The 57671-nt window shown below is 37.1% G+C and carries 56 protein-coding genes, 2 pseudogenes and 1 riboswitch (1 of these 59 running past the window's edge); of the genes and pseudogenes, 40 read left to right on the forward strand and 18 right to left on the reverse strand.

Annotation, left to right across the window (positions count from 1 at the left end; all coding sequences use genetic code 11):
• Positions 1-379 precede the first annotated feature (379 nt).
• Positions 380-1588, forward strand: coding sequence for an NAD(P)/FAD-dependent oxidoreductase (locus ACW2QC_RS05010; protein WP_457542891.1), 1209 nt, complete (start codon positions 380-382; stop codon positions 1586-1588).
• A gap of 282 nt (positions 1589-1870) precedes the next feature.
• Positions 1871-2731, forward strand: a complete 861-nt coding sequence (locus ACW2QC_RS05015; protein ID WP_457542892.1) for a VanW family protein — start codon at positions 1871-1873, stop codon at positions 2729-2731.
• 2 nt (positions 2732-2733) lie between these two features.
• On the opposite strand, the gene ACW2QC_RS05020 is transcribed toward ACW2QC_RS05015, so the two are convergent.
• A complete protein-coding gene (locus ACW2QC_RS05020) occupies positions 2734-3093 on the reverse strand; it encodes a thiol-disulfide oxidoreductase DCC family protein (RefSeq protein ID WP_457542893.1) in 360 nt (119 codons plus the stop codon).
• A 175-nt stretch (positions 3094-3268) separates the two neighbouring features.
• On the opposite strand from ACW2QC_RS05020, the gene ACW2QC_RS05025 reads away from it, so the two are divergent.
• The 4 genes from ACW2QC_RS05025 to ACW2QC_RS05040 all read left to right on the forward strand — a co-directional run bounded on the left by ACW2QC_RS05025 (position 3269) and on the right by ACW2QC_RS05040 (position 4689).
• Entirely contained in the window at positions 3269-3430 is a 162-nt protein-coding gene (locus ACW2QC_RS05025) for a hypothetical protein (RefSeq protein WP_457542894.1), read from the forward strand.
• A gap of 10 nt (positions 3431-3440) precedes the next feature.
• Positions 3441-4112, forward strand: coding sequence for a hypothetical protein (locus ACW2QC_RS05030; protein ID WP_457542895.1), 672 nt, complete (start codon positions 3441-3443; stop codon positions 4110-4112).
• A gap of 12 nt (positions 4113-4124) precedes the next feature.
• Positions 4125-4391: a hypothetical protein gene (locus ACW2QC_RS05035; protein WP_457542896.1), complete on the forward strand. Its 267-nt coding sequence runs from the start codon at positions 4125-4127 to the stop codon at positions 4389-4391.
• Positions 4392-4515: 124 nt separating this feature from the next.
• Positions 4516-4689, forward strand: coding sequence for a hypothetical protein (locus tag ACW2QC_RS05040; protein WP_457542897.1), 174 nt, complete (start codon positions 4516-4518; stop codon positions 4687-4689).
• Positions 4690-4764: 75 nt separating this feature from the next.
• On the opposite strand, the gene ACW2QC_RS05045 is transcribed toward ACW2QC_RS05040, so the two are convergent.
• Positions 4765-6711, reverse strand: coding sequence for an aconitate hydratase (locus ACW2QC_RS05045; protein ID WP_457542898.1), 1947 nt, complete (start codon positions 6709-6711; stop codon positions 4765-4767).
• A 121-nt stretch (positions 6712-6832) separates the two neighbouring features.
• Complete coding sequence (locus ACW2QC_RS05050) at positions 6833-7369, reverse strand: YceI family protein (RefSeq protein ID WP_457542899.1); 537 nt, start codon at positions 7367-7369, stop codon at positions 6833-6835.
• Positions 7370-7570: 201 nt separating this feature from the next.
• Between ACW2QC_RS05050 and ACW2QC_RS05055 the strand changes: the two genes are divergently transcribed.
• The 13 genes from ACW2QC_RS05055 (at position 7571) to ACW2QC_RS05115 (ending at position 18975) form a co-directional block, all read left to right on the forward strand.
• A complete protein-coding gene (locus ACW2QC_RS05055; RefSeq protein WP_457542900.1) occupies positions 7571-8554 on the forward strand; it encodes a DUF2628 domain-containing protein in 984 nt (327 codons plus the stop codon).
• A 24-nt stretch (positions 8555-8578) separates the two neighbouring features.
• A complete protein-coding gene (locus ACW2QC_RS05060; protein ID WP_457542901.1) occupies positions 8579-9037 on the forward strand; it encodes a DUF6884 domain-containing protein in 459 nt (152 codons plus the stop codon).
• A 15-nt stretch (positions 9038-9052) separates the two neighbouring features.
• Positions 9053-9376 carry a hypothetical protein gene (locus tag ACW2QC_RS05065; RefSeq protein ID WP_457542902.1) on the forward strand — a complete coding sequence of 108 codons (324 nt, stop codon included), beginning with the start codon at positions 9053-9055 and terminating at the stop codon, positions 9374-9376.
• A gap of 170 nt (positions 9377-9546) precedes the next feature.
• Positions 9547-9810 carry a phage holin gene (locus ACW2QC_RS05070; RefSeq protein WP_457543082.1) on the forward strand — a complete coding sequence of 88 codons (264 nt, stop codon included), beginning with the start codon at positions 9547-9549 and terminating at the stop codon, positions 9808-9810.
• 172 nt (positions 9811-9982) lie between these two features.
• A complete protein-coding gene (locus ACW2QC_RS05075) occupies positions 9983-11767 on the forward strand; it encodes a M3 family oligoendopeptidase (RefSeq protein WP_457542903.1) in 1785 nt (594 codons plus the stop codon).
• A gap of 65 nt (positions 11768-11832) precedes the next feature.
• Positions 11833-11938, forward strand: a riboswitch (TPP riboswitch).
• A 117-nt stretch (positions 11939-12055) separates the two neighbouring features.
• A complete protein-coding gene (gene thiT, locus ACW2QC_RS05080) occupies positions 12056-12631 on the forward strand; it encodes an energy-coupled thiamine transporter ThiT (protein WP_457542904.1) in 576 nt (191 codons plus the stop codon).
• Between the two features lie 156 nt (positions 12632-12787).
• Complete coding sequence (locus ACW2QC_RS05085) at positions 12788-12934, forward strand: hypothetical protein (protein ID WP_457542905.1); 147 nt, start codon at positions 12788-12790, stop codon at positions 12932-12934.
• A gap of 143 nt (positions 12935-13077) precedes the next feature.
• Positions 13078-14499 carry a hypothetical protein gene (locus ACW2QC_RS05090; RefSeq protein ID WP_457542906.1) on the forward strand — a complete coding sequence of 474 codons (1422 nt, stop codon included), beginning with the start codon at positions 13078-13080 and terminating at the stop codon, positions 14497-14499.
• A 19-nt stretch (positions 14500-14518) separates the two neighbouring features.
• On the forward strand, positions 14519-14740 hold the full coding sequence (locus ACW2QC_RS05095; protein WP_457542907.1) for a hypothetical protein: 222 nt from the start codon (positions 14519-14521) through the stop codon (positions 14738-14740).
• 135 nt (positions 14741-14875) lie between these two features.
• Complete coding sequence (locus ACW2QC_RS05100; protein ID WP_457542908.1) at positions 14876-16624, forward strand: carbon starvation CstA family protein; 1749 nt, start codon at positions 14876-14878, stop codon at positions 16622-16624.
• A 127-nt stretch (positions 16625-16751) separates the two neighbouring features.
• On the forward strand, positions 16752-17009 hold the full coding sequence (locus ACW2QC_RS05105) for a cory-CC-star protein (protein WP_457542909.1): 258 nt from the start codon (positions 16752-16754) through the stop codon (positions 17007-17009).
• Positions 17010-17054: 45 nt separating this feature from the next.
• Positions 17055-17978: an ArsA family ATPase gene (locus ACW2QC_RS05110; protein WP_457542910.1), complete on the forward strand. Its 924-nt coding sequence runs from the start codon at positions 17055-17057 to the stop codon at positions 17976-17978.
• Between the two features lie 13 nt (positions 17979-17991).
• Entirely contained in the window at positions 17992-18975 is a 984-nt protein-coding gene (locus ACW2QC_RS05115; RefSeq protein ID WP_457542911.1) for a zinc-binding dehydrogenase, read from the forward strand.
• 49 nt (positions 18976-19024) lie between these two features.
• On the opposite strand, the gene ACW2QC_RS05120 is transcribed toward ACW2QC_RS05115, so the two are convergent.
• The 9 genes from ACW2QC_RS05120 to ACW2QC_RS05160 all read right to left on the reverse strand — a co-directional run bounded on the left by ACW2QC_RS05120 (position 19025) and on the right by ACW2QC_RS05160 (position 25164).
• Positions 19025-20017, reverse strand: coding sequence for a DUF3231 family protein (locus ACW2QC_RS05120; RefSeq protein ID WP_457542912.1), 993 nt, complete (start codon positions 20015-20017; stop codon positions 19025-19027).
• Positions 20018-20149: 132 nt separating this feature from the next.
• The gene (locus ACW2QC_RS05125) at positions 20150-21379 is read right to left on the reverse strand and encodes a dicarboxylate/amino acid:cation symporter (protein ID WP_457542913.1); all 1230 of its coding nucleotides are present in this window, start codon (positions 21377-21379) and stop codon (positions 20150-20152) included.
• A gap of 83 nt (positions 21380-21462) precedes the next feature.
• Positions 21463-22323, reverse strand: a complete 861-nt coding sequence (locus ACW2QC_RS05130) for a DUF421 domain-containing protein (RefSeq protein ID WP_457542914.1) — start codon at positions 22321-22323, stop codon at positions 21463-21465.
• 29 nt (positions 22324-22352) lie between these two features.
• On the reverse strand, positions 22353-22556 hold the full coding sequence (locus tag ACW2QC_RS05135; protein WP_106497818.1) for a DUF1657 domain-containing protein: 204 nt from the start codon (positions 22554-22556) through the stop codon (positions 22353-22355).
• Positions 22557-22577: 21 nt separating this feature from the next.
• Entirely contained in the window at positions 22578-22928 is a 351-nt protein-coding gene (gene spoVAE / locus ACW2QC_RS05140; RefSeq protein WP_457542915.1) for a stage V sporulation protein AE, read from the reverse strand.
• On the reverse strand, positions 22925-23941 hold the full coding sequence (gene spoVAD / locus ACW2QC_RS05145; RefSeq protein ID WP_457542916.1) for a stage V sporulation protein AD: 1017 nt from the start codon (positions 23939-23941) through the stop codon (positions 22925-22927). The genes spoVAE and spoVAD overlap by 4 nt, the downstream gene beginning before the upstream one ends.
• Positions 23941-24420, reverse strand: coding sequence for a stage V sporulation protein AC (gene spoVAC, locus ACW2QC_RS05150; RefSeq protein ID WP_106497815.1), 480 nt, complete (start codon positions 24418-24420; stop codon positions 23941-23943). The genes spoVAD and spoVAC overlap by 1 nt, the downstream gene beginning before the upstream one ends.
• A gap of 18 nt (positions 24421-24438) precedes the next feature.
• On the reverse strand, positions 24439-24900 hold the full coding sequence (locus ACW2QC_RS05155) for a hypothetical protein (RefSeq protein ID WP_457542917.1): 462 nt from the start codon (positions 24898-24900) through the stop codon (positions 24439-24441).
• 60 nt (positions 24901-24960) lie between these two features.
• Positions 24961-25164 carry a DUF1657 domain-containing protein gene (locus ACW2QC_RS05160; RefSeq protein ID WP_457542918.1) on the reverse strand — a complete coding sequence of 68 codons (204 nt, stop codon included), beginning with the start codon at positions 25162-25164 and terminating at the stop codon, positions 24961-24963.
• Positions 25165-25464: 300 nt separating this feature from the next.
• Between ACW2QC_RS05160 and ACW2QC_RS05165 the strand changes: the two genes are divergently transcribed.
• Complete coding sequence (locus ACW2QC_RS05165) at positions 25465-25908, forward strand: hypothetical protein (protein WP_457542919.1); 444 nt, start codon at positions 25465-25467, stop codon at positions 25906-25908.
• A gap of 68 nt (positions 25909-25976) precedes the next feature.
• On the opposite strand, the gene ACW2QC_RS05170 is transcribed toward ACW2QC_RS05165, so the two are convergent.
• A complete protein-coding gene (locus tag ACW2QC_RS05170; RefSeq protein WP_457542920.1) occupies positions 25977-26699 on the reverse strand; it encodes a hypothetical protein in 723 nt (240 codons plus the stop codon).
• A gap of 286 nt (positions 26700-26985) precedes the next feature.
• Between ACW2QC_RS05170 and ACW2QC_RS05175 the strand changes: the two genes are divergently transcribed.
• The 5 genes from ACW2QC_RS05175 (at position 26986) to ACW2QC_RS05195 (ending at position 33268) form a co-directional block, all read left to right on the forward strand.
• Complete coding sequence (locus tag ACW2QC_RS05175) at positions 26986-28248, forward strand: molybdopterin molybdotransferase MoeA (RefSeq protein WP_457542921.1); 1263 nt, start codon at positions 26986-26988, stop codon at positions 28246-28248.
• 15 nt (positions 28249-28263) lie between these two features.
• On the forward strand, positions 28264-29286 hold the full coding sequence (gene moaA / locus ACW2QC_RS05180) for a GTP 3',8-cyclase MoaA (protein WP_457542922.1): 1023 nt from the start codon (positions 28264-28266) through the stop codon (positions 29284-29286).
• A 33-nt stretch (positions 29287-29319) separates the two neighbouring features.
• Positions 29320-29730 carry a YwpF family protein gene (locus ACW2QC_RS05185; RefSeq protein WP_457542923.1) on the forward strand — a complete coding sequence of 137 codons (411 nt, stop codon included), beginning with the start codon at positions 29320-29322 and terminating at the stop codon, positions 29728-29730.
• Between the two features lie 198 nt (positions 29731-29928).
• On the forward strand, positions 29929-31293 hold the full coding sequence (locus ACW2QC_RS05190) for a TrkH family potassium uptake protein (protein ID WP_457542924.1): 1365 nt from the start codon (positions 29929-29931) through the stop codon (positions 31291-31293).
• A gap of 22 nt (positions 31294-31315) precedes the next feature.
• A complete protein-coding gene (locus ACW2QC_RS05195) occupies positions 31316-33268 on the forward strand; it encodes an EAL domain-containing protein (RefSeq protein ID WP_457542925.1) in 1953 nt (650 codons plus the stop codon).
• Positions 33269-33425: 157 nt separating this feature from the next.
• Here ACW2QC_RS05195 and ACW2QC_RS05200 read toward each other — a convergent pair whose 3' ends face one another.
• Positions 33426-34535, reverse strand: a complete 1110-nt coding sequence (locus ACW2QC_RS05200) for a M24 family metallopeptidase (protein ID WP_457542926.1) — start codon at positions 34533-34535, stop codon at positions 33426-33428.
• 290 nt (positions 34536-34825) lie between these two features.
• On the opposite strand from ACW2QC_RS05200, the gene ACW2QC_RS05205 reads away from it, so the two are divergent.
• From ACW2QC_RS05205 to ACW2QC_RS05245, 9 genes are all read left to right on the forward strand, one after another.
• Positions 34826-35368, forward strand: coding sequence for a helix-turn-helix domain-containing protein (locus ACW2QC_RS05205; RefSeq protein WP_457542927.1), 543 nt, complete (start codon positions 34826-34828; stop codon positions 35366-35368).
• Between the two features lie 41 nt (positions 35369-35409).
• Entirely contained in the window at positions 35410-37455 is a 2046-nt protein-coding gene (locus tag ACW2QC_RS05210; protein ID WP_457542928.1) for a hydantoinase/oxoprolinase family protein, read from the forward strand.
• 6 nt (positions 37456-37461) lie between these two features.
• Positions 37462-39189 carry a hydantoinase B/oxoprolinase family protein gene (locus ACW2QC_RS05215; protein ID WP_457543083.1) on the forward strand — a complete coding sequence of 576 codons (1728 nt, stop codon included), beginning with the start codon at positions 37462-37464 and terminating at the stop codon, positions 39187-39189.
• A gap of 20 nt (positions 39190-39209) precedes the next feature.
• Positions 39210-39527, forward strand: coding sequence for a cupin domain-containing protein (locus ACW2QC_RS05220; RefSeq protein WP_457542929.1), 318 nt, complete (start codon positions 39210-39212; stop codon positions 39525-39527).
• Between the two features lie 171 nt (positions 39528-39698).
• Positions 39699-41039: a purine-cytosine permease family protein gene (locus ACW2QC_RS05225; protein ID WP_457542930.1), complete on the forward strand. Its 1341-nt coding sequence runs from the start codon at positions 39699-39701 to the stop codon at positions 41037-41039.
• 182 nt (positions 41040-41221) lie between these two features.
• Positions 41222-43282, forward strand: a complete 2061-nt coding sequence (locus ACW2QC_RS05230; protein WP_457542931.1) for a hydantoinase/oxoprolinase family protein — start codon at positions 41222-41224, stop codon at positions 43280-43282.
• A complete protein-coding gene (locus tag ACW2QC_RS05235) occupies positions 43272-44963 on the forward strand; it encodes a hydantoinase B/oxoprolinase family protein (protein WP_457542932.1) in 1692 nt (563 codons plus the stop codon). Before ACW2QC_RS05230 ends, ACW2QC_RS05235 begins: the two co-directional genes overlap by 11 nt.
• Before the next feature lie 15 nt (positions 44964-44978).
• Positions 44979-45746, forward strand: a complete 768-nt coding sequence (locus tag ACW2QC_RS05240) for an IclR family transcriptional regulator (protein WP_457542933.1) — start codon at positions 44979-44981, stop codon at positions 45744-45746.
• Between the two features lie 27 nt (positions 45747-45773).
• Positions 45774-47378: an OPT/YSL family transporter gene (locus ACW2QC_RS05245; protein ID WP_457542934.1), complete on the forward strand. Its 1605-nt coding sequence runs from the start codon at positions 45774-45776 to the stop codon at positions 47376-47378.
• Between the two features lie 145 nt (positions 47379-47523).
• On the opposite strand, the pseudogene ACW2QC_RS05250 reads toward ACW2QC_RS05245, so the two are convergent.
• Positions 47524-48539 (reverse strand): annotated as a pseudogene (locus ACW2QC_RS05250) (aminopeptidase P family protein).
• A 279-nt stretch (positions 48540-48818) separates the two neighbouring features.
• On the opposite strand from ACW2QC_RS05250, the pseudogene ACW2QC_RS05255 reads away from it, so the two are divergent.
• Positions 48819-49648: pseudogene (locus tag ACW2QC_RS05255) on the forward strand (proline racemase family protein); the annotation flags it as partial.
• A 165-nt stretch (positions 49649-49813) separates the two neighbouring features.
• On the opposite strand, the gene ACW2QC_RS05260 reads toward ACW2QC_RS05255, so the two are convergent.
• The 3 genes from ACW2QC_RS05260 to ACW2QC_RS05270 form a co-directional block, all read right to left on the reverse strand.
• Positions 49814-50059, reverse strand: a complete 246-nt coding sequence (locus ACW2QC_RS05260) for an EamA family transporter (protein ID WP_457543084.1) — start codon at positions 50057-50059, stop codon at positions 49814-49816.
• A 346-nt stretch (positions 50060-50405) separates the two neighbouring features.
• Positions 50406-50582 carry an EamA family transporter gene (locus ACW2QC_RS05265; protein ID WP_457542935.1) on the reverse strand — a complete coding sequence of 59 codons (177 nt, stop codon included), beginning with the start codon at positions 50580-50582 and terminating at the stop codon, positions 50406-50408.
• Positions 50583-50759: 177 nt separating this feature from the next.
• Positions 50760-52454, reverse strand: coding sequence for a peptide ABC transporter substrate-binding protein (locus ACW2QC_RS05270; protein WP_457542936.1), 1695 nt, complete (start codon positions 52452-52454; stop codon positions 50760-50762).
• Between the two features lie 408 nt (positions 52455-52862).
• On the opposite strand from ACW2QC_RS05270, the gene ACW2QC_RS05275 reads away from it, so the two are divergent.
• The 5 genes in view from ACW2QC_RS05275 to ACW2QC_RS05295 are tightly spaced (at most 50 nt apart) and all read left to right on the forward strand, a layout consistent with a single transcriptional unit that may run on beyond the window.
• Positions 52863-53795 carry an ABC transporter permease gene (locus ACW2QC_RS05275; protein WP_457542937.1) on the forward strand — a complete coding sequence of 311 codons (933 nt, stop codon included), beginning with the start codon at positions 52863-52865 and terminating at the stop codon, positions 53793-53795.
• A complete protein-coding gene (opp3C, locus tag ACW2QC_RS05280; RefSeq protein WP_457542938.1) occupies positions 53792-54805 on the forward strand; it encodes an oligopeptide ABC transporter permease in 1014 nt (337 codons plus the stop codon). The genes ACW2QC_RS05275 and opp3C overlap by 4 nt, the downstream gene beginning before the upstream one ends.
• A 50-nt stretch (positions 54806-54855) precedes the next feature.
• A complete protein-coding gene (locus ACW2QC_RS05285) occupies positions 54856-55881 on the forward strand; it encodes an ABC transporter ATP-binding protein (protein ID WP_457542939.1) in 1026 nt (341 codons plus the stop codon).
• Positions 55878-56843 carry an ABC transporter ATP-binding protein gene (locus ACW2QC_RS05290; protein WP_457542940.1) on the forward strand — a complete coding sequence of 322 codons (966 nt, stop codon included), beginning with the start codon at positions 55878-55880 and terminating at the stop codon, positions 56841-56843. The genes ACW2QC_RS05285 and ACW2QC_RS05290 overlap by 4 nt, the downstream gene beginning before the upstream one ends.
• Positions 56844-56887: 44 nt before the next feature.
• On the forward strand, positions 56888-57671 hold the 5' portion of the coding sequence (locus ACW2QC_RS05295; RefSeq protein ID WP_457542941.1) for a M24 family metallopeptidase. 275 nt of this gene lie beyond the right edge of the window; 784 of the gene's 1059 nt are visible here — the first part of the coding sequence; its start codon is at positions 56888-56890; its stop codon lies beyond the right edge, outside the window.

A 57671-nucleotide genomic window follows, 5' to 3' on the forward strand; every position in this document is an offset into this window, starting at 1 on the left:
AAAAATACCTATGATAATTATCACAGAAATTCTGACTTTTCTATGACAATATTTAATTGTTAGCCTATTTATAAAAACTTTGATATTATGGATATGTTGTTACATAAGGAATTTTATTTAAGAATGTGTTCAAAAAGGAGGATAAAAAGGACCGAAAAGTTCGTGGCGACGTAGTTTCGAGCACTAAGGAAAGCTTCCCTGAGTTCACTTCGCACGCAGGAAAAGTGATTTTCTTTTCCAAGCAGCGGAGAAACAAGCCAACGAAGAAATTCGATGTGTCATTTTTACCGGACTTTTTGAACAACCTCTTTAATGTAATTATTTTATCTGTAAGCATTATTTACTTGCAAATGAAATGAAAGGGAAGGTGGATAAGACAATGAACAAACCAAAAATTGTTGTCCTTGGTGCAGGTTATGCAGGAATGATGACAACAAAAAAATTGTCACAAAAGTTAGGTGCTGAAGAGGCAGAGATTGTACTCGTCAACAAACACAATTATCATTATGAAACAACTTGGCTACATGAGGTAGCTGCAGGAACAATTAATCATAACCAAGCACGTTTTATGATTAGCGATGTCATTAATCCAAATCGCGTTCGCTTAATTTATGATTCTGTTGTGGAAGTAAAACGAGATGAAAATCTTGTTGTGTTGGAAAACAGTGAAATTTCTTACGATTATTTAGTTATTTCACTTGGGTTTGTAACAAACACATTTGGTATAAAAGGAATGGAAGAAAATGCATTCTTTATCCAAGATATCGATTCAAGTCAGTTAATCCGTGAACATATTGAGTATCAATTTATTCAATATAAAAATAGTGCAGAGAAAGATGAGGACAGCCTAAATATCTTAGTCGGTGGCGGTGGCTTCACAGGAATTGAATTCGTTGGTGAGCTAGCTGAAAAAGTTCCACAGTTATGTAAGAAATACGATATTGACCGCAGTAAAGTTCGTATCATTAATGTGGAGGCAGCACCATCTATCATGCCTGGTTTCGATAAAGAATTGGTTGCTTACGCGAAACAATCATTACAAGAACGCGGTGTAGAATTCCGTGAAGGAGCTGCAATCAAAGAATGTAAAGCAGGTAGTTTCGTTGTTGGTGATGATAACGAAGAAATTAAAGCTGGAACAATTGTTTGGACTGGCGGTGTAACAGGTAGTCCAGTATTATCTAAATCTGGTTTTGAATTGACCAAAGGAAAAGTTACGGTAAATGGTGACATGCGTGCACCAGGCGAAGAAAATGTTTTCATTCTTGGTGACTGTGCATGGGTAATGAATGAAAAAGAAGGACGTCCATTCCCACCAACAGCACAAGCAGCAATGCAACACGCAACAACATGTGCAAGTAATATTTATGCACTTCTTCATCATCAGCCATTAACAAACTTTGTGTTTGATGACAAAGGAACAGTTGCTTCTCTTGGTGTAACAGATGCAATGGGAACTGTTTTCTCAGGCACAAAATTGTATGGTAAGTCAGCTGCTACCATGAAAAAAGTAATTGACAACCGTTCATTGTTCTTACAAGGCGGACCAAAATTGCTCCTTAAAAAAGGAAAAGTACGTCCATTTTAATCGTAAGCACAATGATTTTCCCGCTAAACGTTGACCTACTCGGAAGTGTGTAGGGAAGAATGAGGAGGATATATGGAATGAAAAAAGGAATACTATATTTTATTTTAGCTGCACTTGCATCGGTCGTAGGTTATGCATGTGCTAGTCGAAGCATGGAAAATACAAGAGATTTCCGTTAATGGATGTTAAAAACTCCCTAAACTTTATAGGGAGTTTTTTTCTCACATTTTTTCACATGAATTCCCTCCAACTTCGAATACTAAGCACAGGAGGTTGAGATGAATGAAATCGGTCATTTTTTCTATTCTGTTAACGTTTACGCCGTTAACCATAACCCCCAATGAATTAACGGTGACTGATCAAGGTAACATATTAACAACAGTTACACGTGATCATTATTCCCTTCCTTTTTTAAATGGTCCCTTTATTGAAGATGAAAAAATGGATCTGTTGCTTGACAACCTAGAGCAGAAAATACGTAAAAAGCCAGTAAACGCTTCCCTTAATGATAGCGGTGAAATTGTTAAAGAGAAACCAGGAATAACGATTGATCGACAAAAGTTTAATGTGTTGTTCCGTAAATTTTTTTACGATGGAAAACCTGTTAAGGTAGAAGTGCCGAAAAAAAAGGTATTTCCCAAGGTGGACAGTGAATTGCTGGCAGAAATTAAAGAGAATGAAATTGGGAGTTATGAGACCTTTTTTAAATCAAGCAATAAAGAGCGAACCCGCAATATTGAATTGTCAGCGGCTGCAATAAATAATCATGTGCTTTTTCCAGGAGAGACATTTTCGTTTAATAATGTTGTTGGAAAACGAACGAAAGAAAAAGGGTATAAACGTGCTCCAGTCATTGTGAAAGGTGAGCTAGCAGAGGATATTGGTGGGGGGATCTGTCAGGTTTCCTCAACATTGTATAATGCAGTCAATTTAGTTGGTATTGAAATTGTCGAGCGATATTCACACAGTAGGAGTGTACCATATGTTCCACCAGGCCGTGATGCAACAGTAAGCTGGTATGGACCGGATTTTGCGTTTAAAAATGAATACAATCACCCTATATTAATTAGAGCGGATGCCAAGGATGGAAAAATGAGCATAACCATTTACTCCTCTGATTCAGTGGAAAGGAAAACGGAGTAATGTCAATCTTTATTAGTAGGAAGTTGGCACCCCTTATCGTCACATTGATTAACGGGGATTAGTTTTCTGTTCGCGGCAACTTTTTTGTAGATGAAATCCCCTAAACCAATGATTTTAAAAAAATAGAGAAACGGAACAAGTATCCATAGTAATGGAAGGTGCTTCGCAATTTGAATTAAAGCAGTGAATCCCACATACCATTTTCCATTTTCTTTTACATGAAGGTTCTCTTCCATTGCTTTTGGATAATTTTCTAAGTCACGGAACGACTCAAATATTAAATGATTATTCCAGTCGAATTTCTTCCAAATGATTGAACTGTTTCGGCACATGGAACAAAAGCTATCGTAAAAAACAATCATGAAATCACGCCCCCCTTGTTAGTTCAATTATAACATGAAATATGATCATTTCATGAAAGTTAAGGAAAAAAGCAGCAATGAGTTGACTTTTTCGCTACAATATAGTGGAAAAATTTTTTAATTCATTTTTTATGGTTAGACTGAACAATAAGCTACTTGATAGGGGATTGAAGCAATGTCGAATAAAGATATTTTAAACTTGGAAGAACAATTTGAACAAACAATGAATGAAGCAAACAAAGGTGACTTACAGGAATTATTAGAAGAGTTTAAGCGTAACCATTTTCCCAATGTACTTTCAAAGTCCGCACAATTTTCGGGAAAAATAGCAGGATAATAAGCGACTTGTGAAGCTCTTAATGCTACTTGAAGCAGTGAGCCATGCCCAAATTGAGGAGTTTAGGAAGTCTTCTGAAATTATTCAACAACTTTACAATGAAGCAGAAAGCATGAGTGGTAATGAGCTTATCACGTTAGGTGAACTTGCTTTTATGAGTGATTATAAACTTGCCCGTAGAATTTTATCAGATGCAGTGAAACGAATGGAGGCGGATGCAGAATCTGATCGCATCAAGCTTGCACGCGGTTATTTGGTTTTGGGTGAGGCGGAAGAGCAGTTGGAAAAATTCACACGTGCGATTAAGTACTTTAAGCAAGGATTAATCTATTTTCAAGCAGATGATATACGGGATAAATACATGATTCTTTATTTGCATTTTAAAATTGGTATGCTTTATTCAACGAAAAATGAGCAAAAGGAAGCGATTGAGTATTTGCAGAAAGCCGTTGAACTTGCGGATGAGAACAAAGAAATGAAAATTAATAGCCTAGTTAGCCTGGCAAAAATTTATGGCAGTCGTAATGATTATGAAATGGCTTATTCTTATTTGGAACAAACACTTGGACTTATTGATGATTCAGCTTTATATAAAACACTTGTTCATGCCGAAGCATTAATTGAAATGGCTTTTTATTATTTTGACCAATCAAAATTAAATGAAGCAGTACCATATTATTAACGAGCAATTGATATGTATAAAAAACAATCTGGAAAATCAGACCGTAAGCTTGGTATGGTTTACATGCAATATGCGTATTGTTTGGAACACAAGGATAAAGAAGATAAGCACCTTGCGGGGATTAATTATGAACGAGCGATTGAACAATTGGAGAAAATAAAGGATCGTGAACTGTTAGAAAATGCATTTGCCGATGTTATTGCCTTTTTTGATGCGACAAATAACACGAAAAAGAAACGTATTTATGAAAATAAATTTGTGAAGATGGTAAATGCGTAATGGGCACTCCATCTTTTTATAGAAGATGAGGCAGTGAATATAATTTAAAAAGCTGAACCCAAAAGAAATTGGGTTCAGTTTTTTAAGATTGGACGAAGAATGTCCCCCGTCATCAACTTGATTTGTGAGAGTATCACACCGAAACGGGAAAACATCGTCCCGAGAGCGGAAACATCGGCGCGAAAGCAGAAACATCGTCCCGAGAGCGGAAACATCGGCGCGAAAGCCAAAACATCGTCCCGAGAGCGGAAACATCGGCGCGAAAGCCAAAACATCGTCCCAAGAGCAAGAACATTAGCCGGAAGAACCAGGAAAACATCTCACAAGATCAGAAACATCATCCCAAAAAGGCATCACTCATCCCCAAAAGCTGTCATACCTGTTTAGCTCGAATCCAATTAATCAGGCCGCCTTCTAACACAATATGGACCTGCCGCTCTGATAAAGCATGTTTCACGTTTACTTTATCATCTCTACCTTTTATCGATACTGAAAACTCTTGTTGTTTAGCAATGGTTTCATGTAAATTGGCGAATTCGAGAACGTCTCCTTGCGCCAATTTGGTGAAATCTTCCTTATTGGCAAATGTTAAAGGTAACACACCAAAGTTTACAAGGTTTTGCCAATGGATACGTGCATAGTCCTTCGCAATCACAACACGTAGTCCTAGATATCTTGGTGCAAGTGCAGCATGTTCACGGCTTGATCCCTGACCATAATTATAGCCACCAATAATGGCATGACCGCCAGTTTCTTTGCTATTCATTCCCCGTTCATAATAAGATGGATCGATTGCTTCAAACGTAAATTTACTAATTTCGGGCAAATTACTGCGAAACGGTAAGACACGGGCTCCGCCAGCAAGGATTTCATCTGTTGATATGTTATCACCAACATGTAATAAAATTGGGATTTCCGTTTCATTTGGTAATGTATCCATTTCCGGAATTGATACAATATTCGGCCCCTTAACAAGAGCGACATGTTGAGCTTCTTGGTATGGGAGTGGTTCATCTAATAAGTGATCATCTACTGTCGGCGCAATAGGTTCATTCACTTTCGGATAGGCAAAATCTAATGTTCTAGGGTCTGTGATTTTTCCTGTTAACGAAGATGCAGCAGCGGTTTCTGGACTTGCTAAATAAACACTGTCTTCACGAGTACCTGAACGACCAGGAAAATTTCGTGGTGTTGTTCGTAAGCTATTTCTACCTGACGCTGGGGCTTGTCCCATCCCGATACACCCGTTACAACCAGCTTGGTGTAGTCGCGCGCCAGATTGTAAAAGACTGGCAATATGAAGTTCTCCAACAAGATCTGTCAGCATTTGCCGTGATGTAGGATTGATATCAAATGATAGCCCCGTCGCAATTTGCTTATCTTTTACAATTTCTGCAGCAATTGCAAAATCACGAAAGCCAGGATTTGCGGATGAACCAATATAGGATTGATAAATCGGTGTTTCCTCTAATTCGCTTACTTTTACAACATTCCCCGGGCTTGATGGTTTTGCCACCATTGGCACTAATTCGGAGAGATCTATCGTTTCGAGTAGATCATAACTAGCATCATTATCAGCTACTAGTTCATGCCAATCTGCCATTCGATTTTGCTTTTTCAAGAAACGATTTACTTCCTTGTCCGACGGAAAGACGGTGGCTGTTGCACCAAGTTCTGCACCCATATTTGCAATTACATGGCGATCCATTGCGGTTAAGTGTTCTAATCCTGGACCATAATATTCAATGATTTTACCGACACCACCTTTGACATCATAGCGTCTTAGCATTTCCAAAATCACATCTTTGGCACTTACCCAGTCAGGAAGATCTCCCACTAGTTTGACTCCTAACACTTCCGGCATCTTAATGTAAATTGGTTCACCAGCAATAGCCATCGCTACGTCAATACCACCAGCACCTATGGCAAGCATCCCCATACAGCCATTTGCACACGTATGACTATCAGATCCAAGTAGTGTTTTTCCAGGTTTCGCTAATCGCTGCATGTGAACAGGGTGGCTTACACCGTTACCAGGACGGCTATAATGCAAGCCGAAACGTTGTGTGGCGCTTTCGAGAAATAAATGATCATCAGGGTTCTTGTTGTCCACTTGGATTAAATTATGATCAACATATTGGGCTGATGCTTCTGTCTTTGCATAGTCTAACCCCATTGCTTCTAACTCAAGCATGACCATTGTTCCTGTGGCATCTTGTGTCAGTGTTTGGTCAATTTTCAGCCCGATTTCTTCTCCTTTTTGAAGTGATCCTGATATTAGATGGTCTTTTATTAATTTTTGCGCGACATTTAATCCCATTAATATATTCCTCCTTCTAATTACCTCTATTATGCTTTTCCTCAAAGGTGATGATGTTAAACAAGATATGAAGGAGTAAAAAAGAGGCTTTCCGAATAGGAAAGCCTCTTTACCATCTCATTTATGCTTCTTTATGTGCTTCAATTTCCACGTTTAGTTTAACGTTTTCCCCAACTAGCACACCGCCAGTTTCAAGTGCAGCATTCCATGTTAGGCCAAAGTCTTTTCGATTAATTTCTGCGCTTCCACTAAAGCCAGCGACTGTGTCACCACTCATTGGGTCTTTGTGCTGACCTTCAAAATCAACATCAAATGTTACAGGTTTTGTTGTTCCACGGATAGTCAAATCCCCTGTTACATCATAATTATTTTCAGCTTTCTTTTTAATATCCGTTACCTTAAATGTCATCTTGGGATGATTTTCAACATCAAAGAAGTCTGCTGAGCGTAAATGGTTGTCACGGTCTTCTTTACGTGTATCAATACTGTTTACGTCAACACTAAATTCGATCGTTGAACCGGATAAATCTTCTGGATCTGCCTCTATGGTAGCTTCAAATTCAGTAAATTCTCCCTTTGCTTTTGAAATCATCATGTGTTTAACAACAAATTCTAGTGAACTGTGAACTGGATCAACTGTCCATTTTGTTTTTGCCATTCGAAATCCCTCCAAAAGGTATTTTTAATACGTTAGTTACTTTTCGTTATTAAGTATAGAATTATAAATTAATAATGTCAAGTAATTATTTCTAATTGTTTATTTTCCCGTATAAGTTCTTGAATAAACATGATTTAGTTATCGCAAAAAGAGGTGTAGTAATGCTATAATAAAATCAAGTATGGAATGGGGAGGACTTCTATGTATTGTGCGAATTGTGGGACAGAACTGGATGCAGATGCGAGCTTTTGTACCGAATGTGGTCATAAAGTGAAACAGCCTACTTCAACAGTAGCGACGAACTCTGATCCATCTTTTCATGAATCCTATGAAACGACTTCCATCAATGATGATGTACGTGATTTTGTTGGGGATAAATACTCCTTTTATCAGTCTAAGTGGGATCGAATGGAGGAGAAAGGAAATCCATCATCATGGAATTTCCCGGCATTCTTTTTTAGTACGTTATGGTTAGGGTACCGGAAAATGTACCGCGAAGTTTTTTTTATTGCGATTTTATTTTTAGCAATTGATTTCGCACTTTATCTATTTAACTATCAATATAGTGTAGATGCAGTCATCGACCCAATTGACCGTTCTATTTCGGTTGGACTTTCTGTATTATTAGGGTTATTTGGTAATTATTTGTACAAAAAACATACCATGAAAAAAGTGCATGCGATTCGCAATACACAGCCGGCTGAAGATGTAAAACATGTGACACTAAAGCATAAAGGGGAAGCAAGTTTTCTTGGCGTCTTGTTATCCATCGTTATTATGGTCGTTGTGTATGTTGTCCCTATGTGGTTTATCCCGATGAATTTTGATGTAGTTGATCAGATAAAACATGGATCATTTGAACAGTATCCGGATAGAACAGTGGGAAAAACGTTTGATGAATTTTTTGAACATGGGGAATGGCAGGAAGCAACGAGTAGTTCAAATTTTATTGTTGTAGCATATAACGGGGTAAAGCAAATTAATGATTATCAGTACGATATCCAGATTGAATTTTATACGGAAGAAGATTCGAATGCATTCGATATTCAAAGTATTACAGTCGATGGTGAACAATTAACATCAAGTGAAACAATGGATTTTCTCGAATATGTTTTTAATGGAGGACATCTTCAAAAGAATAACTCTTTTAATGGTGGAAATAACCCCGACGGCTATGTGTGGTAACATTAGAAATAGAGGGATGTATATATGAAACAATTAAGTATTATTCCATGCGGTATTAAGAAGGTTTGGGATAAACATCCTGAATTAGGTGCCGTTTCAGCAAGTGAGGCTTACATTGGAACATTTCATAATCTCTGTCGTCAGTACGCGAAAGCTTTTACGGACAATTGGGTGATTCTATCAGCAAAGCATGGTTTTTTATTTGCAGATGATATTGTTGACGGTCCGTATGATGTTACATTTAACCAGAAAAGTGATGAAATCATTTCGATGGAGCGCTTGCGAAAACAAGTGAAGGATAAACAGTTAGATCAATATGATGAATTAATCGTATTAACAGGTAAAAAATACAAAAAAGTAGTATATGAAAGTTTTGGTGATTCTGTACCAGCGTCATTTCCACTTTTGCAATGTAAGGGAATTGGCTACATGCAGCAATTGTTAAAGAAAGCTGTTGAGGAAGGAAAGCCGATTCATTCGTAATGAAGGAGCTATAACATGAACCGTGCAGTAATGATGATCATTATTCTAATCATCTACGTAATTTACGCAGCATTTAAACATAGGGAAGTATGGAAGAAGCTATCAATTAAACAAATAATCGGTGTGCTAGTGACATTTATTCTTATCATGGGAATTGGTAGTTTGGTCTTGTATTATTTTTCCCGTTTCCTTATGGATATCATTCCAAATGATATTGTTAGTATCGCCATGCAGTTTATCAGTGCATTAATCATTGTTATTTTTGGTGTAGTTGTTTTCAATATTTATGCGTCACGAATAACCAATGGAGTACTACCAATTAAACGACCTTCAAAATAATCGACAACTCTGCATTAGATTGCAGGGTTGTTTTTTTATGTTTAATTGATACCGCATTAATCGAAAACGTAAAAAGAATTGACCACATCTATTTCTCCAATTTAGTCTACGAGCCGTTCCAAAATTTACGTCAACTGAAAATAATAGTATAGGAAGTTGATTTGAAGGAGGTGGGAGAATTGGACAAAGGTACAATTGTCCGTACAGTTGCACTAGTTTTGGCGCTTGTGAATCAGGTCCTAGTGTTGTTCAAAAAATCCCCTTTACCATTAGATTCTGAGATAGTCGAGCAAGCAGTCGCATTACTATTTACCATTATTACATCAGTAGTTGCCTGGTTTAAAAATAATTATGTAACCAATAAGGGGAAACAGCAGAAGAAAGTTTTATGTGAGAACGGTTTGGCAAAAGCAGAAAAAAGTAGTGAAAAATAAATTTCTGTTAGATTATCACAGGAAAGATGGTTAAGGGATCTTGAGCCTTCCTGTCAGTAGCGGCAGGAAGGAATTTAAAAATCTCTCTTTTTTTTCAGTCTTATATGCTGATCATTTACTAACTTTTCGTTATAATAAAATAAGTAAGAATTATTATAAAGGGAGAGATTTGATGCAAACAACGTATAAGCCTACTTGGGACCTTGATGTGATTTTTCCGGGTGGGAGCGAGTCAGAAGCATTTCATACATATGTCACAACGATAGAGCGTGAGATGAAGGACTTAGCTGGCTACGTTAACGATTTCATACCTGCTAAGGAAAATGTCAATATTGCTCTGTTAGAAAAAATTGTTGATGAACTAGAGCATACAATGAAAAAACTGCGGGAAGCATTTGCTTTTGTTAGTTGTTTAAGTGCACAAAATGTAAAAGATGAAAAGGCTAGTGTTTTAGTTGGAAAACGCAGTGAGTTAAAAGCGAAAATGGATGCGATTAAAACAAATTTTGAACAAAAATTAGTCTCAATTGATGATCAAACATGGAGTGATTTGCTTAAACGACCAAATATAGAGCAAGTTGCTTTTGTCCTGGATGAAAACAGGGAGAAGGCGAAAGACCTGTTATCAGCAGATCAAGAAGTGCTTATTAATGATCTTGCGGTAGACGGATACCATGGCTGGGGACAAATGTATGAAACAGTTGTTGGGAATATGAATGTTGCGATTGAAGATAATGGAGAAGTTACAAATTATTCAGTAGGACAAGCCGCTAACAAATTGAGCAATCCAGATCGTGCCGTACGTCAACATGTATTTCAAAGGTTAGGAGATGCATGGTCGGAAAATACTAACTTATTTGGCCAAACGTTAAATCATTTGGCAGGATTTCGTTTGCAAACCTATAAACATCGTGATTGGCAGGACGTTTTAAAAGAGCCATTAGCGATTAATCGGATGAAAAAGGAAACATTAGACGCAATGTGGGGCGCGATTACGAACCATAAACAGACGTTTGTTGCTTATTTGCAAAGAAAAGCGGAATTATTAGGATTGGAAAAACTAAGTATGTATGACATCGGGGCACCACTAACCGATACGGTAAAAACTTCCAGCTATACAGAAGGGGCTAACTTTATCGTTGAGAATTTTCGAAACTTTAGTCCGAAAATGGCTGATTTTGCCCGAATGGCTTTTGATAATCGTTGGATTGAGGCGGAAGATCGTGCTGGAAAGCGTCCAGGGGGATTCTGCACAAGTTTTCCAGACAGTGAACAGACACGTATTTTTATGACATATTCTGGGACAACTTCTAATATTGCCACCCTTGCCCATGAATTAGGCCATGCTTACCACCAGCATGTAATGAATGATGTGAATGGATTGAATCAGGGGTATGCAATGAATGTAGCAGAAACGGCATCAACGTTTGCTGAAATGATTATTGCCGATGCATCAGTGAAAAATGCTAAAAGCAAAGAGGAAAAACTGTCTGTACTAGAGGATAAAATACAGCGGAGTGTTGCCTTTTTTATGAATATTCATGCGCGATTCCTTTTTGAGCAACGATTTTATGATGAACGAAAACAAGGTATGGTTCCGGTACCTAGACTAAATGAATTAATGGTGGAGGCACAAAAAGAGGCATATTGCGATGCTTTAGATACGTACGATCCGAATTTCTGGGCGTCTAAACTGCATTTTCACATCACGGGAACGCCATTTTATAATTTTCCATATACGTTCGGTTATTTGTTTAGTCTCGGAATCTATGCATTTGCACTTGAAAAAGGTGGTAGTTTTGAAGATGACTATATTGCACTTCTTCGTGACACCGGAAAAATGACCGTTGAAGACTTAGCGGAAAAACATTTAGGAATTGATTTGACGAAACCAGACTTCTGGGAAAATGCCATCCGTTTATGTGTAAAAGATGTTGAGGAGTTTTTGGCACTTTAAATCCTAGCGTTGTCACTGGTTGGCGAATACGTTATAATACAGGTAACGAAAAAAGCATAGAAATAAAAGTCTACAGGGGGAGCCCATTTGGCTGAGAGTGAACACTGAGCTGTTCTTACCCTTTGAACCTGTTAGTTAATACTAGCGTAGGGATGGTAGCTTTTTTGATGGTATAAAAGCAATGTGAGCGGATTCCCCATCAGGAAGCTTCCCCTTTGACATTGCTTTTTTTGTGTTCAAAATTTTCGCAGGTAGATTTTTAGTCTACTAGAAGGGGAGGTTATTTGTTTGAAGGAGAAACGTACATTGTTTTTAATTGAAGTAGCTATTTTTACAGCGTTAGCATTAGCATTGGATCTTGCTCCGTTTTTATCTTTTAAAATTTGGGCACAAGGCGGATCAATTTCATTGGCAATGATTCCGGTATTTATTGTCGCCTTTCGTTGGGGATTAAAAGGTGGATTATTGTCAGGATTTCTATGGGGTGTTTTACAAGTAGCATTAGGCACAGGATATATATTGTACTTTTGGCAAGGCCTGCTTGATTATGCGGTAGCGTTTACTGTGATCGGCTTTGCAGGCATTTTTGCAAAACCAATTCAGCATGCAGTTAAGGAAGGCAATACGGCAACATCTATAACATATATTTTAACTGGTGTCTTTCTCGGTTCCATGTTGCGTTTTATTGCCCATTTTGCTGCAGGAGTCGTATTTTTCGAGTCGGCAGTTGACGGCATGAATGTCTGGATTTATTCATTGCTTTATAATATTTCATACATTATTCCGTCGTTCATTATTTGTACAATCGCGGTGTTCTTCTTGTTCCATAAACAGCCAAGAACACTATTAAGTGCAACTGCATAAGCATTAGCTTTCCGCTCACGATATGTTGGGTCGTGCCACTGTCTTTAGTTGGCACGGCTTTTATTTTTGGGAAAATGAATAAAGATAGATTTGTGCACAGCACCTATTTTGCGAAGTGCATATTTTTTGAGTATACTGAAAATAGGGGTGATCATTTTGCGGGAATTAATTGGCGAATGTAAATCATGTGGGGATGCTGTTTATTGTGAAAATGGCTTTTTTGATGGTGAACAAATAGATGGAAACTTATATTGTAATCATTGTGCCGAAAAGTTGGATTCTGAAACGGACAAACAAGCGTAAGCTCGTTTGTCCGTTTTAAATTAAATACACCATACCTTGTTCCAGTGTCAAAAGTAAATTGTTTTTTGAACCTTCCTTTTTTCTCACTCCCTATTATCGATTTGCATAGGCTATAGCACACGTAAGAAGAAAGGAAGGTTCATGTGGAGCTTACGATATCGCATTGGCTATATGGGTTATTTACACTAATTATTATTTTGACAATGATTTTCAAACGTGGCGTTGTACTCCCTACATTACTTGGAACGTTTGTCATTGCCTGGGTGTATAATGGTAGTCTTATTGACGGTTTCACTTCCATTTTTAATGCGAATTTGGTTGCAGCAAAAGAGCTCTTTAGTATATTTTTAATCATCACATTTATGTTGGCACTGTTGCATTCGTTGCGTGATCTCGGAGCGGATCGAAGGATGATACAACCGATTCAGAAGATGATGGTTAATGGACATGTTTCATTTTTCGTACTTATTGCTGTAACGTATGTTATTTCCTTATTTTTCTGGCCTACACCAGCTGTTCCATTAATTTGCGCACTTCTTGTTCCGGCAGCAGTGCGTGCAGGGTTACCGGCTATTACGGCGGCGGTAGCGATTGCAATTGCTGGGCAAGGGATGGCGCTTTCTTCTGATTATATTGTGCAGGTCGCTCCTAGCCTATCCGCTAAGTCTGCTGGGATTGAAGTTGAAGTTGTTACTGATCAGGCATTATTGCTTTCACTTATCACCGGTGGGATCGCAATAGCTGCTGCTTATTTGTTGTATCGAAAATCAATTCGTTCAAAAGATAGTGAATTGATACAAAAAGATTTAGAAGCTCTGGAAACTGTATCAGAATCAAGGAACGTAGCAAAGTCATCACATCTCACAACTTGGAGTAAACTATTTTCTGTCATTGTTCCAATCGCTCTGCTTGCTGTTGTCGTTTATATGATGTCTGCCAAACTGATGTCAGGAAGAATGACAGGTTTTGAGGGTGGTGACGGAGCGGCATTTGTCGGTGGGGTTGCTGTCATCCTCTTACTTCTATCAACAGTCGCATTTGGTAGGCAACATGCACTCGATTATATCAGCAATCACATTACCGACGGATTTGTATTTGCCTTTAAAGCAATGGGGCCAGTTATCCCTATTGCAGGATTCTTCTTCTTAGGAAGTGCTGATTTTTCCGGTAGTATTTTAGGGATAGATGAGAATCCGCCAGCGTTTTTATTTGATCTCGTTCAGTCAACGCAAGAGTTTTTACCAAAAAGTGCCCTGCTTGCCGCGCTAAGTGTATTAATCATTGGAATTATTACCGGATTAGATGGTTCTGGTTTTTCCGGATTACCTTTGACAGGTGCACTTGCAGCATCATTGGATAGTAGTGTAATCGATTCTGGTACCCTCGCAGCAATTGGCCAAATGGGCTCCGTCTGGACTGGTGGAGGAACTATTGTAGCCTGGTCTTCCTTAATCGCAATTGCTGGTTTTTGCGGTGTTTCTGTTATGGACCTCGTCCGGAAAAATTTTGTTCCAGTCATGCTGGGGCTCGTCATATCCACATTGCTTGCTGTGTTTATCTTGTAAATAATAATGATGTGAAAAGGTGCCATCAATTGTCCGTGGGCACCTTTTTATTTTGCGAACGCTGGAGGAACATCGGCGTGAGAACAGGGGTATCGGCGCGAGAGCAGAAACATCGGCGCGAGAGCAGAAACATCGGCGCGAGAGCAGAAACATCGGCGCGAGAGCAGAAACATCGGCGCCAGAGCAGAAACATCGGTTCGAAACCGAATCCATTCAACATCTCCCAACAATAATTCAATAATCCTAACAGAAATATTTACATATTCAAAATTATCAGTTATAGTTGTACTAAAATAGAGAGTTTTCTCATATTTTTTAGTAGGTTAAGCTCTAAGTACACAGGGTTTATCTAAATAAAATGAGGGAGGTTGAATTGATGAGCGGTATTTTGGTTGCGATTATTGGTATTATTGTTTTTGCGTTAGGCTATCGTTATTATTCCAAATTTGTTGCTGAGAAAATTTTTCGTTTGGACCCCAATTACGAAACACCGGCACACACTTATGAAGATGGCGTTGATTTTGTTCCTACCAATAAATTTGTGCTCTGGGGGCATCATTTTACTTCTGTTGCAGGTGCAGCACCAATTGTTGGACCAGCTATAGCAGTTTATTGGGGTTGGCTCCCTGCGTTTTTATGGGTTATTTTGGGAACGGTGTTTGCTGCAGGTGTTCATGATTTTGGGACACTTGTGTTATCAGTCCGTAACAAAGGTCAATCAATCGGCACACTTGCAAACAAATTGATTGGACAGCGGGCGAAAATCTTGTTTTTATTTATAATTCTTATACTAGTTTTAATGGTAAACGCTGTGTTTGCCTGGGTAATTGCGAATTTGTTTGTTTCATTTCCGGCGAGTGTTTTACCGGTATTTATTCAAATTCCGCTTGCAATATGGATTGGTTATGCTGTATACAAACGAAAACAGAAAATGCTTGTACCATCTTTAATCGCTTTAGCTATCATGTACATTACAGCGGTAATAGCTAGTAAGGTAGATTTTCTGCAAATTGATTTAGTCCAATACATGGGTGGAGAAAATGGTGAAGGGCTATTTGGTTTAGGTGCTGTTTCGTCAGCATTTTTCATTTGGATTATTATTTTAATGGTATATGTATATGTTGCTTCGACAATGCCAGTTTGGAAATTGCTTCAGCCACGTGACTTTATCAATTCGCATCAGCTAATTGTTGGTCTAGCCATTCTTTATTTAGGATTAATTTTTATGAATCCAGATATAACGGCTCCAGCAACAAATGTGGATACCGATGTTTCTTGGTTCCCGTTATTGTTTATTACGATTGCATGTGGAGCTATTTCTGGATTCCATGGACTTGTATCATCTGGAACATCATCGAAACAATTAAACAAAGAAACGGATGCACGGATGGTTGGTTATTTAGGTGCAGTTGGTGAAGGTGCGTTAGCGTTAATCGCCATTATTGCTGTTGTTACATTCTTTGCTAATGCAGATGAATTTTTAGCAACCTATAGTAGTTTTACAGCAGCTAATGGAGCAGGTTTAAATGTATTTGTTGAAGGTGCAAGTAAATTAGCTACGGGCTTAATGATCCCGGCTGATGTAGCAGCAACAATTGTTTCCGTTATTGTGGTTAGCTTTGCCGCTACATCATTGGATACATCCGTACGGCTTATGCGTTATATTATTGCAGAGTTAGGTATCGAATATAAAATGCCAGTGTTATCAAAAACACATGTAGCTACAACTGTTGCTGTTGTCTCAAGTGCTGCATTGGTATTAATACCTGAAGGACCAAAAGGATTTGGTTCAGGCGGTTATCTCCTTTGGCCGTTGTTTGGAACGTCCAACCAGTTGCTTGCCGGAATTAGTTTATTACTGATTGCTATTTGGCTCAAACGATTAGGCCGAAACTACGCGATCGTGTTAATTCCAATGATTTTCGTGATGTTTATGACGTTATGGGCCATGTTTAAACAAGTGATCTTTGAATGGTCATGGATTGGTACTAGTTCAAATATGTTGTTATTTGTGTTTGGTGCGATTATTTTTGTCTTCGCAGTATGGATTGTGCTGACCGCAGGATCTGTCTTGTTAGGGAAATCAGATAATGATATACCAAATGACAATATAAATGCAAAATAACAATTTGTTCAATAATTAGGGATTTGGGGGATCATTTAAAATGTGATCCCTTTTCTGCTTATTTAAACTTACGAAAAGCTTTATCATTGACTATGAATGCATTTTTTCTAAAAAATGAGGTGAAATTATGTTCGATAAATTAAAAAAACTAGTAGACTTTTATGAAGAAGTACTAAGCATGCCACATCGCCAAGAAATAGCGCGGGAGTTAAGAAATGAGGATGACTTATTTTTGTTATTGCTATATTCTGAGATGATCGGTATCCCAAATCCAGTCTATTATTATACGCTTGAATTGTATCCGTATATGATTGAAAAATTTCACGACTGGCATTTGCGAATGGGCATGGAGAAATCACCAATGTCCGGAATTCGTTGTTGCTAGAGCCAGAAAGCCGATATCAATCATCCAAAAGAAGGAGCATTTATCATGCAGGAATTAACGAAAAAAATAGTTTTTGTCGGGGGGAAAGGCGGAGTCGGGAAATCTACAACTGCCGCAGCAGTAGCTTGGAAATCAGCAAATGAAGCACAAAAAACACTACTTGTTTCAACAGATCCAGCACATAATCTTGGTGATATATTTAATCAAAAAATTGGCGGAAAAATAAGCCGAATTTCACAACAACTTTCTGCACTGGAAATTGATCCTGAAGTAGAAACAAACAACTATATCAAAGGGGTAAAGGAAAATATTAAAGGGGTTGTTCATTCCGGTATGATGGAAGAGGTCCATCGTCAATTAGATACAGCCAAGGCATCTCCAGGTGCTGATGAAGCTGCTTTATTTGACAAACTAATCTCAATTATTCTGGAAGAGAGCGAGAATTATGATACGATTATTTTTGATACGGCACCAACAGGACACACGATTCGATTATTATCATTACCTGAACTAATGGGAGTATGGATTGAAGGAATGTTGGAAAAACGTAAGAAAACGAACGAAAATTATTCACAGCTTCTAAACGACGGGGAGCCAATCGAGGATCCAATTTATGATGTTCTCAAAAAACGTCAGCAGCGCTTTGCCAAAGCGCGGGAAATGTTACTAAACCCTGCGCTAACGAGTTTTATATTCGTCTTAAATCCAGAACGGCTTCCTATTTTAGAGACGGAGAAAGCAATCAAATTACTTGATCGTTATCACTTGCATGTGAAAACATTAATTGTGAATAAAGTTTTACCAGAAAACACGGATGGGGAATTTTTACAAAAACGAAAAGAATACGAAAAGCAACATCTTCAAATGATTGAAGAAACATTTACTAAACAGCAATTAATCCGTGTGCCACTATTTTCAAGAGATATAACCAGTAAACAGGATTTAGAAGAATTTAGTACTCATTTTTGAAAGGATGGTTGTAATGAAAGCATTTGTTCATGATCACGGAAATCTATTAATAAAGGATATGAATGATCCAGTAGCAGGGGATGGAGAAGTAGTTATTGCAATTCGTGCAGCCGGTCTTAATCATCGGGATCTGTTTATTCCTAACCGTAGGGGAAATGATGCGCAAGCGCTCGTGATTGGCTCTGATGGGGCAGGGATAATTGAATCCGTTGGTAAGGGCGTGGAGCAATTTTCCACAGGTGATGAGGTGATCATTAATCCAGGACTACTGTGGTATGAAAACAGTGTTGCGCCACCAAAGGAATTTGATATTCTGGGTATGCCTGACAATGGAACGTTTGCTGAAAAAATTGTTGTGTCAGCTGAACAAGTTGAGCATAAGCCTTCCCATTTAACGTGGGAAGAAGCTGGAGTACTTGCCCTTTCAGCGTTAACTGGTTACAGGGCTTTGTTTACGAAAGGCGAATTAAAAGTAGGAGACACAGTATTCATACCAGGAGCAGGCAGTGGTGTTGCAACATTTCTGATCGCATTTGCCAAGCATAAGGGCGCGCGTGTTATTGTTACTTCTCGCAGTGAACAAAAACGTGATCAAGCAAAAAAATTAGGGGCGGATATTGCGCTTGATACAGAAAGCAATTGGCTAGAGGAATTAAAAGATGAAACAATAGATCTTGTAATTGACAGTGTAGGCCGTGCAACATTTAATCGATCATTGGAATTGTTGAAAAAGGGTGGCAGAATCGTGATCTTCGGCTCATCAACAGAAGATACGGTGGAACTGAATCTGCGTGATTTTTTCTATGGACAGTATCAACTAATTGGTTCAACGATGGGGAGTAGAGAAGAACTTCGCGATATGTTGAAATTCATCGAAGACAATAACATTCACCCGATAGTTGACAATTCATTTACACTTGATCAAACAAATGAAGCGATGGATTATTTAGAGCAAGGGAAACAGTTTGGAAAAATTGCGATTCACGTTAGGGATTAAACCTTATAAGGGCTCTCTGTATCTTAAGGAATAAGAGGGCCCTATTTAGTTAACCCTTCCTGTTTGTTGATAAAGGTGGCTGCTCCATCCATTCTTTTTCAATCATAATGTTTAGCCCCTCATTACCGAATTTCAAGATCTCACCTATAAAATGAGAATAGTGCAACCCTAAATCTTTTCTCATGGAGACGGATAGTGAAGTACTTAGAGTCGTAAAACCGACCTGATTTGTTGAGGTAATAAAGAACATCATTAATCGTTCCGAAAATGGCGATATCGTTGAATCTGTAACCTCCAATGTTATGGGGAAAATGGGAACTTGTTCGCTGTCTTTTAAAATTTTGTTAAACGTATCGATCTGTTTTTCGCTTAATTTTTTCCCTTTTTTGAAGTATTCTTTGACTTTGTTATCGGTTGTTACTTGGATAAATCCCATCAGTAGTATCAATCCAATACAATTTCGTTCAATTGTACAAAAGATTTCACCAATCTCTAATGTATTGAGTGGCCTTCCTTCACCAAACAATGTATTTAGAAAGGAAGGCCGATCCTGAACAAACTCCACATGCTCTGGATAAGCAATTTTCGGTGACCGATCATAAATTCCTTTGGATACCATGAGATGAAGGGACTTTTTATACAACGCAACGGAAGTAGATAAACATTCCTCGATAAAGGCAAAAATATCTTTTCGAACCACTTTCCCTAACATGGATGCATAAAGTACATGCACGACACGTTCCTCACGATAGACAAAACTTAATGCGTACAAATCGGTAAAGAGTGCAGGTGCAGAAAAGTTAACATCTTCATCAGAAAATCCTTTTGGAATAGGAAACTTTTCTTCTCTTAATATTCTTTCTATGTCGCTAATCATGGAATCATTCAACGATACAGCTTTTTCGATAATTGGTATAATTTCCTTGTCTTTCAGATGCTTAAGAAAATGCTTATAAAAACAATTTGTGGCCGTACTTTCGTTATAGAGCGTCCACAAGGCAGAAATCTCTGTTGACGTTAATCGTATGTCTTCGTGTTCCAATTTGACTACTCCTTGTTTGTTTTTTAATAGCATTTAACTTTCGAAACATTTTTATACAATTTCGTTATCGAAGGACAAAAAAATATAACAGAGAAAAAAGCTCATCATGTAAGATTATGATGAGCTCATTAATTAGTTTACTTCCGCTTTTTCCATCCAGTCCTTGCCTTCTAACTGCCTTGTTACGAGCATGCTTGAAACTGAATCACCTGTAACATTGATCATTGTTGCTGGTGGATCAACAACGACACCAATAGCGGATATGATTGGCAAAGCTTCAATTGGTAACCCATATAATGTTACAATCATCAGCTCACCCATAAAACCACCGCCAGGGATCCCACTCATAACAATTCCTGATAATAGGCAAATACCGATTGCGGTTAAGAAGGTATCTATTCCAGTAAAATCCATATTAAATACACCGAAAACAAAAGCAATTTTTAACATGGCCGACAAACAGGAACCATCCATATGAATCGTTGCGCCAAGTGGTAGTACAGTTTCACGAATATCCTTAGGTACACCGATTCTTTTTGTTGCTTCCAGGTTAACTGGTAGGGAAGCGATACTGCTACCTGTTCCTAGAGATGTTACAGCTGGATTGAGGATGTTTTTCCAAAAGCGTACAACACCTTTTTTGCCACCGGATATAAAAGCATATAACGTAAATCCAATTGCAAAATAAAGGATGGCAACAGGGTAATAAATCAGCACTGCTTTTGCATAATCACCGATTAAATCAGTTCCGAACTGACCAATTAATGAAGCGAAGTAAGCCCCCAACCCAATTGGCGCATAATACATAATCAACTGAACGAGCTTCATAAATATTTCTGATCCACTTGATAGGAATTTAGCAAATGGACGGCCTTTTTCACCAGTTAGTCCAGTCGCAACTCCAACTAATACGGAAAAAATAATTAAGACTAGCATGTTATCCCGGGAAAATAGATCAACAAAATCAGGGACAGTAAATGTATTGACCAATTGTTCGGATAATGGGACCTGTTCGATATCCTCTGGTGTTTCCAATGGAATGTCAGCCCCTGATCCAGGCGGAAATAGCACAGTTGCAACCAACATAACAATCGCTGCAATAATTCCGGTTACAACGAAGATCGTGATCATCGACCCCATAATCTTCCCGAGCCGCTTCATGCTGTTCATGTTCCCAATCGCTGATGCAATCGAAAAGAAGACCAATGGCATTACAACCATAAATAAAAGGTTAAGAAAAATATCTCCTAATGGCTTTATGACTTCAGCTTTATCTCCAAATATAAGTCCGATTATTGATCCAATGATGATCGACACAAGCAAAATTAATGGGAAACGATAAGCTTTTAATTTTTCTCTCATTGTACGTACTCCTTTTATGTACAAAAATGTAAGACGGTTATAATCTTACATGATAAATAGGAGTATGAACAAGATAAAAAATGTTACTCTCTTAAGTGTGGGGTGATTAGGGCTATTGCGTGCTGTAGTTTTCTACTGTTTTCTTGATATAATTGTTTTGCTTCCTCATTTTCAGTAGCCAATGCAAAAAGTTCTAAGTCTGCCTGGCATTTTTTTAGTGTAGCAAGCAACAACGGTTTTTCGGTTGGATTTGGTACGGCGATCTTATCATCGTATAAATCGACATTTAATTGCCCGTCATTATCCGCTTGACCAAGGAAAACATTCTCAATACTTACATTCATCTTGTCTAATTCCGTCTCAAGCCAATTGGTGTTAAGTGAAAGGTTTGCTAAAGGCTCCAGCAAAACCTTTCCATCCATTATAACGGTTTGCGGCTCTTTTGTTGGTGCAAGCTTGACACCTAAATCTTTTGCAGTCAATGGTTGATTTTCTCTTTTGGGCAAAACATTTAAAGTACCAGATGGTTCTAAAAGGGCAAATTCAACGTCAGCAACTTGAAAGTAATTATTGTCACGTAATTTTTCAAGTAATTCATCCGTAGAATAACCTTCTTTTTTTAAATTATCTTCCATCACTTTTCCATCCTGAATTAAAATCGTACTCTTTCCCTGAACAATGTTACGGAATGTTTTACTTTTTAATGAAACATAATTAACTGCATACGGAATGAGGAACCATACAGCAATTGCTAATAATCCATGTATCAAGTTAGACTGTAAATCAATAGAATAGATTGCAATGATTCCACCTAAGACAAAACCAGTTATATATTCAAAAACGTTTAGTTGTGCTATTTGTTTTTTACCATTTAATTTTGTTAAAACAAAGATGACAACTAATAGGCTAAACGACCTTAATATTATTTCAACCCATCCTGGCATATTCTACCTATCCTTTCCAAGCCGATACGTTAAGATTTATATTGGGGTTCTTCCTGCCCTAAACGAATCACCTGTTTTTGTAAATCGTCTTTTACTTCTGAAATAATGGTTTGTACTTCTTCATATGTTTGCTTTGCTTGTTGATCCTGTGCCTTGTTTGCTAACAAACCAAGTGTAGCTTCAGCACTTTTAATGGATGAAAAGCAACTTTTTACTTGAGATCCCACTGTCATCTGTGTTTACGGCCCCTTTCTTTATCCTTTTGGTTTGAAAATGAGTGCTCCGATCATGCCGAAGATGATTGCAGCTGAAATACCGGAGCTGGTTACTTCAAACATTCCAGTAACGACACCGATAAGTCCATGTGTTTCGGCTTCGGCAATTGCTCCATGAACGAGTGAATTACCGAAACTTGTAATTGGCACTGTTGCGCCGGCACCCGCGAAGTCAATTAATGGTTCATATAGGCCCAACCCATCTAAAAGAGCACCGACAACTATAAGAATACTTAACGTGTGGCCTGGTGATAGTTTGAAGACATCGAACATTATTTGTCCAATAACACAAATTAATCCGCCAATGACGAATGCCCAGAAAAATATCATGATTTATCACTCCCTGATTCAATTGAAACTGCGTGGGCTATACATGGGATCGGATTTTTTTGTTGTATACTTAATGGGGAATGAAGAGCACCAGTTGCGACAACAAGTATACGGTTTAATTCTCCTTTGTTCATTCGGTTTAGAAAGTGCCCATAAGTAACAACCGAAGAACAAGCGGCACCACTAGCTCCAGCAAGAACTGGTTGGTCTTCGCGATAAATCGTCAATCCACAATCCACGTACTTGTCCTCTTCGATTGGTAGACCTTCTTTTGTTATTAGATCTAATGATACTTCTCGACCAATATGTCCTAAATCACCAGTTATGATTAAGTCGTAATAGGAAGGATCCACATTACGCTCTTTAAAATGTGCAGCAATTGTATCAGCTGCTGCCGGGGCCATTGCTCCGCCCATATTGAATGGATCTGTCATTCCCATATCAACCACTTTACCTATAGTTGAACTTGTGATTTGAGGACCGTTTCCATTTTTAGCAAGCAATGCGACTCCTGCTCCCGTTACAGTCCATTGTGCAGTTGGGGGCTTTTGTCCCCCATACTCTGTCGGATAACGAAATTGCTTTTCAGTTGCAGCATTATGACTAGCACTGCCACTTAAAATATAATTTGCACCATTACCGTTGATAAGAAAAGATGCCAATGCCAAACTTTCCATGGACGTAGCACAAGCATTAAATAAGCCAAAGTAGGGGATACCCATCGTCTTAGCCGCAAAGCTTGTTGGGGTAATTTGGTTAATTAAATCACCACTTAAAAAAAACTCCACCTGTTCTTTTTCAATTGGGCTATTCTTAATCGCAAATTGACATGCTTCCTCCAACATGGTTTGCTGTGCTTTTTCAAATGATGCTTGTTTTAGCCACATGTCATCATGAAGTAAATCGAAATCATTTGGGATTTTTCCATTGGCTTCAAATGGACCACCAACAGTACCGGTTGACAAAATGACAGGTTTATTTTCAAATATCCATGTTCGATGACCAGCTAACATTACAATCCACCCCATTGAATTAAAATCGTTTTTATCAGTGCAATGATAAAAGCGGAGAATACACCGAATAAGATGACAGATCCAGCTAGTTTAAACATATTGCCCCCGACCCCTAAAACAAAACCTTCTGTTCGGTGTTCAATTGCTGCCGAAATAACGGAATTACCAAATCCAGTAACTGGGACGGCAGATCCTGCACCAGCAAATTGACCAATTCGATCATAAATGCCAAATCCTGTTAAAAGCATTGTGATAAATATCAGTGTTGCTGTCGTAGGGTTTCCGGCAGTTTGTTCGGTGAAATCAAAGAAATAAATATAAAATGTTGTAATAAGTTGGCCGATAAAACAAATAAATCCACCTACCAAAAAGGCTTTGATACAATTTTTAAGTAAGGGTCTTTTTACTTCTCGTTGTTGCTGAAATGCTTGATATTTTTGTGCTTGCGGAGGTAAATTTTTTTTCTTCTTATCTGCCATTTTAGATCACTCTTTCTGTCATGTTTGTTCCTTTGATAATTTGGTAAGATGACGTACTTCTTTTTCTAATCTTTTGTTGGACATATTGTTGGACTCAATCTCTTCTTCCAAACGATCGAGTTCAATGAAGATTTTTTGATCAGTCGACAACTCAGTCTTGAATTTAGGGAATGCTTTTTTTAATTTCTTTGCAAACTTTTTCTTTAGTTCTGCCAGTTGGAACCGCTTGTTATGATGGATTTCAATTGCTACAAGTAATTTTTTGGATGTATTCACTGCCTTTATTGCTTTAATTTCATCAAATTTAGTTAAAAATCTTTTTGCCTTATTAGCTGCATCTTGATCCATAAAGCTTGTGGAGGAAATTTTAGTATATTTAACATCCGGGCTATTTTCTGCTGTGTCGGAATCTGAATTTGTACTACATCCGACTAACAAGAGTATAAGTCCAACAAATAACATAATTTTTTTGCTGCTCATTATAATCACCTCTTATGTAGGAAGGAGGCTGGTATAACCAACCTCATATGCGGTTTTGTCTTATTGTTTATATTGTGGTTCTTCTTGTTCAATTTGTCCTACTCGTGGCTCAACACTTTGTAAAATAGCCTGTGTTTGTTGAGCTGCATCTTGATAAAGTTGTTTTGCTTGTTTATTTTCTGTTTGTAAAGCAAATTGTTCGAAACTTGCTTGAGCACTTTTTAATCCAGCTATTGTTTGTTTTACCTGTGTCGAAACGGTCACAGTTAATTCCTCCTTTTGATGAATACCATCACTAGTTATGATTGTTTTTTTTGCACTAAATATACGTTCTATTTTTTGCCGGGATATGGTAATCTTACTTTAAGACATGAGAACAAAAGCGGAAGCGAACCCAATGTTGACTTATCGGAGGTAAAGGGAGTCTCACTACATCTTTAGCGCTGAAGCTGGACGTGGCTCATCATGACCGTAAGCAAATTAGAGCCAAATTTTTTGATTACCTTTAAAATTTGAAACCTTTTGGTGGCTTTTTTCGTCATATAAAATAAGGGGGATGTCGAATTGAGAAGGAAAGCTTTGTTTTCTTTGATAATTGTGGTTTTTTTAGCTGGTGTCAGTTATTGGCTGTTTGCAAGAGAACATGTTAAATTAGCCGCGGATAAAAATGGTTCCAAACAGGTTGGCGATTTTATCTTACATATTCGCGTGGAACGAGTTGATGATGGAGTACAAGTTTATCGTTCGATTCAGTATATGGGCAAAGAACCGATAGAAATGAAGCATAATACACCATTGATATCTGTATCATTGGCGAATAAAAACCATGATTATACTGGGAGTCCCGTAACAAAAGAATTGGAAGAGGGAGATAGCTACCATCCACAAGATACAATCATTTTTAAACCTCCAAGTAAAGGGAAATATGACTTACATTGTCAGGCGAAATTTACGGTCAATGGAGAAGAAATGATAATAGATCATACGGAGAAACTTGAGTTCAAGTAAAAACAGCACCATATAATAAAACGGTGCTGTTTTTACTTTTCTACCCTAATAAATTCACTAATGCCTATCTAATTAGATGGGATATTTAGTTCAATTATCGTTGTCTTTTTACCTGATTGCTGCCATTCGTGAATAGCATCACTAGCTGGTTCTACAATGTCTGGCAGGGATGCGCTGATCTGTTGGTTATCCACCCATTCAGCTGTAATAATTGGCCAGTTATAATCTAAAATTTGTTTGTCATCTGTTTTGTGTGTTAAAGGTAGCTGTTTCCACTGTTCTAAATCAATAATGACAATATCGGTTAAAGGTAATGGCAATTTTGTTTCGCGATTAAACTGTAAAAACAGCCTTGACTTATCAGGTGAAAGTTTGCTTTGAACAGATTTTGCTAAGTCTGCAACGAGAATAGCCTGGTTATCTTTACTTTGATCAAGTAACAAATACGAACATAAATCATTGTGACAAGAGAATTCAAGCAAGTATATTTCGCTCGTTTCTGCTTGGATTTGAAGCATATTCATGTTCTCAATTGCTTTTTTTCGATCCGCTGTCGCTTTTAAGTAGGAATTTAAAATAGGGACCATTTCTAAATTGATCATAACTTCTTCATTTGGTAATGCAAATTCAATAAATTCGTTTACTTCATCCTCACTTTCTTCTTCAATGAGTTCTGGATTTTCGTTCGGATCAGTGGGGGGCGAGTCCTTCTTAATGATGGCTGAGCTATTTTTTGAACATGCTGCTAAAAGGATAAAACATATAAGAACTAAGATCCATCTCTTTTTCATATTTTACGCTCCTGTATAATTGATTTATTAGAATTAATTATACAACAATTCTGTGTTATGTAAAAAACAGTTGATGTGAAATTTTTAAACTATAGAACAACCTAGTCTGTTCGGGTCTCTTTTAAATGTCATTAATGGAAGATCAGAATCGCTTCAATGTGTGATGTTTGTCATACTTTGATTTAGGAAAGATCGCTATAATAAAGTAGTATGATAAATATCAATTCAAGGTTATTTTTGATACACTAAACACATAGATAATTTTGGCAGAAGGGTATGGTAAGAGATGGGCGAAATGCGAAAGCCAATTCCAGTTATCGATGCAGTTGCGAATGTGATGAAATATAGTCAACGCGGAGAAGTGGAAATCGTTTCAATAGATAATTGTGATAATAGAAGATTGGCAGAGCCAGTTATTGCGAAACACCCGGTACCCCCATTTGATAAATCGCCGTATGATGGGTTTGCACTTCGCTCAGTTGATACGGAAAAAGGTTCATTAGATAATCCAGTAGAATTTGAAGTAATTGAACATATCGGAGCAGGACAAGTACCAACAAAGACATTACATCAAGGACAAGCAACTAGAATTATGACAGGAGCAAAAATCCCTAATGGTGCTGATTGTGTTGCCATGTTTGAAGTTTGTAAAGCATTTGAAAAAGATGGAAAGAATCGAATGTCCATCAAACGCAAGATGAAACAGGGACAAAACATTATTAAGGAAGGTTCAGAAGTTGCGAATAGTGACACATTGATTGAAGAAGGAACTATTATTAATCCTGGTGTAAAAGCGATACTTGCAACATTTGGGTATAGTCAAGTAAAAGTTGCAAAAAAACCGATTGTAGGTGTGATAGCAACGGGTACGGAATTATTAGACGTTGACGAGGAATTACGCCCTGGGAAAATACGTAACTCCAATGCGCATATGATACTATCACAGATAAAGCGAGCAGGTGGCGATGTGGTTTACTTTGGAAAGCTTGCCGATGAATTTGACGCGAGCTACAACACCATTTCACATGCATTGGAGAAAGTAGATATGCTAATTACGACTGGTGGCGTTTCGGTTGGTGATTTTGATTTAATGCCAGCAATTTATGAGAAATTAGGTGCAGAGGTATTGTTTAATAAAGTAGCAATGCGTCCCGGAAGCGTAACAACGGTTGCGGTAAGAGGGGGTCAGTTACTATTTGGTTTATCTGGGAATCCATCAGCATGTTATGTCGGATTTGAATTATTTACGCGCCCGATTATCCAACGCCATTTGTTTAGCAAACAGCCATTTTTAAAACGGATTCAGGCAACATTAAGTGAAAATTTTCCGAAGCCAAATCCATTCACAAGGTTTGTTCGAAGTTTTATAACGTTTGAAAATGGCCAAGTTGGTGTTCAGCTGGCTGGTATGGATAAATCCAACGTTGTCACTTCTCTTGCACATACGAATGGATTAATGGTTTTACCGGGAGGAACAAGAGGATATAAAGCAGGAACAAATGTTGAAGTTTTATTATTGAATGACACAGATGGTCAATCAGAATTTTAATAAGGGGTGAGCAAAATGGCGGAAAACAGTGCTCCAATTACAGATCACTTTGGCAGGTCACTAAAAGATTTGCGGATTTCTGTTATAGATAAATGTAATTTCCGGTGTACGTATTGCATGCCTAAAGAGATTTTTGGCGATGATTACGCTTTTTTGCCTGAAAGTGAATTATTAAGTTTTGATGAAATCATTCGTTTGGCAGAAGCTTTTGCTAAACTAGGAGTGGAAAAAATCCGGATTACCGGAGGAGAGCCATTGCTCCGTAAAAATCTTGATCAGTTAATTGCGAGATTGGCAACGATACCAGGTATTAAGGATATTGCGCTGACAACAAATGGAATTCTTTTGCCGAAAAGAGCGGTTAAATTAAAAGAAGCTGGGTTAAAGCGGGTAAATATCAGCTTGGATGCAATCGATGATGATGTATTTACGAAAATTAATGGAAAGGGTGTAAAGACACTTCCTGTCATAAAAGGTATTGAAGCGGCCCAAAAAGCTGGATTGCAAGTTAAAATTAATATGGTTGTGAAAAAAGGGATGAATGATAATCAAATTTTACCGATGGCGCGTTATTTTAAAGGTAAAAATATTATTTTACGCTATATCGAATTTATGGATGTCGGAAATCATAATGGTTGGGATGTAAATAATGTAATCTCAAAGAAGCAGATCATTGCACAAATTAATGAGGAAATGCCAATTAAACCTACAGAAGAAAATTACTATGGTGAAGTTGCCTCTAGATTTCGTTATAAGGATGGCGGTGGGGAAATAGGTGTTATTGCATCTGTAACCGATTCATTCTGCAGTAGTTGTACAAGAATTCGTCTTTCCGCTGATGGTAAACTGTATACATGCCTATTTGCATCGAGTGGTTATGATATCCGAGGGAAGCTGCAGGAAGGGTTAACAGAAGAACAACTCAAACATAATTTGGCTTCATTATGGCACCGGAGAAAAGATCGTTATTCAGATGAACGGGCTGAAAATAAATATGAAAACCGGAAGAAAATTGAAATGTCCTATATTGGTGGATAACAAACGAGACTGGGTTATTAAGGTGGTGAATGGATGAAAACTTTTAAACTAAAAAAGCTGGAAATTCTTGAATCTGTTGATGACGATATTATACAGCACGATATTCCTTTAAGGGATGGATTAATTATTAATCGGGAAGATGATGAGAATCAATGGGTGCTAGAAGCATATTTAAATCATGATTACCTACCGTTTTTTAAGGAATTAAAGGATAAGAAAGATCAAATAATGGTACAGGTTAAAATAACAAAAGAAAGCAATAGCCCTGCAATATTTATTACATCGATATTTAGTATTAATGAAATCGGCTCCCATGCTAATGTACTATTTAAAGGGAATATTGTTGATCGGCAAAAAGGAATTATCCAAGATATGCTACAAAAACTGGTCGAAGAAGGTTATCAAGGGGAGTCATTAATTAAAAAGTTTAAGGAATTAATTTGAAAAGGGCTCAGTATTTTGTATACTGTTCCTTTTTTGCAATATATGATTGTTTTACCTTGCATAATGATTTTTTTACAAAAGTAAAAAGAAAGTTGTCGAAAACACAAGCATTTAACAATTTCGCCTGCTATAATAAGGTTAAGTTTTTGGGGAAAATACCGATATAATAATAGAAATGTATTAGGGAGTAACTGCATAATGTTTTCACAACATCCATTGATTCGCATTATAAATAAATTATCACCAGTTCAACTCATTTTAATATTTTACTTTATTGCAGTAATCGTTGCGACTGCTCTATTAGCACTACCAGTGACCCACAGGGACGGGGTTGATGTCCCGTTAATTGATTTACTCTTTACAGCAGTTAGTGCAATGAGTGTTACAGGTCTTAGTACGATTAGTATTGCGGGTACATTCAATACGGCCGGAATTATTGTACTAGCCTTAATTCTGCAATTGGGCGGAGTCGGTGTGATGGCGATTGGTACATTTATCTGGATTTTACTAGGTAAGAAAATTGGTCTAAAAGAACGTCGGCTTATTATGACTGACCAAAATCAGACGACATTTGAAGGAATGGTTCGCTTAATAAAGCAGATTCTTCTAGTTATTTTAACCATCGAGTTTATAGGATTTATCATTTTAGGAACTTATTTTCTACAGTACTTCCCAACAGCTGGCGAAGCATATTTAAATGGGTTCTTTGGCTCGATTAGTGCGACGACAAATGGTGGATTTGATATAACTGGAGATTCGTTAATTTCATTTAAAGATGATTATTTTGTTCAGTTTATTAATATGTTACTAATTATTTTTGGGGCAATTGGTTACCCAGTATTAGTAGAAGTGAAAGAATATTTGTTTTCAAAATCGGATCACCAAGTCCAGTTCCGATTCTCATTATTTACGAAAGTTACAACATTGACATTTTTTGCATTAATTATTGTTGGGACGACTTTCATTTTCCTGTTAGACGCTAATCATTTTTTCAGTGGTAAGTCGTGGCATGAAGTATTGTTTTATTCCTTATTTCAATCTGTAACAACCAGAAGTGGTGGCTTAGCTACGTTGGATGTAAGTCAGTTAACCGAACAAAATCATCTTTTTATGTCGTTATTAATGTTTATTGGTGCGTCACCTAGTAGTGCTGGTGGAGGAATCCGAACAACTACATTTGCTTTAGTAATTATTTTTATCATTACTTTTGCTAGGGGTGGAAACAGTATCCGTTTGTTTAAACGCGAAATTCATGATGAAGATTTATTAAAGGCCGTCACTGTAATGTTAATGGCAATTTTCTTTGTTTATAGCTCGGTTGTCGTTATGTCTGTTTTAGAGCCATATTCATTATCACAGCTTTTGTTTGAAGTAACATCAGCATTTGGAACGGTTGGACTTTCACTTGGCATAACAGGTGACCTAACCGCATTTAGTAAAGTGATTTTAATGATCCTTATGTTTATCGGAAGGGTCGGGATTATAACGTTTTTATTAATGTTCAAAAAAAGCAAGAACACCGGAAAATATCATTACCCGAAGGAAAAGATTATTATTGGGTAAGGGAACATTGAAGGAGGAAACCATGGCTAAATTTGCAGAACCTATACATCACCAAGTGTTATCACATTTGAAAGAGGCAATTTTATTGGTACACGAGAATGGTGAGATTTTGGATGGAAATGAGGCTGCCAATTCATTATTAAATATCGAAAAACGTCCTCACCCACATATTCTGGAATATTTGGATTTTGCACTGTTAAAGGGTAAAGATGAGTCCCATTTGTTAATGGAGCAGAAAAACAGTAGAGGTAAATTAATAGAGGTTAAATCGATTCGGGTCGAAGCAACGATGTATTGTTTAATATTGAGTCATCTCTCCTTACAAGATAAAACCGAAGAAGTAAAAAAATATATTAATAATCTCATCTATGCAAGTGCAGAAGGGATGCTAATGTATGATGATGAGAAAATTATTGACTGTGACGAAACATTCGCTAACATGTTTGGCTATACACCAGAAGAAATAAAGAAATTACATATTTCACAGTTGCTTGATAATAAGAGTACATATAAATTAACCCAAATCATTCATCATAACCCTGAAAAGCCTTATGAGTTAACAGCCATTAGAAAAGGTGGGTCTCCCTTTTATATTGAAATGATGGGCCATCCATACAATAATCAGGGGAATATTATTCGTGTCGCAATTGTAAAAGATATTTCAGATCGGATTGAAAATGAAAAACGGATCGAATATATGGCTTATTACGATGAATTGACTGATTTACCAAATCGTAATTTTTTTAACAAGGTGCTAAACGAGGCCATCGAACAAGCAAAACAACAAAATGAATTTATCGCGGTTTATTTTATTGATTTAAATTATTTTAAGGAAATCAATGATACGTTAGGGTACTCCTTTGGTGATAAGTTATTAAAGGCATGCGGTGAACGATTTAAAGCCTTTTTACAAACAGATACATTTATTGCCAGAATGAGTGGGGATGAATTTTTAATTTTACAGCGTCATGTGGAAGATCAACATGCTGCTACAAAACTTGCTGAAAGTTTAATTACAGAATTTGAAAACCCAATAAAAATAGATGATTATGAAATATTTGCTTCGATAAGTATTGGTATCAGTATTTTTCCTGAGAATGGAACAACACCAAATGATTTGATCAAACATGCGGATTCTGCTATGTATGTTATCAAAGAAAGACATCATAACAACTATAAATTATTCGATTCATCTATTTCAGAAGATTTTAAAACAATGCTTACAATGGAAAATGAATTACGCAAAGCTATAAAAGAAGAACAATTCGAATTGCATTACCAACCACAGAAAAATCTTTCCAATGATAAAATTGTTGGTTTTGAGGCATTATTACGCTGGAAACATCCAGAAAGAGGATATATTCCACCAGATGAATTTATTACACTTGCAGAAAATACCGGCTTAATTATCGAAATTGGTGATTGGGTGTTGGAAGAGGCGTGTAGGCAGAATAGGGCCTGGCAAGATGAGGGATATGAACCTGTAATCGTCAGTGTGAATTTATCTGCTAAACAATTTAATCAAAAAATACTTGTCGATAAAATAGAAGAAACACTACAAAAAACAGGGTTAAATCCGAATTATCTAGAACTTGAGATAACCGAGAGCATGGCAATGTCAAACGAAGAATATATTTTAAAGATGATGAGCAGATTGCGAAAATTAGGGGTACTGGTTTCGATTGATGATTTTGGAACAGGGTATTCATCACTGAAGTATTTAAGTATTTTCCCGATTACAAAGCTAAAAATTGATAAAATGTTTATGGATGAAAATCAAAAGCAAAATCAAGCAATTGTCAAATCGATTATCCGTATGTCACACTCTTTAAATATGAAAGTAATAGCTGAAGGTGTTGAAACTATTGAGCAGCTTACATTTTTGGAGAATGAAAAATGTGATGAAATGCAAGGATTTTATTTTAGTAAGCCATTGCCACCAGGGGAATTGACTGGTTTGTTGGAGATGGTTTAGACATTATAGATAGTTTAAAATCACCGCCTTGCTTAGGCGGTGATTTTAGTATTAAAAGGAAGTTCAGAACCGTGCATTCTGACTTTCGCTTTAATTATTGTCTTCTGCTTACTTATTAAAGTTTTTTCGATAATGAGATAAATAGCTACAAAACATCTTATTTTAATATTTGCAGGTCTTTTGGAAAGGAAGTCAGTACCTCTCTTTCTCCATTTTCATTTATATAAACTTCATCCTCGATTCGAACTCCGCCAAAGTCGGGTATGTAAACCCCGGGTTCAATTGTAAACAGCAATCCTTTTTCAGCAGCTTGATTGTTGTTTTCGTGGACAGATGGCTCCTCGTGGACTTCGATACCAAGACCATGTCCCACACGGTTATTGAAATAATTGCCATAGCCGCTTTCCTTAATGATATTTCTTGCTGCAATGTCGAAATTTCTAAGTGGTACACCTTCCTTTACAGCATTGATGCCAGCTCGATTGGATTTTAGTACAATTTCATATATTTCCTTTTGTTTATCCGTCGCTTCGCCGATAATGAAAGTCCTTGTTATATCTGAACAGTATCCCTCGTTTATTAGTACACCCATATCAATCAGTAAAAAATCACCCTTTTGGAAAATGCGGTTTCCAGGAGTTCCATGTGGTAATGCGGCCTTTTCACCAGATAGCACGATGGTTGAAAATGATGGACCTTCTGCACCAAATTTTTTCATGAGATATTCCAATTCAGCTGCTAATTCCAATTCGGTCATACCTATTTTCACTTTTTTAATCCCTTCAGCCAGAACCTTTTCAATTATATCAACTGCTTTTTGTACATATACCAGTTCGTCTTTGGATTTTTTTAGTCGTTGTGCGTTGATAATTGGCTGGATGTCTTCATAAGCAGCTTCAGGAAAGGCAGTTATCAAATTTTGGTGCTGAAACATACTCACAAATTTTATTTCTAACCCGAAATGGTTTATTCTGTCTCCGAGTTCATCCTTAAGTTTAGAATAAGGATCCTCTTCGTCAGAAATTGGAATAATGTTCTTAACAATTGATTCACTATCAGCAATTTCCCTATCTAACGCAGGAACAAACAAGGTGAATTCTTGATTACGACAATCCAAAATTAGGGCCATGAATCTTTCATGTGGGTCGGAATTGAAACCAGTATAATAGAATACATTTGCTGGTGATGTAATCATTGCTACATCAATGTTGTTTTCACTTAAATTATTTTGCAACGTTTTTAGCCTGCTTTTAAAGTTAATATTCATAACATAAAACCTCCATTTTATCTTACGCATTAATTTTACTGAGAAAAGAGAAATAGGTAACCTTAATTTAGATTTAAAATCAGTACATCTATTTTTTTATATATTTATAGATTTGTCAAGATAAATAATTGTAATATTCAAAAGGTCCGGTTTTGGATTTTTTGAAATCGATTAATTTTTCTTTTAATTATATAAATATTATGTTAATATTATAAAAAATATAGTGGAGGTGAAAAAATTCCGTTTTGACTGTAATAATTAATACATGAAAAAAAGGGAAGTAAACTGAAATGGAAAATATTCATAAAAAAATCAAGAATTTGAGATTAGAAAATGAAATGACATTAAAAGATCTAAGTGAGCAAACAGGACTTTCCGTTAGTTTTTTATCCCAAATAGAAAGAGGATCATCATCACTCGCCATAACTTCTTTAAAAAAAATCTCAGATGCATTTAATATGAATATTTCTTATTTCTTTGAAGAGATAGAGAATCATAATTATGCATTGCATAAAGAGGAGCAAAAACCTTTTAAATTAGAAGGGTCAAATGTTACACATGTACGGCTGGCCGGAAAGTTTCCTGAAAGAAAAATGGAACCTTTAATGGTAAGATTACCGCCAAATCAACAATTTATTGAGAAACATAGTCATCCAGGAGAAGAGTTTTATTATGTATCAGAAGGCATCGTGATCTTCAAGATTGAAGATAAAGAATACGTTTTGAATGCTGGTGATTCCATTCATTTTCCTTCTGAGAAAGTACACCAATGGAAAAACCCTACAAATCATGATTCTGTTTTGGTGAGTGTATTGACACCAGTTATATTTTAGGGACGAATCTATTAATTTATCATAGGAAGGGTGGAAAAAAGATGAGAGTTGCAACAGATATTGGAGGAACATTTACAGACTTAGTATATGTAGATGATAAAGGGCAAGTAGAAGTTGCCAAGAGTCATACTACTCCGCCGAATTTTGAAAAAGGTGTAATTGATGTACTGGATAAAAGCAACATCGATAAAGAAGCTATCTCCACATTTATCCATGGTACGACTGTAATTATCAATGCGCTTACAGAAAGAAAAGGTGCAAAAACAGGATTAATTACAACAAAAGGTTTCCGGGATATTTTGGAAATTGCCCGTGGTAATCGTCCAGATTTATTTAATATTCGTTATGAGAAGCCACAGCCATTTATTGACCGCTACTTAAGACAGGAAGTTAATGAACGTCTCAATTATAAAGGTGAAGTTCTGACACCTTTAGATAAAGAGCAGGTTAAAGAGATTGTTAACTATTTTAAACGTGAAAATGTGGAAGCAATTGCAGTAGCTTATTTACATTCTTATGTCAATCCTGAGCATGAAAAAGAAACGATACGATTGATTAAGGAGATGTGGCCAGAGGTTGCAGTATCTGCATCACATGATGTAACAAAGGAATGGCGTGAATATGAACGTACAAATACTGCAGCATTGAATGCATATGTACAACCAGCTGCAGCTTCATATGTAAACAAATTACACAATAAATTAAATGATTTTAATACGAGCAGCCAAAACTTTATCATGCAATCAAATGGTGGTACGACAACATTTGAAGAGGCCAAAAAAGTTCCAATTAATATGGTTGAATCTGGCCCTGTTGCAGGAATTTACGGTGCAGCTGTACTTGGAGATTTGATTGGTGAGGAAAACATCATCGCATTTGATATTGGCGGAACAACTGCAAAATGTTCACTAATTGAAAATGGAGAGGTAAAGGTTTCAACCGATTACTATATTGAACGAAATGACCGAAATGCAGGATATCCAATTAAAGCACCAGTCGTTGATATTGTTGAAATCGGAAATGGTGGAGGATCGATTGCTTGGTTGGATGATGCTGGTTCATTAAAAGTAGGACCTCAATCGGCTGGAGCTGTCCCTGGTCCTGTATCATATGGACAAGGTGGAACAGAACCAACAACAACAGATGCAAATCTACTAACTGGTCGACTATCAGCTAAGAACTTTGATTATGATGTTGATTTAGATTTAGTTAGAGACGTCATTCAGGATAAAATCGCTAATCATTTTGATATGACTGCTGAAGAAGCGGCACTTGGTATCATTCGAATTGCTAACTCAAACATGCTTAATGCACTTAAATTAATATCAATAAGAAAAGGTCATAACCCGCAAGATTTCACATTAGTTGCATTCGGGGGCGGTGGATCAATGCATGCTCCAGCCCTCGCAAAGGAACTTGGTGTAGGAAAAGTTGTTATTCCAATAGCATCACCTGTATTTTCTGCTTGGGGTATGTTGATGAGTGATCTTCGTCATGATTATATCAAAACATATATCAAGCGATTGGAAAATTTAGACCTAAATGAAATGACAGTGCAATGGAACGAGATTGAAGGTGAGGCATACCAGCAATTTGACAATGAAGGTATCCAGAAGGAAGATGTTGTATTCAATCGTTTCGCCGATATGCGTTACCTTGGCCAAGAACATACGGTAAAAGTTCCTGTTCCGGCTGGAGATTGGACAGACGCTCAGTTAAAAGAAATTATTGAAAGGTTCCATCAGCTGCATGAACAAAACTATACATTTAGGCTTGATGATGCAGGGACAGAAATCGTTAATTTGCACGTTACAGCTTTTGGAAAGGTTAAAAAGCCAAACGTTCAAAAGATTGAGCGAAACACTACATTAGAAGATGCAAAAATCGAAACAAGGAACGTCTATTTCGAAAATCCAAAGGGATGGGTACAAACTGACGTATACCAACGTGAACTGTTGCCTGTTAACGAAACTATTCAAGGACCAGCAATTGTTGAAGAAAAAGCAGCAGTTACCGTTATTTATGAAGGCCAAACACTTAAAGTGGATGATTATGGAAACTTAATCATTGAAACGGAGGCGAGATAAATGTTGATGAACGAAACAAAAGTTGATCCATTTACATTGGAAATTGTAAAAGATTCGTTGCTTGCTACTGGAGATGAAATGTTTATTGCGCTAGCGAAAACGTCGATGAGTCCAATTATATATGAGGTATTGGACTACGCTAGTGGACTAACAGACGCAAAAGGGCAATTATTGACACAGGGTAATGGTGTTACAGGATTTATCGGAATGCTTTCCTTTATGGTTAAACAAACATTGAACAAATACGGTGAAAATGATGAGCTCAAACCTGGTGATATTATTATCATCAATGACCCATACGGTGGTGGGGGTTCACACTTGTCAGATGTTGGTTTAGTAATGCCGATATTCTACGATGGGGAACTTATCGCCTTCTCTGCTAACAAAGCACACTGGACCGAGGTTGGTGGAAAAGACCCAGGTTCATTTACGAATGATTCACGGGATATTTTCCAAGAGGGGTTGCAATTCCCGTCCGTCAAGCTATACGACGGTGGCCAGTTGAACGAAGGCCTTGTTGAGATTATCCGGGCAAACGTCCGATTCCCTGATTTATCGCTTGGTGATATGTGGGCACAGGTTGCAGCGCTAAAAACAGGGGAACGACGCGTAAAGGAAATCTGTGATAAATATGGCAAAGACGTCATCCTTTCAGCAATTGAAAATCAGTTGAATCATGGTGAAACAATATCAAGACAGGAACTTACCAAATTGCCAAAGGGTACGTTTATAGCAGATGGATTTGTCGAAACGGACGGAATTGGCAATGGACCGTTCCCAATCAAAGTAGAAGTAACAATTACAGATGATGAATTTGTTTGTGACTTCAGGGGCAGCAGTCCACAAGTTCCTGGACCGGTCAATTGTTCGTTTACTGGCCTGGCATCTGCCGTACGAACGATTTTTCTAGCAATCACGAATCCAGATCAAAACGTGAATGATGGTGTGTTTAGACCATTAAAAATCATTGTAGATGATAAATCAATTATGTCGGCGGAAAGACCTGCCCCAACATCAAACTATTTTGAAACGATGCTCGGATGTACTGATTTGATCTGGAAAGCGTTAGCACCACATATTCCACATCGACTTGCGGCAGCGCACTTGTTATCTGTTTGTTCGGTTACCCTATCCGGATCACATCAAGATACGAACGAACCATTCCTAATCGTTGAGCCTTCTGTCGGTGGCTGGGGTGGAGCTGACGGCCAAGACGGAGCAAGTGGTCAATTCTGTATCTTAGATGGGGAAACGTACAATGTTCCAGTAGAGGTAGCAGAAACACGTTACGGTGTCATGCTTGATGAATATAGTTTGCGGATTGATGGTACAGGCGCTGGTGAATATATCGGGGGTAAGGGCGTCATCAGGTCCTATCGCGCGATGACAGATGGCCAAGAAGCAACGATCACCTATGGCCGTAATCAGTATCGTCTATGGGGAACTGGTGGTGGACTTGAAGGATCCGTCAATGAATTTTATATCCAAAAAGCAAATGGAGAAGTTGATGGTCCTTATGGTGTTTACCCACGTTACCAATTACAGGAAAATGATGTTCTACAACTAATGACCGCGACTGGTGGAGGTTATGGTGATCCTTTAAAACGCCCAGCTGAACAAGTTGCAAAAGATGTAAAAAATGAATACTACACGGTGGAAGAAGCAGAAACATTATTTGGTGTAAAAGTAGATCCAGCAACATTCGAATATCAAGAGCTAGAAGTTAGAAAGTAACTCGCGAAGGAGAAGACAATATGAAAGTAAATGAACGTGGTTTTGATAAAAATGGATTATTAACATTGTTTGAAGAAAAGACGGAACATGTGGATGTTCAGTTTGGAACGGTAACCATCCAACCGGGTGAACGGGTACCAAAGGAAGGTCTATCGAAACACGAAGAAAATGAATATTCCGTTATTGTGAAAGGAAAAGTGGAAGGGGAAAGTGGTGGTGAACCCTATCAAACATCAACATCCAATGCGATGCTTATCCCTGCAGGTGAAGAACATTGGGCTATTAATTCAGGAGAAGAACCATGCGAAATTGTGTGGGTGCTCGTGAAAGAAAAATAGTACAAGTAGATAGTAGAAAGGCATCGTCTTTTCTACTATCTATTATACGTTAATTTTTCTGAATATTGGGTATTTGCGGGAAGGTAAGATTGAATTTTGCTCGCTAAAGTATCAAACACGAACATCCAAGAAGTGCATAACGAATCTTAATTTAAAAAAGGAAGTGTATATATGAGTGATAAAAAAGTTAAAAGTGTAGAAAAAGATGAAGCACTTCAGGCTGTTCCGATTGATCAACGACAACATTGGCTTACCCCAGCGATGATTTTTGGTGGGCTGGAGTTTACGATTCCTGTTTTAATGGTAGGTGCAACGTTAGCAGGAAGTTATGGTCTTAGTGAGATTTTCTTTCTTCTTATCATTGCTCTTTTTGTTATCCAATGGATTGGAAATGCATTACAAGGCTACATCGGTGCTAAAACCGGTCGCTCTTCATCGGTTATCGCCCGTACTAGTTTTGGAGCGATGCAAGCACGATTTATTGTCGGCTTAACTATTTTCGTTGTTTCACTTGGTTGGTGGGCTGTTCAGACATCTGTAGCCGGAAACGCCATATCCGCAATGTTTGGTGTGGATTATACAACACAATGGGGCTTATGGGCATTAATTACGGTAATAGCAGGATTGCTGTTTGCGATTCCATCGATTATTGGTTATAGTTCGATGAAATGGACGGATTACATCGCAGTTCCAGCTGGTTTAGTTTTAATAGGAGCAGGTATTTATTTTGCGTTAAAAAATACGGGTTGGGAAACAATTTCTAATTGGAATCCAGAACCATCAATTGGTATATTAGCTGCCATTAGTCTTATTATTGGTGCTAACGTATCACAGTGGGTTATCGCATCTGACTATACTCGATATGCAAAACCAACGATTAAAGATAATGCACTCATTCCAACAGGTATTGTCCTAGTAGGTTTCCCGTTGTTTATTGTTGGGGCAGTGATGTCTGTAGGTGTAGGAGATGCGGATATCGTCAATGTAATGATGAATTTAGGATTTCCAGTTTGGGGATTTTTAATTTTATGGTTTGCTACATGGACAAGTCAATTAGTAAACAATTACAGTATGGGTCTTGCTCTTGCAAATATGTTAAATGTTAATTCGAACAAAGGAAGAGCATTTCTTACATTAGGTGGAACTATCATCGCTATTTTTGTGGCATTAGCAGGGATCCTTGATTACTTTATGGATTTCTTATATTTAACAGCGTTAGTGTACCCAGCAATCGCGGGTGTCATGATGGTTGATTTCTTCCTCATTCGAAAACGTACGTGGAGAGATAATAGTGGCTGGAATTGGATGGCAACGATTGCTTTGGTGGCTGGTACATTGTTAGGATACTTAACCCAATATGTAACGACTTTTGGATTACCAGCGGTGCAATCGCTAATTGTATCTGGCATTGTTTATTATATTGCAATGAAAATAAAAGCTAAAGTTGCACCAGATCATTTTACGGAAAAAATGGAACATGATTTTACAGAGGATGAAGTAAGCGTTCAATAAAGTATTAAATATAGAGCCCGTATAAGTAGTGTGTAATCTATTATACGGGTTTTTAGACTCTTTAGGAACACAAGTTAATATTGAATATTGTAAATTTTTCATATTCATGATAAAATATTTTTAATCAAATCTAGAACCGATGTTTCGTATATGGAACCACAAAAATGGAGGGAGTATAGTATATGAGAATTGCTACAGATATTGGGGGAACTTTTACCGATCTTTTTTATATGGATGATCAAGGAAATATGGGATTTAATAAAGCACATTCGACACCACCAAACTTTGAAAGCGGTGTCATTAATGTTATCGATAAAAGTGGGATAGATTTCGAGTCTATTGACATGTTCTTTCATGGATCTACCGTCGTTATCAACACACTTACAGAACGTAAAGGGGCAAAAGTAGGACTATTAACTACAAAAGGAACAAGAGACATATTGGAAATTGCCCGGGGAAATAGACCAGACCTATATAATTTTAAATATGAAAAACCGGAACCATTTGTTGAAAGACATTTAAGAAAAGAAGTAGAGGAAAGAATGGACTATAAAGGGAATGTGATTATTCCATTAAAAAAGCAGGATGTTATCGAGGCAATCGATTATTTTAAAAAGGAAAACGTTGAAGCTGTGGCGGTTTGTTTATTGCATTCTTATAAAAATCCAGTCCATGAACAAAACGTTGTTGATATTGTAAAAGCGGTTTGGCCGAATATCCCTGTTAGTGCGTCAAGTGACATAACAAAGGAATGGAGAGAATACGAGCGATCCAATACGACGGTGTTAAATTCATATGTTAAACCAATTTTGACCACGTATATTGATAATCTATCAAATAAATTAGATCGAAATCATGTTGATGGTGTTCGATACATCATGCAATCGAATGGTGGCGTAACTACCTTTGATAGTGCAAAAGATTTTCCAATTAATTTGGTTGAATCTGGCCCCGTTGCAGGAATATATGGGGCGGCTGTTTTAGGGGAAATGATTGGAGAAAACAATATAATAGCCTTTGATATTGGCGGTACAACGGCAAAGTGCTCCTTAATTAATGATAGTGAGGTTCGCGTTACGACAGATTATTATATCGAAAAGACGGAAAAAAATGCTGGCTATCCGATTAAAGTACCAATAGTAGATATCGTCGAAATTGGGAATGGAGGAGGCTCAATTGCATGGATCGATGAGTTAGGTTCGTTAAAAGTTGGACCACAATCAGCTGGATCAAATCCTGGACCAGTTTGTTATGGACAAGGTGGAGAACAACCAACAACGACAGATGCAAACCTATATGTTGGCAGACTTTCAGAAAAAAACTTTGATTATCAGGTAGATAAGGAAAGTGTAAGTAACGCGATTCAAGAAGTTGTTGCAGATAAATTCGACACCACGGTTGAGGAAGCGGCTTTAGGTATTATTGATATTGCGAATTCAAATATGCTCAATGCGCTGAAACTGATTTCCGTAAGAAAGGGATATAATCCGAATGACTTCACTATGATTGCATTTGGTGGTGGTGGACCAATGCATGCTTGTGAACTTGCTAGAAACTTAGGAATAAAAAAGGTTGTTGTACCTTTCTCGGCATCTGTTTTCTCGGCATGGGGAATGTTAATGACAGATATTCGCCACGATTACATTCAAACCTACTTACAAAAATTAAATAGGATTGAATATAGCGAAATTAACAACCTATGGCACAAGATGGAGCAAGAAGCGCTCAAGCAATATTCGAAAGAAAGCATAAATAGTGAGCGCGTTGTTTTCAACAAATTTATTGATCTTCGTTATGAAGGGCAAGAGCATACAGTAAAGGTACCAATTGCCAATGATTTGTGGGATGAGGACTTTATTCACAATGTAAAGGAAAAATTTCATGAATTACATAAGAGAAACTATACATTTATGTTGCCAGAATCCGAAGTGGAAATTGTAAACCTACACTTAACCGGTTTAGGTATTGTGGAAAAACATCCATTACGTAAATTGAACATGACAGATGTGAAATTAGAAGAAACCATTTCAGAATATAGAAACGTTTATTTTCGCGATAAAGGTTGGATAGATATTCCAATTCATAATCGAACATTATTAAATCCTTCCCATGTTGTCATGGGGCCAGCAATTATTGAAGAAAGTACGACATCAACTTTTATTTTGGCAAATCAAAGGGCAACAATTGATGAATTTGGAAACATCATTATTGAGATTGAGGTGGAAAAAGACGATGACAAATAATAATCCATTTATGAAGGAAGTAATAAAAGACTCATTGCTATCTACCGGAGAAGAAATGTTTGCTGCATTGGCTAGGACATCAATGAGTCCCATTATATACGAAGTGTTGGATTATGCTTGTGGATTAACCGATGCGAATGGGAATTTAGTTAGTCAAGGAAATGGGGTTACATCTTTCATTGGAATGTTAAGCCCAATGGTCAAATCAGTAATTGAAACTCATGGGGAAGACTTATATGAAGGTGACATTATAATTATCAATGATCCTTATACTGGTGGAGGTTCTCACCTTTCTGACGTTGGTCTGGTTATGCCTATTTTTTCGGAGGGAAAACTAGTTGCCTTCTCTGCAAATAAAGGACATTGGACTGAAGTCGGAGGGAAAGACCCTGGATCCTTTACGAATGATTCTACTGAGATTTATCAAGAAGGATTACAATTACCCGGGGTCAAACTATATGAAAAAGGAAAATTAAATAAAGCGGTAGAAAGGATTATTTCCGTAAATGTAAGACTACCAAAATTATCAATTGGAGATATGAGGGCTCAAGTTGCAGCACTTAAAACTGGTGGAAAACGATTTGTCGAGTTATGTAAGAATTATGGTTCCGATACGATAACTAATGTCATTGATGATTTAATTAAAAGCTCTGAGGAATATTCATCAAAGGAATTAACGCTTTTACCAAAGGGGACATTTACGGCAGAGGATTTTATCGAAGGGGATCCAAAAAAAGGGGGGCCATATCCTATCAAGGTGAAAGTAACGATAACCGAGAATGAATTTATTTGTGATTTTAGAGGATCACACCCACAAGTGGTAAATCCAGTAAACTGCTCTTATTTTGGATTGGTTGCAAGTGTAAGGGTAATGTTTTTAGCCATTCTGAGGCCGAAGATTAATATAACGGAAGGTCTTTTTAAACCATTAAAGATCATAACGGATAAACGATCCATTATTTCCGCTGAACGACCTGCACCAGTGTCCATGAATTTTGAAGCAAGGCTAGGCGGGGCAGAACTTATTTGGAAAGCACTCGCACCATTATTGTCTGATAGACTTTCAGCAGGACATTTGTTATCTGTTTGTTCTGTAACACTATCTGGTGTTCATCCTGAAACAAATGATGACTTCCTTATTGTAGAACCTTCTGTAGGTGGTTGGGGAGCAAGTGAAAACCATGACGGGCAGAGTGGCCAATTCTGTATGGGAGATGGCGAAACGTATAATGTACCAATCGAGGTTGCAGAGGTAAAATATGGCGTTAGAGTAAATGAATATCGATTTCGAAATGATAGTAGTGGTGCAGGCCAGTATATTGGGGGGAGGGGTGTCGTTAGATCTTATGAAGTTTTAAGCGATAAGCAATATCTTTCTGCAAGTTTTGGTAGACATTTATTTAAACCATGGGGAATGAACGGTGGAAAAGACGGAGAATCAAGTGTTATAAAAGTTTATAAAAATGATGGAGAAGTTATTGGACCATTTGGCGTATCCACAAGACTAGAATTAAATACCGGTGATATTGTTAAATTCGTAACGCCTTCAGGGGGAGGATTCGGTGATCCTACATTAAGAGATAAAGAAATTGTTCAAAAGGATATAAAAAATGGTTTTTTCAATAAAGATGATGCAGAAAAGATATTTGATATAACGATAGATAATAATAAGAATTTATAGAAGTGGTGGGGTTAAGTGACTTTAAAATCATTGGGGATTGCCTTAGATGTATTAAGCATGTTTACAAAACAAAATTTTAAATGGGGTTTAAGAGAGCTTGCGAAAGAAATGGATGTCAATCATACGGTTTTATACCGTATCCTAAGGACTTATGAAAATAAAGGCTTTTTGATACAAGATAGTTATACGAAAAAGTATGAACTTGGACCCAAATTTTTTGATTTGTTAACAGTTGTTAAAAATAAAGTGCATTTGTCTGATCTAGTTGTTCCGGTAATGAAGGAATTAAGTGTGGCAACAAAGGAATCGGCCTTCCTGACATGGAAAGTAGGTGATAATGGGGTAACGGTCGAAATATCAGAAAGTTTACAACATATTAAATTTGCTGTCTCAATTGGATCAAAAACCCCGCTCTATGTAGGGGCTTCTAGTAAAGTAATCATGGCCTTCTTAAATGTTAACGAACAAATGGAAATGATGAATAACGGAATAAAAAAATATACCGATAGAACATTGGTTAAGAAAGAAGAAATAGTAAATAGTTTAGAAGAAATAAAACAACAAGGGTGGAGTTATACAGAAGGTGAATTTTCAGAAGATGTTTTCGGTATTGGTGTTCCGATATTTGGAAAAGACGGAGGAATTCTTGGTTCATTAACAATCGCAGGCCCAATTTATCGTATGAATGATGATAAAAAGCAATATTTCTTACAAGAACTATTAGATAAGAAGACATTAATTGAAGATTATATTGAATTGCTAGATGTTGATGTATATAAATAATAAGGAATTATACGAGGGAGGTATACGATGGAAGAAAAAAAGTTTATCGATTTTAATCATCAAAAAGCAAGTCATCCGTCGATTAAAGATCCAACAATACTAATTGTTATTATCTTTTTGGCTGCAGTTGGAGCTATTATAGGGGTTCAGTTAATCACATCATTGGGGATCTCTGCTAATACTTCTATTGTGGGGGCGGTGTTTGCAATGATTTTAGCCCGGATACCATTACAACAATTAGTTAAATTCAAATCAGTTCATTCACAAAATTTAGTTCAGACTTCTATTTCAGCAGCTACTTTTGGTGCAGCAAGTAGTCTAATTCTTCCTATAGGAATTCCATATGTATTAGGATTAGAACAATTAATCATCCCACTTTTTATTGGTGTTATATTAGCGATGTTTGTTGATGCATTGCTATTATACAAGTTTTTTGATACAAAGGTCTTTCCAGCCAAAGAAGCTTGGCCTCCCGGAATCGCTACTGCTGAAGCAATTAAAGCTGGTGATGAGGGTGGAAAAAGGGCGAAATATCTACTTACGGGAATCGGTGTCGGTGTATTAGGTTCTATATTTAAAATACCAATGTCAGCTTTTGGGGTTGCTTTTATTGGAAATATTTGGGCACTTTCTATGTTTGGCATAGGCCTCTTGATAAGTTCATACTCTCCAACAATAATAGGGATTAATTTGGATTACTATTATGTACCACATGGATTTATGATTGGTGCAGGTATTGTTGCACTAATTCAGGTTCTGTTTATTATATTTAATAAAAGCAAAGAGGGGAGAAAAGAAAAAGGAGAAAATACTTATGCAAAAAGTACCAGTGAGATTGGTCAAGGGTTTGGTTATGGCTTTTTAGCATATGCAACAGTTTCAATTTTAGTAGCCATAATTGGTGGTCTATATACAAATATGTCACTACTAATGATAATTGGCTTTACATTATTTGCTACTCTTGCAGCATTTGCTCATGAACTTATTGTTGGTATTGCAGCAATGCATGCTGGTTGGTTTCCAGCCTTTGCAGTAGCATTAATTACGCTAATCGTAGGTATTCTAATAGGCTTCCCAATTGAAGCACTGGCTATGTTAGCTGGATTAAGTGCCTGTACAGGCGTTGCATTTGCAGATATGGGCTATGATTTGAAAACAGGGTTTATCCTAAGAGGAAATGGGAAAGACCCGGAATTCGAAAAAGTAGGACGTAAACACCAATTACTTGCAGCTGTGGTTGGATTTGCTGTCGCTTCAATCGTAGTTTTGTTAACCTTTAATCATTATTTTTCGCAAGGTTTAATTCCACCCATCAATCATGTATATGCTGCAACAATAGAGTCTGGGGTGTCCAATGACATTGCAATGCAATTAGTAATATGGGCTGTACCGGGTGCGATTTTACAACTTGTTGGGGGATCAGGTAAGCAGTTAGGAATTTTGTTTAGCACAGGTTTGTTATTAACGAATCCTTTAGCGGGATGGGCTGTTTTAGTTGGAATAATAATAAGAATAATAGTTCTCAAAAAATCTTCAAAGAATGAACAGAATATGACTATTATGGCAGCCGGAGTAATCGCTGGTGATGCAATTTATAGTTTCCTAAATTCCATTATTAAGATGGGTAAATAAAATTCAGACAAAATGCGCTTCCATCATTCTGAAATTCAGTTAACAACGGTTGTATGAAAGGGAATAAAATACGAATAGAATTGACAAAAGGTATGAAAAATAATCCCTGTCTCTTAAGAGGCAGGGATTATTTTTCATTTTCGACCTATAAAGTCTGCAATTCCCTTTGGAAAGAAGTTAACACTTCAGCTTCACCATTTTCATTAATATATGCGTTATCCTCAATCCGAACGCCACCATATTGGGGTATGTAAATTCCCAGCGCAATGGTAAACAATAATCCATATTCAGCTAGTTGATCGTTATTTTCGTGGACAGATGGTTCCTCATGAACTTCAATGCCAAGGCCATGTCCAACGCGATTGTTGAAATAACCGCTTTCCTTGATAACGCTTCTTGCAGCAATATCAAATGTTTTAAGTGGTACTCCAGCTTTTACAGCATTGAGGCCTGCTTTCGTAGATTCAAGTACTATGTTATATATTTCCTTTAGTTTATCTGTTGCTTCACCGATAATAATAAACGTTCTTGTGATATCTGAACAATACCCTTCTTTTATCCTTACCCCTATGTCGATTAATAAAAAATCACCATTTTGAAAAGTGCGGTACCTGGAGTTCCGTGTGGCAAAGCAGCTTTTTCGCCGGAAATACAATTGTCGAAAATGATGGCCCCTCAGCACCGAACTTTTTCAATGATATCAATTGCCTTTTGTGTATACACTAGCTCACTTCTTGACTTTTTCAATCGCTCTCTATTGATCAATGGTTGAATGTCTTCGTAAATAGCTTTTGGGAAAACAGATGTCAAATGCTGATGCTTGTACATGCTTACCGTTTTCATTTCAAGTCCAAAGCGAAAGATATCCCCTTAAAGGTTTCAGTTAGGTTTTGCATATGGGTCCTCTTCATCGGAAATCAGGACAATATTTTTAATGAATGATTCATTAGCAGCAATTTCCTCATCCAGTGAAGGAACGAACAGGATACAGTCGTTGTTTCGGTTATCCAAAATTAAGCCCATAAACCGTTCATGAGGGTCAGAATTAAAACCAATATAATAGAATACATTTGCTGGTGCGTTAATCATTGCTACCTCGATATCATTTTCTTCATGACGATCTTTTAGTATTTCTAATCTATTTTGGTAATCAATAGTCATTGTAAAACCTCCATTTTTTACCACCCTTATTACCATGAAAGATTTATACCGTAAACAGGGGTTTGAAAACTCTAACATGGAATGAAAATTGCAATAGAAAAGTATAAAAAATAGGGGAGGGGAGGTTTATGAATTTTGACCGATTGCTATCAAGATTTACACGTTGCAGGTGAACCATTGCGAATTATAACAGGTGGGTTGCCAGAAATTAAAGGAGATGCATAGCCAGAACGAAGGGCATATTGTATCAAACATTTGGATCATATCCGAAAAACATTAATGAATGAATCAAGGTGACACCATGGGATGTATGGATGTATCATAACTCCACCAGCTTCTGAAAATGCAGACCTTGGAGTTCTTTTTATGCATAATGAAGGTTGGAGTACGATGTGTGGTTACGGAATCATTGTTGTGGTAACGATGGTCACGGAAACTGGTAACTATGAAATGGAAGGTGAGTGGAAATTTGTTATTGATAGCCCAGCGGGAGAAGTGATTGCTTATGCCAAATGTGAAGGTTAAAAAGTTCAAGAGGTTTGGTTCGAAAATGTACCATCATTTGTGTGCAAAAAAGATTTTCCAGTAAAAATTGATCAATCATTTACAGTTCACTTTGCCTTTGGGGGGTGTTTTATGCGATTCTTGACAGTGTCAAATTAAATTTACAAGTCAATAATGAACATTTGCCAGATCTGCAGGACTGGGGCATGAAAATTAAACATTATATTGAAGAAAATTAGACATGATGCATCCACTGCAAAATGATTTAAAAGATATATATGGTGTAATTTTTTCGGATAAACCATCAGTAGAAAATGCGGATATGAAAAATGTAACGATATTTGCCGATCGTCAAATTGATCGCTCGCCAAGTGGTACAGGGACAAGTGTACGAGTGGCAACTTTATATGCGTGGGGACAGTTAGATAAAGGTGAAATTTTCTCCCATGAAAGCATTACAAATGGAGTTTTTCAGGGTGAAGTTATCGCTAATACAAAGGTTGAAAGCATACGATGTCGTTGTTCCGAGGGTTGCCGGTACTGCACGGATTACCGGGTTCCATCAGTTTGTGGTGAATTCTAGGGATGAGATGCCAGAAGGGTTTTGCTTTGAATTTGCTATAGTAGGGTTATCAGCTTTTGAAAACACCTACATAAATGAAGAATTAAAGTAATAACAAACACACTGCTCTATGAAAGATCTGTTAAAGCAGAGTGTTTTTAAATTTTATGATAGAAGTCTTCACGTAGAATCTGAACTTCAATCTGAGTTATTGCCTCATCAATTTTTTCTCACTCAGGTGATGTGTGTTTTTATAAATATACTTATCAACTATACCGGAACCTAAGAGCACACTAATTACAATAAGCACAAACGCAAGAATTTGTTCGATTGAGATTGACTCTCCTAAAAATAGCGCGGACCCCAGTAATGCAAAAAACGGTGACATGTTTAAAAAAATAGAAGTTTTTCCCGGCCCAATGTGTTGAATGGCGCGCGCAATTATAAAGAAAATGTCCGATCCCTGTTGCTAAAATTCCAGAGGCAAGAAAAACACTCCAACCTACAATGGTACCGCCTTTTAAACTTGACAGACCAGATGGCTCCATCGCTAAACTGACGAAAAAGAGCAAAAATGAGCTATCAATAACATAGAACCTGTGAGAAGACTAGCCTTCATCGTGGCCGATGCTTTCTTTATGTAAATAAAGCTTAAGGCTTGTGAGAGAACAGCAATGAATATGTATAGCTCGCCGATACCGATTTTACCAGTACTGCCTTTAAGAGCAACAATCGAAACACCAATCAAGCCGAAAAATTAGATTGCCAAAACATATAATATCTCCTTTTGTTTTGGCAATCTAATTTTTTTCTTTTCTCCATAAAATAATCCAAACAACAGGTGATGCCAAAAAGATACGCAAGGCAGTAATGGTAACAGGTGAAAATTGTTCGACAATAATTTTAATTGCAATTACGTTAAAACCCCATAAAACCATTACGAACACGATTGATGAGTAGACAACTGGCATTCTCATAAGTTGAACAAAACAGCCTAGGAGGACTGGGAAATATTCTCTATTAACTTTTATGAAACAACTAGCTTATTTACCATAAAAAGTTTATATACATGAAGCCATCCGTAAAATATAAACTTGATCTCCGGCTTTCTGCCAAAGATCAAGTTTATTTCATGATAATGCTAATTGATGAATTTAATGATTGACAATGTGTGCGTATCGGAAGTCTACAGTTGGACCGTAGTTTCTTGGAATTAAATCCGTAACATATTGTTTTTTGACATAAGCTCTAGCGCTTTGGTAAAGTGGCACAATTGATGCATCTTCTAATAGCATTTTTTCAGCTTCTTGTAAGGTCTTCCAGCGTTCCTTAGGTTTTAGTCCAAGGTTGTTCGCTTTGTCAATTAACCCGTCATATTCAGAATTTGAGAATCCTGTTCTGTTGAATGGTCCATCTGTTAACCATATATCTAAATACGTAATAGGGTCTAAATAATCTGGCAACCAGCCCCATTGGGAAATGTCATATTTTCTTTCTCCTTCGAGCTTTAGGTGCTGACCGTAAGGCTGCTTATTAATGTTAATTTTTAACCCTGGCAAATTTTCCTCCAATTGTGATTGTAGGAAAGTTGCAACTTTTTCTGTCATGTCACCTTCGTGAATCATGATATCGAGTGTAACAGAATTCTTTCCGATTTCCTCTAAGCCTTTTTGAAAAGATTTCTCCGCTTCCTCTAGAGATAAGTTATTGATATTTTGATATTTGCTTCTAAAGTCATTACCTTCACTGTCCATAGCCCAATCTTTTGGTACAATATAGCGTGCAGAGGCGGACCCATCTTGAAGTAAAGAATTCACCAATACTTCTCGGTCAAATCCATTATAAATAGCATCACGAATATTTTCGTTTTCTAAAGCCTCGTTTGCTTGATTTAATCGTAAGAATTTCATATCAGAAGTCAACTCTCCCGTATGTAATTCCTCACTACCTTTGAATTGTGTTATATATTGGGCATCAACTTCAACATAATCTAATTCGCCACTTTGAAACAGGCTTACTAACGTTGAAGTATTTTCAACGACTTTATAATTGACTTTTTCTAATGTTACATTTTCTGCATCCCAATAGTTTTCATTTTTCTCATAAACCCAACCTTCACCATGGTTCCACTCAGTCATTTTAAAGGGACCACTGTATAATATTTTATCCACTTCTGTTGCATATTCACTTCCTTGACCTTCCACAAATTCTTCATTTAGCGGATAGAATGGAGGAAATGAAAGCAAAGATACGAAGTAAGGTGTTGGTTTTTCGAGTGTAATTTTTACCGTTTGTTGATCGATCGCCTCAATTCCCAGTTTTTCTACCTGACCAAAAATGTCGCTATCTTTATTCATTATTTTGGTAGCATTTTTAATATTTGCTGATGAAAAAATAAACGCATATTCACCTGCTATATCTGGATTAACCTCCCGTTGCCATGCATAAACGAAGTCTTCCGCAGTAATTGGTTCCCCATTGGACCATTTTATACCATCACGCAAGGTAAAGGTATAAACAGTTTTATCTTCATTAACTTTCGGTTCATCTGCTGCCAAGTCAGGGACAAAGTTTCCATCTTTAGAAAATCCTATTAAACCTGAACTAATTTGATAAAGGGCATCAAATGACGGGGCATCTGATGCGTGTGCACTATCTAATGAGGTAAAGTCTGTCTTAGCATAGAGATTTAATACTTGTGAATCTGCTAGTTCGGGATCACCACTTTCAGATTGTGTATCGTTGTTGCTTTGACTCTCATTTCCTGTTTCATTACTACAAGCAGATAGCACAATGCCTGTCAACACCATGATGTGTAAAATAAACCAACCCATTTTTTTTGAAACCATCTAACTAACCTCCTTTTATTTTTCAATTATTATTTAAATGCATGAATTATGCCAAAATCGGGTAACTAGGGTACCCAATGAATAAAATATGTGCTTTTCTTTGTGGTATAAAAAAACTCTTTCTAATTACAAACAATAAGGAACTTTATTTTTTTGAATATGTAAAATATTTTATACAAATGATGTATAAAGTATTTGTAAATTAGAATTTTATTGACGATACACTTCCTTCTGTTACCTTTATCTTACCAATTAATGGGCTTTTGGGATTTGGCATAGAAATTGCATTTTAATTGAATTAAGAAAGGGGGAAACTTGCCTTAGTATATAAATAGTATGTAGAAATACAATTAATCATGGATTAGTTAATCGTTTTTATCTATAAATACATATTGCAGGGGGGATAAAATGTCTCGTTATATTTTGAAGCGCTTGGGTTACACGTTAATAACATTCTTTATTATCATGACTATTACATTTATGTCAATGAAGCTTCTTCCAGGAACACCGTTTCAAAACCAGGATAAAATGACTGCAGAACAGTTGGAATTAGTTAAAGAGCACTATAATTTGAATGAGCCTGTTATTGTTCAATACGGTTACTACATATGGAATTTTCTACATGGAGATTTAGGACTATCATTTCAGTTTAAGAATCGTGGAGTAAGTGAAATTCTTCTCAATAAAATGGGTCCATCATTGACATTGGGGATAGAGGCGCTAGTTGTCGGTGCTTTATTGGGTCTTGTATTGGGAATTATTGCCGCACTTAGGCATAACACTTTTTGGGATTTTGGATCAACTGTAATCGCTGTCCTTGGTATTTCTATTCCTTCATTTGTGTTTGCTGGTTTTCTTCAATATATTTTTGGAGTGGAATTGAGCTGGTTACCAGTAGCCTATTGGGAAGGATGGCAATATCATATCATGCCAGCATTATCACTCTCATTTGCCGTTATTGCAACCATGGCACGATATATTCGTATGGAAATGCTTGATGTAATGGGACAAGACTATATTAAAACTGCAAAGTCAAAAGGACTATTGGATCGCACTATTATTTATAAACATGCTCTTCGGAATGCATTGATTCCAGTCATAACTATTATAGGACCATTAGTAATTTCGATACTAACTGGATCATTAGTTATTGAGAAAATATTTGCAATTCCTGGAATCGGTGAACAATTTGTTCTATCAATTACAACAAATGATTATCCAATGATTATGGGAGTAACTTTGCTATATGCTGCTATGTTTATTTTCATTGTATTTGTTGTTGACATTCTTTATGTCATTATTGACCCAAGAATAAAATTGGAGGGGGGCGATGCAGGATGAGTACGGAAAATACAAATTATATAAATGAGAAATTTAAACCAGTAGTTATTGATAACGAAATACAAGAAAGTATTAACGATAAACAGAGCAGTTATTGGAAGGATGCCTTTAAAAGACTTGCTAAAAACAAAGGATCTCTATTTAGTCTAATTTGCATTATATTTTTCATCGTTATGGCATTAATCGGACCTGCGATGAACGAATATACGTATGAGGAACAGGATATGACTCGTGCATTCTTGCCCCCTAAAATTCCAATATTGGCTGATATTCACTGGTTGCCATTTGACGGTTATAAGGATGGCGTTGATTTATATGAACAAAAAGGTGTTGAAGAAAGTTTTTGGTTTGGTACTGATCAATTTGGTAGAGACCAATGGACACGTGTATGGTATGGAACAAAAATTTCATTGTTTATTGCCTTTGTGGCGGCATTAATAGACTTTCTTATTGGTGTTATTTATGGTGGGGTATCCGCGTATTTTGGTGGAAGAGTAGACAATGTTATGCAGCGATTCATTGAGATTTTAGTGGGTATTCCAAATCTGGTGTTAATTATCCTGGCGATCGTAGTTTTGAAACCTGGAATCACGTCTATTATTCTAGCTATGGTAATTTCCGGGTGGGTTGGAATGGCAAGGATTGTAAGGGGACAGGTTTTAAAACTGAAAGGAATGGAATTTATTTTAGCATCTAGAACACTAGGGGCATCCCATACAAGAATTCTTACAAAAGATTTTCTTCCAAATTCTATTTCACAGATAATTATCACAACAATGTTTACAATCCCAACTGCAATCTTTTTTGAGGCATTTTTAAGCTTTATTGGACTGGGGCTTCCAGCACCAATGGCATCTTTGGGTACTGTCATTAATGATGGATTTGAATCATTACAAATTTTTCCTTACTTGGTCGTTTTTCCAAGTATTGTAATTAGTTTATTACTTATCAGTTTTAACCTTCTTGGTGATGGTTTACGAGATGCATTGGATCCAAAAATGAAAAATTAAAGAAAAATTTATTGGTACAAATTAATACGAGACGATCAGGGGTGAATGACTTGGGAAAGGATAATTTACTAGAAGTGACCGATTTGAATGTAATCTTTGAAACAGATGGTAGAGAAGTACAAGCTGTACGTGGTGTTAATATACAATTAAAAAAAGGAGAAACCCTTGCTATTGTTGGGGAATCTGGATCAGGTAAAAGTGTTACCGCTCAAACAATTATGAAATTGATTCCCCAGCCACCTGGCAGAATTAAAGAAGGTACGATCAAATTTAATGGAGAGAACTTGGTGGAAAAGTCAGAGCATTATATGCGATCAATTCGTGGTAAAGATATTAGTATGATTTTTCAAGATCCAATGACTTCCTTGAATCCTACAATGACCATTGGTAATCAAATCGTGGAAGGACTGATTAAACACCAGGGTGTAGACAAGGAAGAGGCTATTAAACGAGCTGTAGAATTATTGAAACATGTCGGGATTGCTAATCCTGAAAGTCGGATCAAGCAGTATCCACATCAGTTCTCAGGCGGTATGCGTCAGCGTGTAATGATTGCCATAGCTCTTAGTTGCAGGCCGAAAATATTAATAGCGGACGAACCAACAACAGCCCTTGACGTAACTATTCAAGCACAAATCATGGATCTAATGAAAGATCTTCAGAATAAATTTGGTACATCTATTATTCTAATTACCCATGATCTTGGGGTTGTTGCCAATATGGCTCAGCGAGTTGCCGTAATGTATGGAGGCAAAGTAGTTGAAACGGGTACTTGTGAAGAGATTTTTTATCAGCCTAAACATCCTTATACATGGGGGTTATTACAGTCGATACCAAGACTTGAATTAGAGGATGAAGAGTTGATGGCTATAAAAGGAACACCTCCTAATTTAGCTAACCCTCCAAAAGGATGCCCGTTTGCACCTCGCTGTCCATATGTAATGGAAATATGTACAGAGGAGATGCCAGATCATCATTCAATATCGGATACTCAGGGAACAGCTTGCTGGTTATTGGACGAACGTGCACCTAATGTAGAAGCTCCTGACGTAATTAAAGTGAGGGTTGAAAAATGAACAATGAAAAGATAATTGAGATTCGTAGTCTTAAAAAGCATTTCAAAGTCGGCAGAAGATCTTTACTAAAAGCTGTGGATGGGATTAGCTTTGATATATATAAAGGGGAGACATTTGGGCTTGTAGGGGAATCTGGCTGCGGGAAGTCTACAGTTGGAAGGACGATTGTTCGTTTATATGAACCTACTGATGGGGAAGTTGTTTTTGACGGAGAAAGTATTTCAGATAAGAAGCACAAAAAGGAATTGAAAAAATTCCATCAACATCTTCAAATGATTTTCCAAGATCCGTATGCATCGTTAAATCCTAGAATGACTGTAAAAGATATTATTGGCGCGGGTATTGATATCCATGGGTCATCGGATAAAAAGCAGCGAAGTGAACAAGTGTATGAAGTGTTGGAGACGGTTGGATTAAGTAAGATGCATGCTAATAGATACCCGCATGAATTTAGTGGTGGGCAACGACAGCGTATAGGAATAGCTAGAGCACTAGTTGTAAATCCAGATTTTATTGTCGCAGACGAACCAATTTCTGCACTTGATGTTTCCATTCAAGCACAAGTTGTCAACTTGATGAAAAAGATCCAAGAAGAACGAGGATTAACATATTTATTTATTGCACATGATTTGTCGATGGTAAAACATATAAGTGATCGTATTGGTGTAATGTATTTGGGTAATATGGTAGAAGTAGCCCCTGCGAATGATTTATATGCGGATCCATTACATCCCTATACGAAGGCTCTGCTATCCGCAATTCCATTACCAGATCCAAATATTGAGAAGAGTCGAGAGCGCATTATTCTAAAGGGGGATGTGCCTAGCCCAATTTCTCCACCTAGTGGTTGTCCATTTAGAACCCGTTGTCCAGCAGCTATGGATATCTGTAGTGAGATAAAACCGGACTGGAAGGAAGTTCATAATGCTCATTGGGTATCATGCCATTTATATAATGATTAATAGTTTATGATTTCAAAACACGATAATATATAGGAGGGTTTATATTGAACAAAATAACTGAATTAAGAAAATATTTCGGGGAATACAACATTGACGGTTTATTGGTAACTGATAGCTATAATCGGCGCTATATAACTGAATTTACTGGAACAACCGGAATTGCAATCATTTCATCCAAGGATGCAAAATTTATTACTGATTTTCGTTACATGGAGCAGGCATCCGATCAAGTTAAAGGTTATGAAATTATTGAAAATAGGGCAATGTTCCAGGAAGCAGCCAAACAAGCAGCAGATATGGGAATAACAAGCCTCGGAATTGAACAGGAAAATTTAAACTTAAAGCAATATAATGAATTAATTGGGTTATTAAAAGTAGAATGTGTACCAGTATCCGGTGTAATAGAGAATTTACGAGAAATAAAATCGAAGGATGAAATTAAAAAAATAAAAACAGCTGCAAGTATATCTGATAAGGCATTTAAACATATTCTTGATTTTATTCGTCCAGGGGTTACCGAAATGGAAATTAATCATGAACTTGAATATCAAATGAGAAAAAATGGCGCAACTGCCTCTTCCTTTGACTTGATAATCGCTTCAGGGTACCGCTCAGCACTACCGCATGGTGTTGCTAGTAATAAAAAAATAGAAAAAGGAGATATGTTAACGCTAGATTTTGGCGCATTGTATGAGGGTTATTGCTCTGATATGACTAGAACTATTGCAGTGGGTGAGCCAAAACCTGAATTAAAAGAGATTTATACGATTGTTTTAGATGCACTTAATTTAGGCATTTGTGAGGTAAAGGCGGGACAATCCTGTAAGG

The sequence above is a fragment of the Virgibacillus sp. FSP13 genome, assembly GCF_054048505.1.

Coding starts and splice junctions, on each gene's coding strand:
- ACW2QC_RS05010 (WP_457542891.1), top strand. CDS start 380: ATGAACAAACCAAAAATTGTTGTCCTTGGTGCAGGTTATGCAGGAATG.
- ACW2QC_RS05015 (WP_457542892.1), top strand. CDS start 1,871: ATGAAATCGGTCATTTTTTCTATTCTGTTAACGTTTACGCCGTTAACC.
- ACW2QC_RS05020 (WP_457542893.1), bottom strand. CDS start 3,093: ATGATTGTTTTTTACGATAGCTTTTGTTCCATGTGCCGAAACAGTTCA.
- ACW2QC_RS05025 (WP_457542894.1), top strand. CDS start 3,269: ATGTCGAATAAAGATATTTTAAACTTGGAAGAACAATTTGAACAAACA.
- ACW2QC_RS05035 (WP_457542896.1), top strand. CDS start 4,125: ATGTATAAAAAACAATCTGGAAAATCAGACCGTAAGCTTGGTATGGTT.
- ACW2QC_RS05045 (WP_457542898.1), bottom strand. CDS start 6,711: ATGGGATTAAATGTCGCGCAAAAATTAATAAAAGACCATCTAATATCA.
- ACW2QC_RS05050 (WP_457542899.1), bottom strand. CDS start 7,369: ATGGCAAAAACAAAATGGACAGTTGATCCAGTTCACAGTTCACTAGAA.
- ACW2QC_RS05055 (WP_457542900.1), top strand. CDS start 7,571: ATGTATTGTGCGAATTGTGGGACAGAACTGGATGCAGATGCGAGCTTT.
- ACW2QC_RS05060 (WP_457542901.1), top strand. CDS start 8,579: ATGAAACAATTAAGTATTATTCCATGCGGTATTAAGAAGGTTTGGGAT.
- ACW2QC_RS05065 (WP_457542902.1), top strand. CDS start 9,053: ATGAACCGTGCAGTAATGATGATCATTATTCTAATCATCTACGTAATT.
- ACW2QC_RS05075 (WP_457542903.1), top strand. CDS start 9,983: ATGCAAACAACGTATAAGCCTACTTGGGACCTTGATGTGATTTTTCCG.
- ACW2QC_RS05100 (WP_457542908.1), top strand. CDS start 14,876: ATGAGCGGTATTTTGGTTGCGATTATTGGTATTATTGTTTTTGCGTTA.
- ACW2QC_RS05105 (WP_457542909.1), top strand. CDS start 16,752: ATGTTCGATAAATTAAAAAAACTAGTAGACTTTTATGAAGAAGTACTA.
- ACW2QC_RS05110 (WP_457542910.1), top strand. CDS start 17,055: ATGCAGGAATTAACGAAAAAAATAGTTTTTGTCGGGGGGAAAGGCGGA.
- ACW2QC_RS05115 (WP_457542911.1), top strand. CDS start 17,992: ATGAAAGCATTTGTTCATGATCACGGAAATCTATTAATAAAGGATATG.
- ACW2QC_RS05125 (WP_457542913.1), bottom strand. CDS start 21,379: ATGAGAGAAAAATTAAAAGCTTATCGTTTCCCATTAATTTTGCTTGTG.
- ACW2QC_RS05130 (WP_457542914.1), bottom strand. CDS start 22,323: ATGCCAGGATGGGTTGAAATAATATTAAGGTCGTTTAGCCTATTAGTT.
- ACW2QC_RS05135 (WP_106497818.1), bottom strand. CDS start 22,556: ATGACAGTGGGATCTCAAGTAAAAAGTTGCTTTTCATCCATTAAAAGT.
- spoVAE (WP_457542915.1), bottom strand. CDS start 22,928: ATGATATTTTTCTGGGCATTCGTCATTGGCGGATTAATTTGTGTTATT.
- spoVAD (WP_457542916.1), bottom strand. CDS start 23,941: ATGTTAGCTGGTCATCGAACATGGATATTTGAAAATAAACCTGTCATT.
- spoVAC (WP_106497815.1), bottom strand. CDS start 24,420: ATGGCAGATAAGAAGAAAAAAAATTTACCTCCGCAAGCACAAAAATAT.
- ACW2QC_RS05155 (WP_457542917.1), bottom strand. CDS start 24,900: ATGAGCAGCAAAAAAATTATGTTATTTGTTGGACTTATACTCTTGTTA.
- ACW2QC_RS05170 (WP_457542920.1), bottom strand. CDS start 26,699: ATGAAAAAGAGATGGATCTTAGTTCTTATATGTTTTATCCTTTTAGCA.
- ACW2QC_RS05175 (WP_457542921.1), top strand. CDS start 26,986: ATGGGCGAAATGCGAAAGCCAATTCCAGTTATCGATGCAGTTGCGAAT.
- moaA (WP_457542922.1), top strand. CDS start 28,264: ATGGCGGAAAACAGTGCTCCAATTACAGATCACTTTGGCAGGTCACTA.
- ACW2QC_RS05185 (WP_457542923.1), top strand. CDS start 29,320: ATGAAAACTTTTAAACTAAAAAAGCTGGAAATTCTTGAATCTGTTGAT.
- ACW2QC_RS05190 (WP_457542924.1), top strand. CDS start 29,929: ATGTTTTCACAACATCCATTGATTCGCATTATAAATAAATTATCACCA.
- ACW2QC_RS05195 (WP_457542925.1), top strand. CDS start 31,316: ATGGCTAAATTTGCAGAACCTATACATCACCAAGTGTTATCACATTTG.
- ACW2QC_RS05200 (WP_457542926.1), bottom strand. CDS start 34,535: ATGAATATTAACTTTAAAAGCAGGCTAAAAACGTTGCAAAATAATTTA.
- ACW2QC_RS05205 (WP_457542927.1), top strand. CDS start 34,826: ATGGAAAATATTCATAAAAAAATCAAGAATTTGAGATTAGAAAATGAA.
- ACW2QC_RS05210 (WP_457542928.1), top strand. CDS start 35,410: ATGAGAGTTGCAACAGATATTGGAGGAACATTTACAGACTTAGTATAT.
- ACW2QC_RS05215 (WP_457543083.1), top strand. CDS start 37,462: ATGAACGAAACAAAAGTTGATCCATTTACATTGGAAATTGTAAAAGAT.
- ACW2QC_RS05220 (WP_457542929.1), top strand. CDS start 39,210: ATGAAAGTAAATGAACGTGGTTTTGATAAAAATGGATTATTAACATTG.
- ACW2QC_RS05225 (WP_457542930.1), top strand. CDS start 39,699: ATGAGTGATAAAAAAGTTAAAAGTGTAGAAAAAGATGAAGCACTTCAG.
- ACW2QC_RS05230 (WP_457542931.1), top strand. CDS start 41,222: ATGAGAATTGCTACAGATATTGGGGGAACTTTTACCGATCTTTTTTAT.
- ACW2QC_RS05235 (WP_457542932.1), top strand. CDS start 43,272: ATGACAAATAATAATCCATTTATGAAGGAAGTAATAAAAGACTCATTG.
- ACW2QC_RS05245 (WP_457542934.1), top strand. CDS start 45,774: ATGGAAGAAAAAAAGTTTATCGATTTTAATCATCAAAAAGCAAGTCAT.
- ACW2QC_RS05265 (WP_457542935.1), bottom strand. CDS start 50,582: ATGAGAATGCCAGTTGTCTACTCATCAATCGTGTTCGTAATGGTTTTA.
- ACW2QC_RS05270 (WP_457542936.1), bottom strand. CDS start 52,454: ATGGTTTCAAAAAAAATGGGTTGGTTTATTTTACACATCATGGTGTTG.
- ACW2QC_RS05275 (WP_457542937.1), top strand. CDS start 52,863: ATGTCTCGTTATATTTTGAAGCGCTTGGGTTACACGTTAATAACATTC.
- opp3C (WP_457542938.1), top strand. CDS start 53,792: ATGAGTACGGAAAATACAAATTATATAAATGAGAAATTTAAACCAGTA.
- ACW2QC_RS05290 (WP_457542940.1), top strand. CDS start 55,878: ATGAACAATGAAAAGATAATTGAGATTCGTAGTCTTAAAAAGCATTTC.